This is a genomic window from Desulfovulcanus ferrireducens (assembly GCF_018704065.1).
Taxonomy (GTDB): domain Bacteria; phylum Desulfobacterota; class Desulfovibrionia; order Desulfovibrionales; family Desulfonatronovibrionaceae; genus Desulfovulcanus; species Desulfovulcanus ferrireducens.
Genome location: NZ_JAGUQP010000002.1, coordinates 1 through 57,671, shown reverse-complemented (window position 1 = coordinate 57,671; position 57,671 = coordinate 1). Strand labels below are relative to the sequence as shown.

At 42.2% G+C, this 57,671-nt stretch carries 48 protein-coding genes and 1 tRNA gene (1 of these 49 running past the window's edge); 39 read left to right on the top strand and 10 right to left on the bottom strand.

Annotated features, from left to right (window positions below):
* Together KFV02_RS01405 and KFV02_RS01400 are read right to left on the bottom strand one after the other, a co-directional pair.
* A protein-coding gene (locus tag KFV02_RS01405) for an ATP-dependent helicase (RefSeq protein ID WP_252379746.1) crosses the window boundary here: on the bottom strand, nucleotides 1–640 show its start. 1,481 nt of this gene lie to the left of the window's left edge; 640 of the gene's 2,121 nt are visible here — the first part of the coding sequence; its start codon is at nucleotides 638–640; the stop codon falls past the left edge of the window.
* A gap of 4 nt (nucleotides 641–644) precedes the next feature.
* Nucleotides 645–1,946: an alkaline phosphatase family protein gene (locus KFV02_RS01400; RefSeq protein ID WP_252379745.1), complete on the bottom strand. Its 1,302-nt coding sequence runs from the start codon at nucleotides 1,944–1,946 to the stop codon at nucleotides 645–647.
* Nucleotides 1,947–2,056: 110 nt separating this feature from the next.
* On the opposite strand from KFV02_RS01400, the gene KFV02_RS01395 reads away from it, so the two are divergent.
* A tRNA-Leu gene (locus KFV02_RS01395) sits at nucleotides 2,057–2,146 on the top strand.
* Nucleotides 2,147–2,202: 56 nt separating this feature from the next.
* On the opposite strand, the gene KFV02_RS01390 is transcribed toward KFV02_RS01395, so the two are convergent.
* The 4 genes from KFV02_RS01390 to KFV02_RS01375 all read right to left on the bottom strand — a co-directional run bounded on the left by KFV02_RS01390 (nucleotide 2,203) and on the right by KFV02_RS01375 (nucleotide 5,830).
* Complete coding sequence (locus KFV02_RS01390) at nucleotides 2,203–2,658, bottom strand: Hsp20/alpha crystallin family protein (RefSeq protein WP_252379744.1); 456 nt, start codon at nucleotides 2,656–2,658, stop codon at nucleotides 2,203–2,205.
* A 41-nt stretch (nucleotides 2,659–2,699) separates the two neighbouring features.
* Nucleotides 2,700–3,068: an Hsp20/alpha crystallin family protein gene (locus KFV02_RS01385; protein ID WP_252379743.1), complete on the bottom strand. Its 369-nt coding sequence runs from the start codon at nucleotides 3,066–3,068 to the stop codon at nucleotides 2,700–2,702.
* A gap of 15 nt (nucleotides 3,069–3,083) precedes the next feature.
* Nucleotides 3,084–3,497 (bottom strand): Hsp20/alpha crystallin family protein, encoded by a 414-nt coding sequence (locus tag KFV02_RS01380; RefSeq protein WP_252379742.1) that lies wholly within the window; start codon nucleotides 3,495–3,497, stop codon nucleotides 3,084–3,086.
* Between the two features lie 464 nt (nucleotides 3,498–3,961).
* Nucleotides 3,962–5,830, bottom strand: coding sequence for a phage tail protein (locus tag KFV02_RS01375; protein ID WP_252379741.1), 1,869 nt, complete (start codon nucleotides 5,828–5,830; stop codon nucleotides 3,962–3,964).
* A gap of 1,604 nt (nucleotides 5,831–7,434) precedes the next feature.
* On the opposite strand from KFV02_RS01375, the gene KFV02_RS01370 reads away from it, so the two are divergent.
* The 27 genes from KFV02_RS01370 (at nucleotide 7,435) to KFV02_RS01240 (ending at nucleotide 37,383) form a co-directional block, all read left to right on the top strand.
* Entirely contained in the window at nucleotides 7,435–8,289 is an 855-nt protein-coding gene (locus tag KFV02_RS01370; protein ID WP_252379740.1) for a tetratricopeptide repeat protein, read from the top strand.
* Nucleotides 8,286–9,239: a type II secretion system protein N gene (locus KFV02_RS01365; RefSeq protein WP_252379739.1), complete on the top strand. Its 954-nt coding sequence runs from the start codon at nucleotides 8,286–8,288 to the stop codon at nucleotides 9,237–9,239. Before KFV02_RS01370 ends, KFV02_RS01365 begins: the two co-directional genes overlap by 4 nt.
* 235 nt (nucleotides 9,240–9,474) lie before the next feature.
* Nucleotides 9,475–11,310 carry a type II secretion system secretin GspD gene (gene gspD / locus KFV02_RS01360; RefSeq protein WP_252379738.1) on the top strand — a complete coding sequence of 612 codons (1,836 nt, stop codon included), beginning with the start codon at nucleotides 9,475–9,477 and terminating at the stop codon, nucleotides 11,308–11,310.
* A 31-nt stretch (nucleotides 11,311–11,341) separates the two neighbouring features.
* Complete coding sequence (gene gspE, locus KFV02_RS01355; RefSeq protein ID WP_252379737.1) at nucleotides 11,342–13,033, top strand: type II secretion system ATPase GspE; 1,692 nt, start codon at nucleotides 11,342–11,344, stop codon at nucleotides 13,031–13,033.
* Between the two features lie 397 nt (nucleotides 13,034–13,430).
* Nucleotides 13,431–14,651, top strand: coding sequence for a type II secretion system F family protein (locus KFV02_RS01350; RefSeq protein ID WP_252379736.1), 1,221 nt, complete (start codon nucleotides 13,431–13,433; stop codon nucleotides 14,649–14,651).
* A 149-nt stretch (nucleotides 14,652–14,800) separates the two neighbouring features.
* Nucleotides 14,801–16,204, top strand: coding sequence for an AAA family ATPase (locus tag KFV02_RS01345; RefSeq protein ID WP_252379735.1), 1,404 nt, complete (start codon nucleotides 14,801–14,803; stop codon nucleotides 16,202–16,204).
* A gap of 41 nt (nucleotides 16,205–16,245) precedes the next feature.
* Complete coding sequence (gene gspG, locus KFV02_RS01340) at nucleotides 16,246–16,731, top strand: type II secretion system major pseudopilin GspG (protein ID WP_434800277.1); 486 nt, start codon at nucleotides 16,246–16,248, stop codon at nucleotides 16,729–16,731.
* A 13-nt stretch (nucleotides 16,732–16,744) separates the two neighbouring features.
* A complete protein-coding gene (locus tag KFV02_RS01335) occupies nucleotides 16,745–17,260 on the top strand; it encodes a GspH/FimT family protein (protein WP_252379734.1) in 516 nt (171 codons plus the stop codon).
* Nucleotides 17,257–17,661: a type IV pilus modification PilV family protein gene (locus tag KFV02_RS01330; protein WP_252379733.1), complete on the top strand. Its 405-nt coding sequence runs from the start codon at nucleotides 17,257–17,259 to the stop codon at nucleotides 17,659–17,661. The genes KFV02_RS01335 and KFV02_RS01330 overlap by 4 nt, the downstream gene beginning before the upstream one ends.
* Nucleotides 17,654–18,397 (top strand): PilW family protein, encoded by a 744-nt coding sequence (locus tag KFV02_RS01325; protein WP_252379732.1) that lies wholly within the window; start codon nucleotides 17,654–17,656, stop codon nucleotides 18,395–18,397. The genes KFV02_RS01330 and KFV02_RS01325 overlap by 8 nt, the downstream gene beginning before the upstream one ends.
* Nucleotides 18,398–18,441: 44 nt before the next feature.
* Nucleotides 18,442–19,476 (top strand): type II secretion system minor pseudopilin GspK, encoded by a 1,035-nt coding sequence (gspK, locus tag KFV02_RS01320; RefSeq protein WP_252379731.1) that lies wholly within the window; start codon nucleotides 18,442–18,444, stop codon nucleotides 19,474–19,476.
* Nucleotides 19,476–20,963 (top strand): PilN domain-containing protein, encoded by a 1,488-nt coding sequence (locus KFV02_RS01315; protein ID WP_252379730.1) that lies wholly within the window; start codon nucleotides 19,476–19,478, stop codon nucleotides 20,961–20,963. Before gspK ends, KFV02_RS01315 begins: the two co-directional genes overlap by 1 nt.
* 76 nt (nucleotides 20,964–21,039) lie before the next feature.
* Nucleotides 21,040–21,558 (top strand): hypothetical protein, encoded by a 519-nt coding sequence (locus tag KFV02_RS01310; RefSeq protein WP_252379729.1) that lies wholly within the window; start codon nucleotides 21,040–21,042, stop codon nucleotides 21,556–21,558.
* 60 nt (nucleotides 21,559–21,618) lie between these two features.
* Nucleotides 21,619–22,479, top strand: coding sequence for a type II secretion system protein GspN (gene gspN, locus KFV02_RS01305; protein WP_252379728.1), 861 nt, complete (start codon nucleotides 21,619–21,621; stop codon nucleotides 22,477–22,479).
* A 129-nt stretch (nucleotides 22,480–22,608) separates the two neighbouring features.
* Nucleotides 22,609–23,604, top strand: a complete 996-nt coding sequence (locus KFV02_RS01300) for an NAD(P)H-dependent glycerol-3-phosphate dehydrogenase (RefSeq protein WP_252379727.1) — start codon at nucleotides 22,609–22,611, stop codon at nucleotides 23,602–23,604.
* Between the two features lie 66 nt (nucleotides 23,605–23,670).
* Nucleotides 23,671–24,651 (top strand): ABC transporter permease, encoded by a 981-nt coding sequence (locus KFV02_RS01295; protein ID WP_252379726.1) that lies wholly within the window; start codon nucleotides 23,671–23,673, stop codon nucleotides 24,649–24,651.
* Nucleotides 24,652–24,655: 4 nt separating this feature from the next.
* A complete protein-coding gene (locus tag KFV02_RS01290; RefSeq protein ID WP_434800276.1) occupies nucleotides 24,656–25,471 on the top strand; it encodes an ABC transporter permease in 816 nt (271 codons plus the stop codon).
* 25 nt (nucleotides 25,472–25,496) lie between these two features.
* Nucleotides 25,497–27,194 (top strand): CgeB family protein, encoded by a 1,698-nt coding sequence (locus KFV02_RS01285; RefSeq protein ID WP_252379725.1) that lies wholly within the window; start codon nucleotides 25,497–25,499, stop codon nucleotides 27,192–27,194.
* Between the two features lie 686 nt (nucleotides 27,195–27,880).
* Nucleotides 27,881–29,485, top strand: coding sequence for a DNA repair protein RecN (locus KFV02_RS01280; protein ID WP_252379724.1), 1,605 nt, complete (start codon nucleotides 27,881–27,883; stop codon nucleotides 29,483–29,485).
* A 3-nt stretch (nucleotides 29,486–29,488) separates the two neighbouring features.
* A complete protein-coding gene (locus tag KFV02_RS01275; RefSeq protein ID WP_252379723.1) occupies nucleotides 29,489–30,250 on the top strand; it encodes an iron-sulfur cluster-binding protein in 762 nt (253 codons plus the stop codon).
* Between the two features lie 12 nt (nucleotides 30,251–30,262).
* Nucleotides 30,263–31,198 carry a dihydroorotate dehydrogenase gene (locus KFV02_RS01270; protein ID WP_252379722.1) on the top strand — a complete coding sequence of 312 codons (936 nt, stop codon included), beginning with the start codon at nucleotides 30,263–30,265 and terminating at the stop codon, nucleotides 31,196–31,198.
* Between the two features lie 179 nt (nucleotides 31,199–31,377).
* A complete protein-coding gene (locus tag KFV02_RS01265) occupies nucleotides 31,378–32,703 on the top strand; it encodes an HD domain-containing protein (protein ID WP_252379721.1) in 1,326 nt (441 codons plus the stop codon).
* A 153-nt stretch (nucleotides 32,704–32,856) separates the two neighbouring features.
* A complete protein-coding gene (gene rlmN / locus KFV02_RS01260; protein WP_252379720.1) occupies nucleotides 32,857–33,909 on the top strand; it encodes a dual-specificity RNA methyltransferase RlmN in 1,053 nt (350 codons plus the stop codon).
* 93 nt (nucleotides 33,910–34,002) lie between these two features.
* Nucleotides 34,003–34,374, top strand: a complete 372-nt coding sequence (hisI, locus tag KFV02_RS01255; RefSeq protein WP_252379719.1) for a phosphoribosyl-AMP cyclohydrolase — start codon at nucleotides 34,003–34,005, stop codon at nucleotides 34,372–34,374.
* Nucleotides 34,375–35,259 (top strand): ATP phosphoribosyltransferase, encoded by an 885-nt coding sequence (hisG, locus tag KFV02_RS01250; protein WP_252379718.1) that lies wholly within the window; start codon nucleotides 34,375–34,377, stop codon nucleotides 35,257–35,259. It abuts the gene before it with no gap.
* A gap of 20 nt (nucleotides 35,260–35,279) precedes the next feature.
* Nucleotides 35,280–36,071 carry a tetratricopeptide repeat protein gene (locus tag KFV02_RS01245; RefSeq protein ID WP_252379717.1) on the top strand — a complete coding sequence of 264 codons (792 nt, stop codon included), beginning with the start codon at nucleotides 35,280–35,282 and terminating at the stop codon, nucleotides 36,069–36,071.
* A complete protein-coding gene (locus tag KFV02_RS01240) occupies nucleotides 35,974–37,383 on the top strand; it encodes a B12-binding domain-containing radical SAM protein (protein ID WP_252379716.1) in 1,410 nt (469 codons plus the stop codon). Before KFV02_RS01245 ends, KFV02_RS01240 begins: the two co-directional genes overlap by 98 nt.
* Nucleotides 37,384–37,461: 78 nt before the next feature.
* Here the strand turns inward: KFV02_RS01240 and acs are convergent, their stop codons facing one another.
* Together acs and KFV02_RS01230 are read right to left on the bottom strand one after the other, a co-directional pair.
* Nucleotides 37,462–39,381 carry an acetate--CoA ligase gene (gene acs / locus KFV02_RS01235; RefSeq protein WP_252379715.1) on the bottom strand — a complete coding sequence of 640 codons (1,920 nt, stop codon included), beginning with the start codon at nucleotides 39,379–39,381 and terminating at the stop codon, nucleotides 37,462–37,464.
* 221 nt (nucleotides 39,382–39,602) lie between these two features.
* Nucleotides 39,603–40,451, bottom strand: coding sequence for a LytR/AlgR family response regulator transcription factor (locus tag KFV02_RS01230; protein ID WP_252379805.1), 849 nt, complete (start codon nucleotides 40,449–40,451; stop codon nucleotides 39,603–39,605).
* Nucleotides 40,452–40,921: 470 nt separating this feature from the next.
* On the opposite strand from KFV02_RS01230, the gene KFV02_RS01225 reads away from it, so the two are divergent.
* The 9 genes from KFV02_RS01225 to KFV02_RS01185 all read left to right on the top strand — a co-directional run bounded on the left by KFV02_RS01225 (nucleotide 40,922) and on the right by KFV02_RS01185 (nucleotide 52,341).
* Nucleotides 40,922–42,661 carry an aldehyde ferredoxin oxidoreductase family protein gene (locus KFV02_RS01225; protein ID WP_252379714.1) on the top strand — a complete coding sequence of 580 codons (1,740 nt, stop codon included), beginning with the start codon at nucleotides 40,922–40,924 and terminating at the stop codon, nucleotides 42,659–42,661.
* A 108-nt stretch (nucleotides 42,662–42,769) separates the two neighbouring features.
* On the top strand, nucleotides 42,770–42,991 hold the full coding sequence (locus tag KFV02_RS01220; RefSeq protein WP_289509976.1) for a MoaD/ThiS family protein: 222 nt from the start codon (nucleotides 42,770–42,772) through the stop codon (nucleotides 42,989–42,991).
* 1 nt (nucleotide 42,992) lies between these two features.
* A complete protein-coding gene (locus tag KFV02_RS01215) occupies nucleotides 42,993–43,868 on the top strand; it encodes a HesA/MoeB/ThiF family protein (protein WP_252379713.1) in 876 nt (291 codons plus the stop codon).
* A 21-nt stretch (nucleotides 43,869–43,889) separates the two neighbouring features.
* Nucleotides 43,890–45,404 carry a two-component system sensor histidine kinase NtrB gene (locus KFV02_RS01210; RefSeq protein WP_252379712.1) on the top strand — a complete coding sequence of 505 codons (1,515 nt, stop codon included), beginning with the start codon at nucleotides 43,890–43,892 and terminating at the stop codon, nucleotides 45,402–45,404.
* An 11-nt stretch (nucleotides 45,405–45,415) separates the two neighbouring features.
* Nucleotides 45,416–46,036 (top strand): XTP/dITP diphosphatase, encoded by a 621-nt coding sequence (locus KFV02_RS01205; protein WP_252379711.1) that lies wholly within the window; start codon nucleotides 45,416–45,418, stop codon nucleotides 46,034–46,036.
* 360 nt (nucleotides 46,037–46,396) lie between these two features.
* Nucleotides 46,397–48,220 (top strand): glutamine--fructose-6-phosphate transaminase (isomerizing), encoded by a 1,824-nt coding sequence (glmS, locus tag KFV02_RS01200; RefSeq protein WP_252379710.1) that lies wholly within the window; start codon nucleotides 46,397–46,399, stop codon nucleotides 48,218–48,220.
* 1 nt (nucleotide 48,221) lies between these two features.
* On the top strand, nucleotides 48,222–49,973 hold the full coding sequence (locus KFV02_RS01195; RefSeq protein ID WP_252379709.1) for an N-acetylmuramoyl-L-alanine amidase: 1,752 nt from the start codon (nucleotides 48,222–48,224) through the stop codon (nucleotides 49,971–49,973).
* Between the two features lie 99 nt (nucleotides 49,974–50,072).
* Nucleotides 50,073–50,684 (top strand): phosphatase PAP2 family protein, encoded by a 612-nt coding sequence (locus KFV02_RS01190; RefSeq protein WP_252379708.1) that lies wholly within the window; start codon nucleotides 50,073–50,075, stop codon nucleotides 50,682–50,684.
* Nucleotides 50,671–52,341 carry an ArnT family glycosyltransferase gene (locus KFV02_RS01185; RefSeq protein WP_252379707.1) on the top strand — a complete coding sequence of 557 codons (1,671 nt, stop codon included), beginning with the start codon at nucleotides 50,671–50,673 and terminating at the stop codon, nucleotides 52,339–52,341. The genes KFV02_RS01190 and KFV02_RS01185 overlap by 14 nt, the downstream gene beginning before the upstream one ends.
* Nucleotides 52,342–53,153: 812 nt before the next feature.
* Here KFV02_RS01185 and rfaE2 read toward each other — a convergent pair.
* A complete protein-coding gene (gene rfaE2 / locus KFV02_RS01180; protein ID WP_252379706.1) occupies nucleotides 53,154–53,630 on the bottom strand; it encodes a D-glycero-beta-D-manno-heptose 1-phosphate adenylyltransferase in 477 nt (158 codons plus the stop codon).
* A gap of 235 nt (nucleotides 53,631–53,865) precedes the next feature.
* Between rfaE2 and KFV02_RS01175 the strand changes: the two genes are divergently transcribed.
* Nucleotides 53,866–55,077, top strand: coding sequence for a glycosyltransferase family 9 protein (locus KFV02_RS01175; RefSeq protein WP_252379705.1), 1,212 nt, complete (start codon nucleotides 53,866–53,868; stop codon nucleotides 55,075–55,077).
* 22 nt (nucleotides 55,078–55,099) lie between these two features.
* Nucleotides 55,100–56,095 carry a GTP 3',8-cyclase MoaA gene (moaA, locus tag KFV02_RS01170; protein ID WP_252379704.1) on the top strand — a complete coding sequence of 332 codons (996 nt, stop codon included), beginning with the start codon at nucleotides 55,100–55,102 and terminating at the stop codon, nucleotides 56,093–56,095.
* Between the two features lie 36 nt (nucleotides 56,096–56,131).
* On the opposite strand, the gene cobM is transcribed toward moaA, so the two are convergent.
* Nucleotides 56,132–56,896 (bottom strand): precorrin-4 C(11)-methyltransferase, encoded by a 765-nt coding sequence (gene cobM, locus KFV02_RS01165; RefSeq protein ID WP_252379703.1) that lies wholly within the window; start codon nucleotides 56,894–56,896, stop codon nucleotides 56,132–56,134.
* Nucleotides 56,897–57,671: the final 775 nt, after the last annotated feature.

The following is a 57,671-nucleotide window of genomic DNA, read 5'->3' as shown; positions in this document are numbered from 1 at the left end:
AATCCCGTATATCATCGTGCTCTACCAGAAGCCGTTCCAGCTGAAACAAAAGGTCATCATAATCGAGCAAACCGTGTTTTTGCTTAAAAAGTTGATACTCTCTGTAAATGCGTTCCAGGTCTTCGGCATAGCCTCGCAGATGATATGCTTCCTTGAGCAAAACCTGCTCCAGCTCCATTTCCTTGTTTCTGGCCTTGCTGATCAAAGCGAGGACTGTTTTTTTCTTGGGAAAAGAACGGTCGCCCTGCCCTATTTTAAGTTGTTCTTTGACACTTTTGAGCAGGTCTTCGGCATCACTGGAATCCATGACAGTAATGCCGTTCACGTATCCCAAGGCAGTGGCAAATTTGCGCAGCATCCCGTACGCAAAGCTGTGAAAAGTTCCGCTGTGGACCCCCAGTAGTCCCCGCCCAAGCAGGCTTTCAGCTCTCTTCAACATCTCCCCTGCTGCTTTACGGGTGAAGGTAAGCAAGAGAATATTTTGTGGGCTCACCTCATGTTCTACAAGATAAGCCAGGCGATAGACAATGGTCCTTGTTTTGCCGCTGCCAGCTCCGGCAATAACCAGAACAGGGCCTGAAGTGGTAGTTACAGCTTCATACTGGGCAGGATTCAAGTCTTTTTGGTAATCTATCTTCATAATTTTAACTGATGATATGCTTTTTGCCAAAATGGGCCAGGATTTCCTGGCCGGTCTGTCTTAGTTTTTGTGGGTTAAATCCATGGCTGTCAAAGAAAAAGGTGTTTTGGACCGTATGACAACCAAAGCGGCCAAAATGGCCGAAAATTTCCTGTCGGTCAAATTTTCCCTTGAGGTCGAAGCCGGGGTTGGGCAAACAAACCAGATCAGGCGCTAGATGTTCCGTGTCCGGATAGAGCTCATCTTTTGTAAAAACCCTCTCCATGACCCTTTCTCCTGCATAAGATAAGCTCATAAGCCCTGCCTTGATTTCCTGGATAATTTTGGGTGCATCAATATGTGTTACCTGCCCCCTGGGAAACAAATCTTTTTTATGCAGATAAATTCTACCCGCATCCAAAGCAAAGGCCTGACAGTTGGAACTTATTATTGATGCATCCAACTCATGTCTGGGCTTTTGGTCAAATTTAAAAAAGCCAGCCCTGGCCAGCCATGCATTCAGATCGACTTCTGTCTTCAAATTGGTAAAACCATGGTCTGCGAGCATGATCAGCCTTTTGGGCTCAGGCAGCCTGTCAAATCTGTCCAGTAGCTGGCCAACAGCCTTATCAAAATCACGCATGAATTCCATACATTCGCTGTGCAAGGGATGGTTTTCCTGTATCAAGGCTGGGAAAAGAAAGTGGAAAACCCGATCTGTTTCAGTAAACACTATCACAAACAGGTCCCAGGAAAGATCCGGCCAAAAAAGTTCCAGGGCTGCGAGCCTGGAAGAGAGGGTCTGTCTGAGCTCTCTTAAAAGCAGTGCAGGATCTTTGGCCCCTCTTATGGTGTCTGCCTCCAACTTATATCCCTTGCTCTTAAGAATGGCAAAAAGGGGCGGGGGGAATACTGCTTTTTTTAGATCCTGGGCCACAAAACCAGAAATGAGCATACCTTTTATTGGCCTGGCAGGATAGGTATTGGGCAGGTTAATAGCTTTGGAAAGAAATCCTTTTTGCCCTAACTGGTCAAAGATAGTAGGTATTTTGACCTGAGAAAAATCAGTTATATAAAGCCCGTAATCTTTGGGAACTATATTGGTAAACCCAAAGATACCATGGACTTCCGGACCCTCGCCTGTATAAAAAGAGGTCCAGTTCACCGGAGAAAGTGGTGGAATTTCTGCTTGAATGGATCGGCAATAAGGAGAGTCAATAATTGATTTTAGGTGAGGTAGAATTCTCTTCTGACAAAGTTTTTTGACCAAAGAATAAGGCAAGCCATCCAAACCAATAACTAAAATACGCTCTCGTTCCTTAAACATATATAAATCTTAACAATATTAGCTTGAAAAGACTAGAGCGTAAACCCTCTCTCAAATGCGAGTAAATGGTTGACGGGAATTAAATCAAAGTATAATGAAAGGACTTCTTCGCCCGGGTGGCGGAATTTTGGTAGACGCAAGGGACTTAAAATCCCTCGAAGCTTAGCTTCGTGCCAGTTCGAGTCTGGCCCCGGGCACCAAGAAAAACAAAAAAAGGAGGGGATTCCCTCCTTTTTTTTGCTCTTTTGAAATTTTATTAACTTTCAATGGCAATACGTTTGGCTTTGGCAGACTCAACCTTTGGTAGCGTAATGGTTAAAACACCTTTTTTATATTTGGCTTTAATTTTATCCTTATCCACTTCGGTAGTTAATGGAATAGTACGGTAAAAAGAGCCGTAAGAACACTCCATGTGCACAAAACTCTCTTTTTCCTCTTTCTTTTCCCTCTTTTTTTCTCCCTTGATAATCAGATAGTTATTTTCAATAGTTACATCCAAATCTTTGGTATCCAGACCAGGGATTTCTGCCCGCACGACTATTTCGTCATCTTTTTCACTTACTTCAACTGCAGGGACGAAGCCAGGTGTAAATTGCTCCATGCCCCAAAATGGCTGCCTCCACATTTCTTCAAACAGGTCGAAAATGGTTTGAGGACTCTTTATTTCGGATTCTTTTTTTCTCCGTAAGACTGGGAACATTCTTTCAAACATAATATCACCCCCTTTATACCCATTAGATATTCTTTCTTCTATTATTCAGCTTGTATCTCGATTTTTCTCGGCTTGGCCTTTTCTGCTTTAGGCAAGAATAGTTCCAATACTCCGTTCTTTAAAGTTGCTTTAATATTCTGGCGATCAACGATATCAGAGATGGTAAAATTACGCACATATTCACTATCGCCAAATTCAAGATGGATATTGTTTACATTTTCCCTCTTAGGATAAACGGCCCTGGCACTAACCTGGAGTTCGTTTTCTTTAAGATCAATCGTTAAGTCATCCTTGCTCACTCCAGGAAGGTCCATATATATATGAAATCCATCTTCACGTTCTATAATATCAGTGTTAGGAGCAAAGCGAGGCAGTGTGTTGGTCTCTTTTTTGATTACTTCTTGGGTCATTGTGCTCACCTCCCATTATTCAGCTTCTATACTGATTTTCTTTGGTTTGGCTTCATCAGCCTTTGGCAAAACTATTTCCAACAAGCCGTCTTTCATTTTTGCTTTTACTTTATCAGCATCAATTGGAACATTTAAATTTATAACTCTTTGGAATACACCAGTAGGTCTTTCCTGTCGGTAGTAATTACCATTGTCTGCCTTTCTGTTACCTTTGATAACTACACTGCCATCGGTTAAAGTTATCTCTAAATCGTCAATATCCATCCCGGGAATTTCAGCAGTTACATATATATTAGCCTGATCTTCAGTAATGTTTATTGGAGGATATGATGCCCGTCTCTGGCTGATTACATTTGGTTTCCAGAATTCATCAAAAAATCTATCTATTTGTCTTGGCAAATCATAAAATGCACTAAAATCGATTACCATAATTATCACCTCCATCAATCTTTTTTTGCTTTATATAATAAACACCAAAAGAGAGGCGTCAAGAGGAAGTGCCAAATTTCGACACAGCTTGGCCTTTAGTTGAAAAAATTGTTGAAAAGGGGAGGTGTTGCGAGGTGAGAGAAATAGGCGCCCCTAACTAGCAAAGTATGGCCTACTGAGTTAAGCTTTTACAGTACAGCCTTTTTCGTTTATTCTTGATAAGCACAATCAACCCCTCAAAAATTCCTCCTGGCTTTAAAATTACACCGCCGAGAAAAGCCCCAACTGTTCAACTAACTCCATTGACTCCCCCCCCCTTACCCTGATGTGGCTCAAAGTTAGTGGCCGTTACCTGACCAGTTTATAAACTATTATCACACACCAAAATTTCCATGAAGCACTAACCCCGTAAGTTGAGTTAGTAAAAAACGGGAAACCTGAATAGGTTTCCCCTTATGGAGATATCAAAAATCAGGCATGGTGGCAGTATCTACCAATGCCTGTCTCTGGGCCTCGGAGATCTCAGCCGGGCCAATAGCAGCCTTTCTTTGCGCTAATCTTGAAAGCCTTAAATCTTCTAAACCTTCTATTTCTGACGCAAGAAGGTAAGGAGAAAAAACACTGCAATAGGTAAAATTCGTGGCATTGATACCAGCCAAGTCATCCTCCGATGTACTATCCTCAATAGTTATAATCTCAAGATTATAGGCCCTACCTAAATCCGTTCCATTTACTGATAGTTCATATGCGTCAGTTTGTTCCCCTGGGTCCAGATTATTATATGTAGCATTGGTCATATCACAGGATGACGCCATTTCTCCTGCCCATCTTCTTGTATTTATGATTTCTATATCCTCTCGTAAACTAAATAAGGCAGCAAGGCTGCCTGGCAACCCCATAGCCTGGAAATCATGTCGCTGATGATCTATACCGTTAGTGGAATTATCATCGCTATCAAGCCAATCCATACACTGAGGTGCTTGAATGGTATCGCGGGTGTAGGTAAAAGTGTCGGAATAATTTGCTACCACCCAGGTCACCGGAACAACCATAGTTATAGGCCAGTTTCTGGCGTTCCCGGACATGTCCCAAAATGTAAATGTGCCATCGGTATAATTACCATCGGAGTTAGAGTCCTTCATACTATTTAGTAGAGTTTCGCAATTCTGATCGCCACCACAAAACCCACTCTTCATTTTATCAACCATGGTATCTATCTCGGCATTGGTTGATGCGATATCCTGCATAAAATTGTTAAATGCTTGTTGCATCTTTTGATCGAAATTTTGTTGCTCCTGATCGATGTCTGAGATTGAAGGAAGATTCTCTTCGTTTTCAAATAGCGCTTCAAAACCCTGAAAAGCAGTTAGCATAGCGTTGGAAAGATTAGTGACGGCAGTGTTTACTCTTTCCACCTGACTCTGTGATGCATCAAGAACAGTAAGTGCCGAAGTATATTTTTTTCTGACACATTCTGCTTGTATCTTCATATAAGTAGCGCTCATAATGGCATCTATGGATGATAAGACACTTGGAGACATGGTAGCCCCATCATTTGCAAGATAATCATCTGCTTTGTCTCCCATTGCCCTTATGGCGGCATTAATATAACCTGGGTCAAAACCAGCCTCTGAGGCTGCGCCTATAAGCAATTCTGAGAGCAAAGCAGCAGCTTCTCCTCTATAATTTTTGGCCGTTTGAGAATCAGCAATATGGTCAACCGCTTCTTTTATTTTTGCGGTATACTGAGCAAGGCTAGTCTGAACAGCCGACCGAAAAACAGCCATTTTATCCGCTCCAATTTTGCCTTCGAGGTAGTTATTAAACCCATTTTCCCCTCTGACAGCAACTCTTCCCAGGCTTCCAAGATGAGAAATATCATCATGTATATAACCGCCTGATCTTACCAGAGTAAAACCAAAAAGTACCATAATAGGATCGTCACTTCCGGCAGTCTCCATGGCACCAAGCATGGCCTGACTCTGGGCCTCTGTCATAGGAGAAACACCCAAGTTAACAGTTGAACCCGGAGAAGGGGCGGGGGCGAGAGAACGCCTGACAATAGTGCCGTCGGAATCTTTTATGACAACCAGAAGAAAGTTATATCCATCACTAGTGGTGGGCACACCGTCTAGAAAAAAAGATATCTTTCCATTTAAATCTGCGGTTGACGTTGTAGAAGCAGCCAGCGAACCAACTTTTCCATTTGAGTCAATAGGAGAAACTTCAATAGTATAAATTTGACCGGGCGTTAATGCCCCGTAACATACACTACTTACCCAAAAAAATGCTATAATTATTAATCCTATCTTTGGAAGTGTAAATATTTTCATTTTTTCCTCCATTCTTAAATAAAATTTAACTCCCGCTTCCATCTATAGTTGAAGTACTGTCATTACTACTTCCACCTCCATTGCAACCAGTAGCAATAGCTAAACAAATGAGCATTAACACGGTCACAACTACCAAAACTAACTTTTTCTTCATCTTTCATCCCACCTTATTTTATTTTTCTTACATTTTAAATAATAAAACGATAAATAATATTATGTTTTATTGCCAAAAATATTCTAACAAAAAAATTATTCGAAAACTTAATAAATTCAACACACTACCATCTTTAATCAAACTTCTTGAAAATCTGGTCTGAAATGAAATATTCTTGAGTATCAAAAGCCCAGTTCCATCATATTACGTAAAATTTAAGTAAAAAAACTCTTAAACCTTTCCTTATGTCTAGTTCAAAATGGGTTTATAGAAATAAGATCAGCCAATGACATTTCCAGTCAAAAACCAAATTGAAGACATCATTTTGAGATTATAAGAAAATTTCACTCGAGAGGATAGAACGATAGCGAGGAGTTAAGTAGATAACATTTTAAGACAATCCCAAACAAAGCTTATATGATTATCTTTTAAAAGACAGTCAGTTACAGCGGGAGACTGGGAGCAGAAATGATTTCTATTTTCTGCCTCAACCATCGAACTAGTTTTCTCAAAAATGAATTATTTATTGCAAAAAAATAATATTTGTCTTATAAGCATAAATTACTTTTTTTTGCAATGGTCAATCTATAGATTTACAGATTTTTTAAAATATAGAATTGCCAATAACTCATTACGCCCTCTTTTCTTACGATACGAATCTGCCCTGAGCAATATTTTCTGGCCAGAGTTAAATTTGAAATTTTCTATATATTTACATTTGATAGGGCTAAATAACGGTTGGTTTTTGATTAGATTAGGTTTAAAATATCGGTAGGCAGGTTTCTTGTGATATTTCTTCTTCTTAAAATATCTACCTTGCTTCCTGTCCAGAAGTCCATGAAGTAAGACATAATTTTTATTTATATTATACAAAACAAGTTATACAGATTTTTTAATGTCTGCCAATGCATATATAAGCTTGTACAACATCTTGTTTTCTATTCTCTTAGCCTGTATACATAAATTTTTGCTATGATTTGAGATAAATATAAACAAATTAACTCCCGCTGGATTCTTCATTTATTTTGCAATATTTTTTATTTTTATAGACCAATGGAACAAGTCTTGTCATTTTAACATTAAAAAATCATTAACCATATCATCTACTTATAGGATCTTTTAGCGTTTTTTACATCAAAAATGCGAGCTGCCCGAGAGAATAAGAAATATGGAAGATACAGATGGAATAGTGAGAAAAGTTGTATTGTTCTGAATGGTGCTTCTTACCCCATCATTCTTAATCAAGCCAGATGCGGGAGAGACTGGCTGAAGAATCCTGAACAAATGGAAGGAACTTCTTCTTCGCTTCCCCTCGGAAACGATGTGAAGCGATGTGAAGCTGGCAAGACACTCTTGGTAATAAATTCTATAAAATTGAGGCAATCGACCTTTTCCATCACCATCACCTCCAAATAAATCTTTAACAAACAAAAGAAACGCAAGGTTTTCAATGACTCCAACAAGCGCAACAAAACTTTTAATCTGCTTATTCATAATATTTGCAGGTTGTGCAGCTCAAAAAAGTAAACATGACAGCCAACTGAGGCCAATATCTAATGTTAGAAGTGGCCTGTTTTTTTACACAAAAGGCGAGTATGAAAAAGCCATAAGAGCGTTTGACCTGGCAATAAAAAACAAACCTGCCAATGCAACCTTATACTTTAACAAGGGTCTCTGCCAAGCTAAGTTAAAACTTTACTCTAATGCTATTGAAAACTTTACACGAGCCATTTCATTAAATCCTTACTTTGTTCAAGCTTATGTAAACAAAGGTCTAGCCTATGCAGCAGTTAACAACTTCGATGAGGCTCAAAAAAATTTACATAAGGCCTTAAACCTGGATAAGAATAATCCGGTAATACTCTACAATCTGGGCAATATTTATTTACAAAAAAAACAGTATGAACGAGCGAGTTATTACTACACACAAGCAATTATCTTAAAGCCCAACCTTACAAATGCCTATTTAAATCGCGGCATTGCCTATTTAAAATCCGGAAAAATAAACCAGGCCTTGCACGATGTAACCCAGGCCACGGCTCTCAACCCCACAGACGTCCATGCATATTATAATCGGGCTCTTATTTATGAGGCCTCAGGCGAAATTAACCAAGCCCTTGACGATTATTCCCGTGCTTTATCTCTGGATCCTGAGTTTGCTCCTGCTTATTATAATCGAGGGATTCTGCGTCTGCGTAAAAACAAGCGCAAGTTAGGTTGTGCTGATTTAAGTCAAGCCTGCAAGTTAGGTCTATGCGGCCGGTACAAACAATTGCAAAATAGTGGAGAATGTCCGGTCGAATGAAAGAAGAAAAGATGCGGACTATGAGTCACGAATTGTTAAACGGTGAAAAATTGAGTGAAATTATCAACACCTGCCGAGAATTTTTCCTAACCTTTGCACACTCAAACAATCTAAAATATTTAGTGCTCGGGGTAAGCATAGTTATCTCATCCATTTGTCTGGGCAGGACAATAACTGCCTGGCTATCCTTTAACCTTATCCCAGAGCCCGGACTAACCCTACCTGCTCCCCAAAAGTCAAAGTTTTTAGCAACTCTCAGGCCCCGGACAAATCCCCAGGCCCTGGATTTTAAATCCATTATTGATAGAAATCTATTTGGCGGAAAACTTTATGAACCTGCTATTCAAAAAGAAGAAGAGCAAAAACCAGAAGACCTTCCGTTGGCCACGCTCAGGCTTAAACTGGTAGGGACCATTGTGGACAAGGATGGAGATATCTCAACAGCTATCATTGAAGATTTAGCAAAAAGAGAACAGAGCCTTTATCACGTTGGGGAGAGGATTAAAAATGCCTTGATAAAAAAAATTTTGCGCACTTATGTGATCGTAAATACAGGAAAAAGAGATGAAATTTTAAGCATGCGTCCTGAAGAATTAAAAAATAAACAAAAAGATTCTAGCCGCACAACAAAAGGAAAAATAAAAATTCCCAGAAAAGTGATCGAAACTTCCATGAGTAATTTGGCCAACATCATGCAGGATGCCCTGATAAAACCCTACCTTATACGCGGCCAAATCGCCGGCTTTAAAATCACCAAGATTAAACCAGACAGCATTTACACAAAACTCGGGCTACAAAATGGGGACGTGCTTTTGGATATAAATAAGGAGAAATTGGATAGTCCTAGAAAATTACTCAATCTTTATGAACGATTCAAAGATAAAAGTAAAATTAAACTAAAAATATCGCGAGCAGGAAAGGAAGAGACGGTAGAGTATCAGATATATTAGTGTAACTGCCAGCAACGACACATAATTTCGTGACTTTCCTGACCAAAGGCCGGTAGTTTAACAGACAGTCAGCCTGCTGACTGCCAAGTCAACGGTAAAAAATTTTTCAATTAGCGTCCAAATAACTACAAAGGGAATGAAAATGCTACATATGAGAATATTTATATATTTTTTATTGTTTTTGTTATCAGTGCCAGTACCTACTTTTGCGGATAACGCCGCCAAGCAAATAACCATGGATTTTGATAACGTTGATATCAGGGTTTTTATCAAATTCATCAGCGAACTAACCGGTAAAAATTTTATTATTGATAACAAAGTCAAAGGGAAGGTCACGGTTTTATCGCCTAGAAGCATTACTCTCAATGAAGCTTACAAGGTCTTTCAATCTGTCCTGGAAGTTAATGGTTTTACTACGATCCCTTCTGAAGATGTGATTAAAATTGTCCCCACAATTTCTGCCCGGCAAAAAAGTATTCAAACATTCAAATCAAGCAACCAACTACCAGGCTCAGAGGATAAATTAGTTACCCAGATTATACCGCTGGAATTTGCTTCAGCTAATGAAGTGCGCAAAATACTTATTCCCATGGTCTCCAAACAGGGCTTATTGGTAGCGTATCCCGCCACAGAAACACTTATCTTGGCCGATTATGCCTCTAATATCCGCAGGTTGCTACGGATTATTAAAGAAATTGACGCTCCGGGTGTAAATGTGCGCCTGGAATTAATTCATTTGGAATATGCATCAGCGACCAAAATCTGCAACCATATTAATCAGATCTTGCACTCTAAAAAAAGAACAAAAAAAAAAGGCGCTGCCACCCCTACCTTGGCTCTAGCCGATGAACGGCTTAATGCACTCATTGTTCTGGCTACAAGACATGAATTACAAGAAATCAAAGATCTGATTACCAAACTTGATAAACCTACCCCCAAAGGGAAAAGCAAGGTGCAGGTAGTCCAACTCGAAAATGCCGAAGCGGGAAAATTAGCCAAAGTATTGTCTGGGCTGGCAGGAACAAAAAGTAAGACACAAAACGAACCAATTATTTCTAAAAATGTAAAAATCGTCGCCGACAAACCAACCAACAGTCTGGTCATAACTGCTGAACCTGATGAGTTTGCAGTGCTTGAACCAATTATTTCCCAACTGGATGCTCCGCGCAAACAGGTTTTTATAGAGGCCGCGATCCTGGAAATTTCAGAGTCAAAGATCAAAACTCTGGGAGTAAATTGGAACCTGGCCGGTCAAAAAAATATTTTTCATATGGATAAAGATACTGTTGGGTTTGCAGGATCCAATCCGGGCGGCCCTCCAAACTTATTCAATGCCGAATCCCTGGCACCGCCTCCTGGTCTATCTTTGGGCCTTGTTTCCTTTCCATTTACCTTTAACGGAAAGACTGTCTATAATCTGGCCACGTTACTTAATCTGGCTAAAAACGATTCCAGCTTTAACATTATATCATATCCCCAGATTATGACTATGGAGAACGAAGAGGCTAAAATTATTGTTGCTGACAACATACCTTTTACCACAAGAGTTGACCAGGGTACATCCAGTACTGACCGAGCTATCCAGAACATTGAATACAAGGATGTAGGGGTCACCCTTAAAGTTACGCCGCAGATAAATGATAAGGGCTCAGTCAAACTGAAAATTTTTCAGGAAGTCAGCCGTATCGTGAACCAGGTTGTATCGGACGAAACGCAGGGAGTCGTGGCCATAGCACCTACTACCAAAAAAAGGACCGCCGAAACAACAGTTGAAGTGAGAAACGGCGAAACCATCGTCATTGCAGGGCTTCTGGAGAAAGGAAAAGAAGACACCACTCAAGGAGTGCCAGGTCTTAGTGACATCCCTGTTCTGGGTTGGCTGTTCAAATCAAATACGAAAAAAAATAATAGAACAAATTTAATGGTCTTTATTACCCCTTACGTGCTGGACAACCCAAATGATGCCCGAAAAATATACTTGAGTAAGGCAGAGCTGCTGGACAATCTTCGTTTTGGGCCTAGCGGAAAGGCTGAGCCAATCATAAAACCTTTTATTTGGGCAGAATATTAACTTAAGTCGAGACCAGGCGAGACGCAAGAGCATGCGCACATCACTTACATCACTCCTTATTGACCACGGCCTGATTTCTGAAGAGGAAGTCAAACATCTTGTTCAGGAAATCAGAGATAAAAACAGGAGCATGCTTGGCTACCTTTTACAAAGCAAGAAAATAAGGGAAGAAGACCTCTTACCATTATTGGCCAAAGAATTAGGCCTGGTATTTATAAATAAGATTTCGGAAAAAGAGATTAATGCAGAGCTTGTTCAAAAACTTCCGCTTCACTATTTAAAGAAGCATTGTTTTGTTCCATTGCGTCTTCTGGAAAATCATCTTGTCCTGGCAGTCAATCTTCCCTTTTTTGATGGTTTGCTTGCGGATTTAAAAATTATTTTTCAAACAGATTCCATTGAATTCCAGCTTTGCCCCAAAAACGAAATAATCACGACCATAAATCGCGTCTTTGGGCAAATCGAAACAGAACCAGACGAAATCATTGACGATTTAAACACTGAAAGTGAAGACTTTTTATCCGAGCTGGAACAGGGCAGCATCGACTTATTGGACGAAGCAGACGATTCCCCAGTCATAAAGCTGGTCAACCACATCATCACCCAGGCTGTACGCGGCCAGGCCAGTGATATACATATTGAACCATATGAGCACAACTTAAAAGTCCGTTTCCGTCTGGATGGTATTTTATATGATTTTCTCTCACTGCCCCGGAAAATCCATCCCCATATGGTCTCGCGGGTGAAAATAATGGCCGGGCTAAACATTGCTGAAAAGAGATTGCCTCAAGACGGTAGAATTGAAATTAAAATAGGCAACAGGCAGGTAGACCTACGCGTATCCAGTCTACCTACTTCATACGGGGAAAGAATCGTTCTAAGGCTCCTGGAAAAAGGAGCTCGACTTTTGGCTCTAAACGATATTGGCTTGAACGAGCATAACTTAACCCAGCTTAAGCAATTACTAACTTTATCGCATGGTATTATTCTGGTTACAGGCCCCACAGGCAGCGGCAAAACCACAACCTTATATTCTGCTTTAAACCATATAAACTCCCCGGGGAAAAATATCCTCACAATTGAAGATCCCATAGAGTACCGCTTGGAAGGCATCGGACAAATGCAGGTTAACCCCAAAATCGGCCTTACCTTTTCTTCGGGCCTACGCTCAATGGTGAGACAAGACCCTGACGTAATTCTGGTAGGCGAAATAAGAGATCTGGAAACCGCAGAAATTGCAATCCAGGCTGCTTTGACCGGTCATCTGGTCTTTTCCACTTTGCATACCAATGATGCCCCAAGTGCCATTACCCGGCTTATTGACATGGGCATCGAACCATTTTTGCTTTCCACTGCCGTACGGGCAATTATTGCACAACGGCTAGTACGCATTTTATGTCCTTATTGCAAGCAGCAATATCGTCCATCGGACATTGAGGCGCAACAGTTGGGGGTAAATGACAAGGATAAAGAAATAACAATTGGTCAAGCCAAGGGATGTGAGCATTGTCTTAATACTGGCTATAAAGGGCGTACAGGGATTTTTGAATTTATCTACTTAAATAATGAACTCCAGAGTCTGATTTTAAAATCATCTGATGCCAACGTAATTAGAAATAAAGCAATTCAGGGAGGAATGAAAACCCTGCGCCAGGACGGTATTGAAAAAGTTCTCAAAGGACTAACCACCGTAAGTGAAGTTTTACGCGTAGCGCAACTTTAGGGCATGTGGCCAACCCCCCATTTTAACCGCTGATTGAAAGTCTTGGTTTCTGAAATGCATTACAAACGGCTTGGGTAACCCAATCTTAACGAAGCTTGCGGAAAAACAGAGCATCGGGATGAATAGGCTAAATACTTTGCGATGTTAACCATAACTATCGATATCAAAAAGAGTTTTTGTTTACCCCAAATATCCCATTATGCTCTGTCCGCAAGCAAGTTTTAGATGGGTCCAAGTCTTTGTACCAGCATGAAAGAAACCAAGACTGAAATAAACCTTGGAAATTAAATTGATAAATAAGTTGATAAAAAGGTTTGGCCATAGGCTCTTTAGGGGTGTTATTAATTTAATAGTTTATGCCAGCTGGTTGATGCTAAAAGCTAATTAAGGAGCCCAAATGCCTGTTTATGAATATAAAGGCTATGACCTGCGTGGGAAAAGCATAAAAGGAATCATTGATGCTCCGGGCAAAAACGCAGCTAAAACCAGGTTGCGCAAGCAGGGGATATTCATTTCTTCCATATCTCTTATTAAAACCCCAAAAAAAGAACAAAAAATCTCCGGTCTGAACCTCTTCAAACCCCGCATAAGCCGGACCGAACTAGCAATATTTCAACGCCAATTAGCAACCCTTTTGAACGCTGGCCTCCCTTTGCTCAACGCCCTGACCCTAGTAATTGGTCAAATGAAAGATTCTGCCCTAAAAAAAATGCTCGTCCAGATAAAAGAACGAATCAATGAAGGAGCAAGCCTGTCAGCTGCCATGGAGGAACAAAGTCATGTCTTTGATCAAACTATCACTTCTATGGTCAGGGCCGGAGAAAATTCGGGCACATTAGAACTTGTTTTGGAAAGATTAGCAGACATGGCAGAACAACAGCTTGCCCTGAGCCGTAAAGTACAATCCGCCCTTGCCTATCCCCTTCTCTTGCTCGTGGCCGGCATAAGTGTAATCTTTTTTTTAATGGGTTATGTTGTTCCCAAAATCACAAAAATTTTTTTTGATCTTGAACAGGCATTGCCCCTGCCCACGACCATTTTGATAGCTATAAGTCACTTATTCCAATACTACTGGTGGGTTATACTCATGTTCATCATCTTATCTCTTGGTGCCGTTTATAAATTCAGTCGGACGGACAAAGGCAAATGGATTGTTGACCAGTTAAAATTCAAAACGCCTCTTTTAGGAACTCTATATAACAAAATGGCTATAGCAAGATTTACACGCACTTTAGGTACTCTCCTCAATAACCATGTCCCTTTGACTACAGCTTTACACATTGTCCGCAATGCAATCAACAATGTTGTATTTACCGAAGCAGTGGACTTAATGCAGCAAAAAATCAGCCAGGGTGAAAACATGGCGGACGCCCTTCATGAGAGCCGAATATTTCCTTCTCCTGTTGTTCAGATGGCCTCAGCAGGTGAACAAAGCGGTAAACTTGGAGATATGCTTCTCAAGGTGGCGGAAACTTATGAAAATGAAATCGGTTCCAGGCTTGTGGTCATCACGTCCTTATTAGAGCCTATTATGATTTTACTCCTAGGAGGCTTGGTTGGCTTTGTTGTTCTGGCGGTGTTATTACCCATTTTTGAAATGAGTCACCTGGTAAAATAAAAAATTGTTACGGAATCAAGTACTGTATATTTGAAATGTATTCTCAGCTACCATAATATATTTTTTAGCTCCTCATTCAACATTTAACATTTTCCTTTTCCATAACGACAGAACCTAACAATGTGTACTTTTTGAGGATGCAAGAGACCATGAATCCTTATATTTCAACCATGAACTATCGACATCCATTCCATAATGCTCCTGACCCATACTTATTCTTTCCATCTAAAGAACACCAGGCAGCACTGAACCTATTACTTAAATTTCTTAGAGCAAAAAAAGGTCTTTTTTTATTAATGGGAAAAATAGGCACAGGGAAAACAACTTTGTGCCGATATATTCAAGCAAATTATGCTCAGGAGTTTGTAATCGGTTTAATAGGAAATCCTTTTTTAACCCCAAAACAGTTTGAACAAAAAGTGCTTCAGGAATTTAACCTGACTGCTTCCAGCAATAATGATTTTTTGAGTTTACTACATAATACCCTTCTGAAATTACATAATGACCAAAAAAACCCTGTTCTTTTCTTGGATGAGGGCCATCTTTTAAGCCCTGAACTATTTGAATTTATCCTTATTCTATCTAATCTTCAGGCCGACAATGTCCACCTTTTACAAATCGTGATTGCAGGCCAACCAGAGTTGGAAAACACTCTCAGGCAACCTCGTTTTGCTTCCCTGTATCAACGCATTGGTGGACGGATATTTTTATCCGGTTTAAGTGCCAGGGATACTCGAAACTACATCCAATATCGGCTGACTAAATCCGGGCTAGATGACAAGATTCAAATTTCTTCCCGCACGTCTAGAAAAATCTGGCTCTGGACCAAAGGAATTCCTCGCCTGGTAAACAAAGTTTGCGACCTTTGTCTTGACTATCTTTATAGCCACAAACAACAAAAAATTACCTCGTTCACTTTAAAAAAGGCTGTACTGCAAAATGAAAACTCGACATTTTACCCTCGCCCTCTTACAGGGAGAATTTTCTTAATCACTTTTTTAACTGTTGCTTTTATCTCTTTGACTTTTCCAGAACAAATTTCTAAAAAAACGTTAAATGGACTTAAAGAACAACTTACTCAAAATACTATTGGTTCAAATCTTGATAATTACCGATTCAAAAACAAACTGCAGACAAGCCAACGCCTAAATATTGCAGTTATGGATGACAATAATTCAACACAAATCAAATTGATCACTGCCTTGAATTCATTGAGCCAAGAAATTAAACAGTTAAAAACAGTTTACCATAATCAAACCAAGACAGAGATTAAGCACGAAAAAAATATGCCACCTGGACAGAAAGCACAAAACAATAACATCTCCAGGACACAAAATTTTATCTTTCAAACCAAAGTAGCCACGGATCTTAATTTAAACGCTATAGTCTGGGATAATGAACCTGAACAACGATGTGCTGTAATAAATGAAAAAATACTCCGCCAAGGAGAAGAGGTATCAGGGTATAGGTTAATATCTATTGAAAAGAACTATGTCCGGCTTGTTAAAGATGGTTTAACTTATACACTGAAGATAAAAAGTGAATTAAAATGAGAATAAAAAAAGCTATAGGACTAAAAAGTCAGGAGGCGGACATGAAGACAAAAAATAAATTAATGCGCACACAAGCAAGATATCTACCAGAAACAGCTCAAAAGCAGCGACAAAAAGGTTTCACCTTAATTGAAATTCTAGTGGTCATTATTATCCTCGGTGTCTTGGCCGGTTTAATTGTGCCCAGACTAATGGACGAACCTGACAAGGCCAGGATTGTCAAAGCTAAACTTCAGATGGGCGAGTTAGTGACGGCCCTGAAAAAATTTAAACTGGACAATGGATTTTATCCGTCGACAGAACAGGGTTTACAAGCGTTGGTAGAAAAACCAACTGTTGGTCAAGAACCTAAAAATTATCCCCCCAATGGTTATTTACCAAAAATCCCCAAAGCCCCCTGGGGCAACGACTACATTTATATCTGCCCAGGAGAACATGATGATTTTGATATTATCAGCCTTGGAGCTGATGGTGCTGAAGGCGGAGACGGACATAACAAAGACATAGGCAGTTGGGAACTGGATTAATGTTTAATGTTGAATGAAGATTTCATACACTGACACTAACACACTAAAGGGCTTCACCCTGATCGAACTTGTGGTGGTCATTCTGATTTTGTCCATTGGACTAGGTTTTTTGGCGCCCAAAATTAGCTCTGGATTATTTGTCAATGAAAAGAAAAGTTTCTTACGCAAGTTGCACGGAGCCCTTCAAGAGGCCAGGAACCAGGCCATGCTTTCCAGCCGCCCGGTTTCCCTGACTTTTCAGCTCAAAACAGGCGCAGGCAGGGAATATTTCTGGCTGAACACACACAACCAGGACACCAGCTCCAAAAGAAAGCCTCAAAGAATTAGCGTCCCAGAACACCTTGATATAGTAAGTATTATCACACCAAAAGGGGTGCCTGAAACTTCTGGAGCGGTAAAGTTTATTTTTCTGCCAAATGGACTTAACTTGAACGGCATAATCAATTTTAAGGATGACGAAAATTATTTTCACATAATTATCAAACCATTCGCACGCATGGAAGTTGCATCGGGAAAAGTGACACAATGAAAATGTTCAATGTGAAATACCTTTACCCATTCAACTCTCTACATTCAACATCCACCATTCCATCTGGTTTTACCTTGATGGAGGTACTCATATCTCTGGCCATTTTAAGTATCGCGTTAGTTGCAGTTTTAAAGGCCAATGTTTCAATAGAAGACACAAACCAAGCTGCAGAAGAAGAAATCATGGCAAACCTTCTTGCTCAGAATATAATGGCTCATATTCAGACTTTTGGAATAAAAAAATATGACCAGTTTCCAATGGAAATAGAAAAGAAAGGCTTGGAATATGACATACAAGTTGATGCCACAGACATTGAAAACCTCTGGAGACTAAAAGTAACGATCTACAAACTTGATGCTACTGTAAACCAATTGGAGGCATTTTTCTGGAGCGATGATTGATATATTTCAGAAAAATAACATCGAACGCCGAACTAACAAAAGGCTAAGAGCTAAGGTCTATATCGGATGTAGAACGTCGAACGTCAAACGTCAAAATGGCTTCACCTTACTGGAAATTCTAATTTCCCTTGCCATTGCTGGGATAATTTTTTTTACTGTTTTTGCTGTATATAGCAATACTTTAACTTTAACAGAAAATTTTAATACATATTTTAAAATAAACCAGATGGCTCAAACCATCATGGATATAACCTATCAGGACATCCATTCTGCTTATTATAAAAAAGCAGACAACAGTACACAAGAAAATTTCAAGTTTACTACTACCTCTACCTTAGAAACTATAGGCGATAATAAAGATTGTCGATTGGTATTGTCTATGGCAACAACCAATGATTTGACTTTCGATAATAGCTTTCCATGCATGACAATCAATCAAGTGCAGTACTTTTTAAGAAAAAATAATGAGTTATTTTCTCTGATGAGAAAACAAAAGAGCTCACAGCAAACAAAATGGCATGTTCTGGAAATAGCAGACAATATTCAAGAGTTCTCTCTTCTCTTTTTAAATAAAGAGGGACAGGAATTTGAGGATTGGGACAGTGAAAATAATGAATTCTATGGTTCTGCTCTGCCTTGTTTAGTCAAATTAACCTTGCGAATAAAGGAAGAGAATAACTTTAGCAGAAAATTTGTTTATTTTATCCCTGTGGAAGGATGGTCAGTTCATCAGTGACCGGATAAGGTTTGAAGTTGGTAAATGGAGTTAGGAGTTGGAAATTGGGAATTAGAAAAAAACTCGAGCAAAAAAACGGCAGTGTCCTAATCCTGACCTTATTGATTATTACCATTTTAGTGACCATCGTCCTGGAAACACAGAGCAAAAATCGAGTTTATTTAACATCAACAATCTATATGGCCAGAAAGGAAAGGTGTCGTGCTCTTGCCCGTTCAGGCCTTGCTCTGGCAAAGGCATTACTTACTTATGATCGAGCACAAGATAATGAGTCTGATCACCCGGGTGAAATATGGGCTCATCCTGATGAGCAGGATGGGTTAGACTTGCCAGCGCCGGAAAGAGGACAAATACTTTTACAAATAGCTGATGAACAGGCCAAGTTCTCCATAAATTATCTAATTGATTCACGTGGAAGATGGCGAGAAGAATATCGCCAAGCTTTTTTCAACCTCTTGATCGGCCCGGCCTTTCACCTGGACCCTGAAAAAGCGCAAAATATAATCATCGCCATCAAAGACTGGTTAGACAGCGATGAGTTGCCAGAATCAGAAGCCGGGTTTGAACAGGATTACTATGACCAAAATAAAAAAAAAATCCGGGTCAGAAATGGCCCCATACAAACTTTATCTGAATTAAGACATATAGCGGGCATCAGTGACAGTTTATATTTTGGGGACAGTGGTCGCCCTGGATTAAAAGAGCTTTTAACTATTTTTAGTGACGGGAAGGTAAATATCAACACAGCGCCACAGTATATTTTAGCCTCTTTAATTAAACAAGGGGACACGGGTGTGCCAGCTGAAGATGCCCTGGATTTTGCTCAGGAAATGATTGAATACCGCCAGGACAGAATGCACTTTGATAAATTATCATCATCGGGGTGGTACAATAATTTGCCTGGAGCTTTAGGTATTCATTTTTATAGTTTTATAACCATTAAATCCAGATACTTTTCTGTATTAAGTACAGGCAAGCTTGGTCAAACAGAAGTAAAAGTACGGGCAATTTTAAAGTTAAAAACACAACAAAATAAAAAGAAGATAAAATTTATTCCTCTTTTTGTAGAGTATTCATAATGTTATCAAAAATTTTAACCCTGCACATATCAAGTTCCTATTTAAACTTTCTTTTTGTAGAAAAAAAATGGGGGCAAATAACAGATGTAAATTGCTGGCAAAAAAAATTGTCAGGTATTAAATCAAAATCTGAATTAGCTCAAAGCATCAAATTGGAACTTGAAGAAAAAAAGTTAATTTACGATTGTCTCTTGCTCTCGATTTTACCAGAAAGCTATTTTCTCAGGCAGTTGACCTTTCCATTTTCTGACAAAAACAAAATTTCCGAAATTCTGCCTCAAGAGCTTGAGGATAGCCTTCCTTTTCCACTGGATGAATTCTACTATGATTTTATACCTACCCTAAAAGATGCGGCTCAAAACCAACAAATATTATGCCTGGGCATAAAAAAACAGGAAATAGATGAGCTGGTCCAAGCCCTTGAAGATGTTAATATATATCCTTTTCTCATAGACCTGCCCTACTCTTCTCTCTTATCCCTCTGCAGTAATATAGCAGAACCCAGGCCAAAAAGATACATGCTCCTTCACTTTGAACCAGAATGCGCTTTTTTGCTATGCATAGAAAGTAATAAACTTATAGAAGGACATGAGTTTAAATGGAAGCTACATAAAAACAGCTCGCCAAACGACATATCAAACACAAATTATAGCAGCAATCATGATCATCTTATCGACAAAATAAAAATATCTTTACTTAAAGCAGACAACGACTCAATAGATTTTGTCATAGAACAAATTATAATTTCAGGTCCATACCCGGAAAATCTACCTGACTCTATTGAAAAAAAACTCAGCATCCCTGTACAAGAAATTTATAAATTAAATTTTCATTCTAAGTTATTTCAAATTATTAGCAAAAAAGATATCCCGAAGTTTTATCCAAATCTGGGCCTGTTCCTTGGTTTTGGACAAAAAGCAAAAACTTTAAATTTTATTCAAAATAAATCACAATACAAACATTATTACAAATATAAAGACAACATCAAAACAATAATAATATCACTATTTATATTACTTGCTAGTATTTCCTTCAGTTATATATCTCATATTTATATTAAGGAAAAAAGATTAAACCAAATTTACAATAAAATGAATGAAGTGATTTCAAGAAACTTTAAAGACATTCAAGATCAATTAACTCCAATACAATATATCAGTTTATTTAAGTCAAAAATTCAACAATTAAACATAAACGACAAAGGTTTATCTATCTCGAAAGTAAAAACGATAGAAATTTTAAATTTAATAAGCTCTCAGGTACCAAAAACATTAGCTGTACAATTTAAAAACTTTACAGCAGACCATCAACATATCAGAATCCAGGGAATAACTGACTCTTTTTTTACTGTAGACAAAATTAAAAAATCACTTGAAAGTATAGATTTGTTTCAAAAGGTGGAAATTAAAGGAGCTAAAACAGATACAAATAGACAGGTTGCATTCGCTTTACACATCGATCTTTCATGTGATACAAAATCATTTTAAAATAGAAAAAGAAAAGTCACAAAACCAGCAAGGCTAAATGCTCAGAACCTAAATTATAAAACTAAATTGTCTAATAATGATAAGTAACACACAGAGAAAAATTGTAATTTTACTCTTTGCGGGAATAATACTTGTTTTGGCCATATGGCAATGGGCTGTAATACCCCTCGTCAACTACCAAAAAAGACTGGACCAAACCATTACCATCAATACAACTCGACTTGAGAAACTTTTAAGGTTGGAAAGCCAGTTAAAAAAAATTTTAGAAACAAATTTAAAACCTACACCAAGCCAAGGCAATCTCCCTCGTAACTTCACCCTTTTTTCCTATTTAGACCGCCTGGCCACTCAGAACCAGGTCAAAAAAAATGTTGATTTCCTGCGTCCATCGTCCAAAAACATTAACAACGGTGTATCCATGGAAATTGTTGACCTCCGTTTAAAAAAAGTCAGACTCGGAAAGCTAATACCATTCCTTACCCAAATAGAATCATCGCCTTACGGCATCAGTATAGATCGATTGATAATCCGCACTGAAAAAAAAACCGGGCTCTTGGATGTTGATATAACATGTTCAATCCTGAAGCAGGATTGATGAACTAAAAAATGCAACACTGCAAAAAACTACAGGTCTTTTTGTAGCAGGTTCATATTTATGTCAAAATCAAAGCTTATTCTTCTCTATTCGGTACTTGCTCTAATCACCGTAACCGCCACTATTATTTTTACTTTTCCGTTCAAAACTCTGGAACAGAGACTTTCCCAACATTTAAGCCGTGCACTCAATTTAGAGGTAAGCTTAACATCCCTTGCTCCAAGTGCTTTTTTAGGACTAAAAGCTCAAAGTTTAGTTATCAAAACTCCAAAATTCCCTCCTCTAACTTTATCAAATCCGAACCTTAAATTAAATCCATCGAGTCTCTTTTTAGGCATCCCGGAATTCAATATTTATACCCAGCTATGGGATGGGAAAATATTCATTAACGCTATTTTTGATTCAATAAAAAACTGGAAAATTGGTGAGTTAAAAGTAGAATTAAAAGACATTCGCCTCTCTGATTCCATCGCTTACCTCAAAGATATATATATTAATTCGATTGACGGGAGTTTAGACAGCACTATTAATCTCCAATACCCTAAAAATTTTAGCCTGCCTAGGTTAGGCGGCCAAGGCAACATAAAAATAATTAACTGTAATATAAATTTTGATACCCCCTTATTTAAAAATATTCTTTTGCAGGACATAAAGACAACCATAAAATTTACCATTAAAAACGGGGTGTTAAAGATAAAAGAAGGGCCTGTAAGTTTGGCTGGTATCAACGGAAAAATTAAGGGAAGTATTTTCCTAAACAAGAATATTAATTCGAGCAGGATAAATCTAGCCGTCGAACTAAAAATTGGTTCAAATCTAAAAAATTTCCCACAATCACTTAAACCCTTGATGTCTAAAAGAAAAAAAATTCGCCTGAATATCCAGGGTACCATTGCAAATCCTAAAGTATCATGGCTTTAGGTTTTGCGTTATTTGCATATAATGTCACAACCTCAAAGACTGGCGTCCTCGACATACTGTAAACACTTGACCTCCTCCATCCCTGACACTAACACTAACACCAACACTAACACTATAATTGGAGGCCCAATGCCTAAAGTTGCCGTTCTCGGAGGAGGTAGCTGGGGCACTACCCTAGCCAACATGCTCGCTGGAAAAGGACTGACCACATGGTTGTGGATCAGGGAAGCAGAGCTTGTGGAGGAAATCAAAAACCGTGGCGAAAACACCTGGTATCTGCCAGGAATAAAGCTTAGCCCAGGACTGCGAGTAAGTCCGGACATGGCTCAGGTGGTAGATGGAGCAGACTACTTTCTGGTGGTCATTCCCTGCCAGTTTATCCGTCAGGTCCTTTCCACTTATAAACACCTTTTCCCGCACAATCCTATTATTATCTGTGCCAGTAAAGGCGTAGAATTAAAGACATTAAAACCCATGTCCCAGGTAATTGAAGATGTGCTTGAGGACAAAAAACCATATTACGCTATCCTTTCTGGCCCTTCTTTTGCGAAAGAGGTTAGTCATAAACTGCCCACGGCTGTAAGCCTTGGCTGTGCAGATAATAATCTGGGACGCAAACTGCAGGAGCTTCTTTCAACAGATTACTTTCGTGTCTATTTAAACGAAGACTATCGCGGAGTAGAACTTGGGGGGGCCATCAAGAATATCATGGCCATTGCCGCTGGTATTTCTGATGGTTTGGGTTTTGGCCATGATGCCCGGGCCGCCCTTATTACCCGGGGGTTGGCTGAAATGAGCCGGCTGGGCGTAGCCTTGGGGGCCAAAGAAAGGACCTTCATGGGCCTTTCCGGCATGGGGGATTTGGTCCTCACCTGTACCGGGGACTTAAGCCGCAACCGCCAGGTGGGACTAAAACTAGGCCAGGGCCAAAAGCTCGGCCAGATCCTGGCCGAGACCAGAACCGTTGCTGAAGGTGTTAAAACCACGGAATCAGTCTATTTTTTAAGCAGAAAACTCGGTGTAGAGTTACCCATAACAGAACAAGTTTATGAAGTTTTATTCAAAGACAAAGATCCTAAACAGGCAGTACAGGAACTAATGAGCCGCAAGCTGAAAGCGGAATGATGCCTGATGATTAATGTTAAATGATGAATGTTGAATTAAAGAAACTGGAATGATGTAAAGAGTGGAATGAAACTGATCATAACTAAACTCCTCTGGCTGGTACTAATTTTTTTCGGTATTACGGTCATCAGTTTCTGGGTCATTCACCTGGCCCCTGGTTCACCTACTGACCTGCAGACCACTTTAAATCCCATGGCCGGAGCCGGTGCCAGGGCAAGACTGGAAAAAATTTATGGCCTGGATAAGCCCCTGCATATCCAGTACTTGAACTGGCTAAAACGCATTGTCAGGTTTGATTTTGGCCAGTCTTTAAGCGGAGATCATCGCCCGGTATGGGATAAGATTAAAGAACGCCTACCCCTGACTTTGTCCCTTAACCTCATTTCCATGTTTTTAATACTGGTTATAAGTATCCCCATTGGGATTTTCTCGGCTGTATATCAAAATAGCTGGTTTGATCGCCTAATGACCATCCTGGTCTTTATTGGCTTTGCCATACCAGGATTCTGGCTGGCCCTGCTCCTTATGCTAAGCTTTGGCATTTACTGGCCCATCTTGCCTATTGCCGGCCTGACTTCACTGGATTTTCCATATCTTTCTTTCTGGGGAAAACTCATGGACCTGGCCAAACATTTGGCCCTGCCCGTATTTGTATTCACCATCACCGGGTTAGCTGGCATGTCCAGATTTATGCGTACCTCCATGCTTGAGGTCTTGCGCCAGGATTTTATCCTCACGGCCAGGGCAAAAGGGTTGCCCGGCCATGTAGTCATCTTTAAACACGGTCTAAGAAACGCACTTTTGCCGGTTATTACCATTTTAGGTCTCTCTGTCCCGGGGCTTATTGGCGGTAGCGTGATCATTGAATCCATTTTTGCCCTACCTGGTTTAGGTCAACTCTTTTATCAAGCAGTTATGGCCAGGGATTACCCTTTAATTATGGGCAATCTGGTTCTGGGAGCAATTTTGACCCTGGCGGGGAATCTCCTGGCTGATATTGGTTATGCCTTAGCAGACCCACGCATTAGATTAGGTTCCAGGGATTAGAAAGGTGAAAAATAGAAATTGGCTGTTTATCCTAGGTATTGTCATCGTAGGCAGCATGAGCTTGATTGCTCTTCTAGCTCCGGTTATTGCCCCTTATGATCCTACCAGCTTAAATGTTGATGCCATCTTGGCACCGCCTTCTAGTAAATATCTGCTGGGTACGGACAGCCTGGGTCGCGATGTGTTTTCCCGCTTGGTTTACGGGGCCAGAGTCTCTTTATGGGTTGGTTTTATAGCTGTGGGTATTTCTGTAGGTATAGGCATCTTTTTAGGCCTCCTGGCTGGCTATTTTGGCGGAATTATTGATGAGATAATCATGCGTTTTGTCGATATTATGCTCTGTTTCCCTTCCTTTTTTCTTATTCTGGCGGTAATTGCATTTTTAGAACCTAGCTTAACAAACATAATGATTGTTATCGGCCTGACCTCATGGATGGGAGTAGCCAGGCTGGTCAGGGCAGAAACCCTGTCTTTGCGCCAGAGAGAATTTATCCTCGCGGCAAAATTGTGTGGTGCAAGACTATGGCGGATATTATTCGCCCATATCCTCCCTAATGCCCTGGCCCCGGTCCTGGTCTCGGCCACTCTGGGGGTTGCCTCGGCCATTCTCACGGAATCCGCTTTAAGTTTTTTGGGCCTGGGAGTTCAACCGCCTACGCCTAGCTGGGGCAACATGCTCATGGAAGGAAAAGATGTCCTTGAGATTGCTCCCTGGCTATCTATTTTCCCCGGCCTTTGTATCTTACTTACTGTTTTGGGGTATAATTTACTTGGAGAGTCTTTACGTGATATTTTGGATCCGCGCTTGAAACAAAAATAGATAGAGAGTTGGAGGGTTAAGTTGGGTGCTTAATACTGTGAACAAATACGAATCTCGGACCAGAAATCACGAATTACGAATTTTAGGCATCCACCTAAGCCTCGCAAGAGCCCTAGAAGAACTCGGAGCTAAAGTCTTAAATCTTAACCCGCCACCAGGTGAACTTCTTGATCTAAGCCACCATCCCAATGTCCAAGGCTTTAATCCCGACCTGGTTATTCAACAGGAAAACCTAGGTCCCAGAACCCTGCTTTTAGGCCTTGAACATTTCTCCTGCCCTAAAATTTTCTGGTCCATTGACACCCACCTGAACTCTTTCTGGCATAAATTCTATGGCCGCAATTTTGATCTTGTCCTGACCACTCAAAAAGGATGGGTAGAAAAACTACAAGTTCTGGGACTGGAGAAGGTCAAATGGCTACCTTGGTTTGGAATAAAAAAAGAATGGAAAGATTTTAGCAAAAGAAAATATGATTTAAGTTTTGTCGGCCGGGTAACTGCCCACAGGCCAGCACGCAAGTGGCTGGTTGAATTTTTGCGCCAAGAGTTCAAGGCGCACATAGCCCAAAATATAGAATTTACCCGGATGCTTGATATTTATAGACAAACAAAACTTGCTCCTAACGAGGCCATAGCCGGAGAAGTAAACTTTCGCACCTTTGAGGCTGCCTCCTGCGGCGCTCTGGTCCTAAATCAAGACTTGGGCGACGAAATCACTCCTCTATTTATCCCGGGCAAAGAAACCCTGGTCTTTGAACATGTTTTAGAGCTCAGGGAGCTCATAAAATTTTATTTATGTCATCAAACCCATGCGGAGACAATAGCCCGCGCCGGGTGGGAAAGAATTCAAAACAACCACTTGGCCATACATCGCGCCCAAAAACTTCTGCACTACGCTAAAGGAATAAGTCCCAAAGCACAGTCAGAACAGCAGGCCTTTAAAAATATTGTCCTCTCTCTCTTTTTCCTCTGGCAAAACCAGGCACTGGCTTTAGACAAGAAGGATCTCATTGATTTATTTTTAAAGCTACCCATTGATCCCGAAGTGTTAAGAGGTTTAATAGAGCTCCATGCGCAGGATGAGAAAAAGACAAAGTCCTTTTTAATCCCTATTTTAGAGCAAAAACAATACGATTTTCATTTGGGGCTAAATCTAGCCTGCTCCTTTGCTGCCTTAAAACACAATGACCTTCCTTTGGCCCGCCAATTCTGGCATAGGTACCTCTTAAGCAATGGACGAAAACTTAAACCTGCCTCCACCCCTTTGCAACTTAGCCTGTTCTGGGCTAAAGAACTTACACGCAAAGGTGAAATCTTTCGCATAGGTCTACGCTTTAATCCCAGGAATATGCTTCCACGGTCCGCCTTGGAATGCCTAATTTATGCGGAATACCTGGGTCCACAAAACAAAGAGGTATTAAACGAAATTTTAAATCTTATCCAAAACCAAAAAGGGCAGGAGCCACTTTTGCTTCAGATTCAATCTCATTTAAGCCTCATTGAACCGGAAAACTGGCGCTTGGGGCTTGATTTAGCGTTGACCAATTTAAAAGCCTTCCGCCTGGGCCAAGGTCTGGAAGAATTGTTATTGGCCTTTGAAACAGCGCAAAAAATGAATAAAGCAGATGTTTTCCTTCGACGGTTAAAGAAAAAGGATGCAACCGTAAAAAGTTTCTTTGTCCAGCTTTTGCAACAGATTAAAAAGCAGGGCCTCGCCCCGTGAAATAGCAGGTGTGCCTGCAAAAAATAAATTTTTGCAGGCAATGTTGAATGTTGGGTTTTGAATGATGAATTATTTGAAGATGTTATAAAGTATATACTTTTGTGAAAAAAGTATACTATGAGTCTGTGGCCAAACCACATTTTAACCGCTGATTGAAAGTCCTGGTTTCTGAAATGCATTACAAACGACTTGGATAACCCAATCTTGAGTTTTGCTTGCAGAAAACAGAGCATTGGGATGAATGGACTGAATATTTTGCGATACTGACCATACCTATCTATAGTTTAAATTGAGCGATTTTTTGCAGTTCAAACTTTGAGATTGCTTCGCTACACTTTGTTCCACTCGCAATGACAGGAGCGAGTTCGTCATTGCGAGGGCAGCGAAGCTGTCCGTGGCAATCTCATCACCCATTGAGTGAAAATGGCCAAACTTAGGTATAATTAAAAGAATATTTGTTTACCCAAAGTACCCATTATGCTCTGTCCGCAAGCAAGTTTTAGATGGGTCCAAGTCTTTGTTCCAGCATGAAAGAAACCAAGACTGAAATAAACCTTTGAAATTAAGTTGATAAAAAGGTTCAGCCACAGACTCTTACGCATAGCCTGCAAGCAAGCCTTTGTCAGCACTAAAGAAAATGTGCCCGTAAATTAACTCCGAAAATTGAAACAACTTAACCAAATAACATGCTTGAACTTTTACGCATCAAAAACCTTGCCCTTATTGAAGACCTGGAGCTTGAATTTCATCCTGGTTTAAATGTTCTCACTGGCGAGTCAGGAGCAGGCAAATCATTTATCTTAAAAGCCCTGGACTTTATTCTGGGCGAAAAGATTCCCGTGTCAATGGTTCGTCCGGAAAAAGACAGAGCGGTTGTCGAAGCCTTGTTTATCCTGAATGATGAAGAAATCATGCTGCGCCGAGAACTAATTGCTAGTACAGGTCGAAGTAGGTTTTATCTTAATGATAGTTTAAGTTCACAGGAGAAGGTCCTCTCTCTTCGTCCCAGGCTTTTGATCCATACCAGCCAGCACGGTCAGCAAAAATTGTTAAAACCATCTTTTCACACAAAAATATTAGACTATTTTCTGCCCAAACCGGAACTGTTAAGTCAAAAAGAAATGGCACTGCGCGCCTTACGCCAGGTCCTGGGCGAAAAAAAGGAGTTGGAAGCCAAGATTGCCCACCTAGCTGCACAAAAGGACTTCCTGGAGTATCAAAGGGAAGAGATTGCCCGTGTAAGCCCGAAGCCTAATGAAGAGGAAGAGCTTCTGGAGGAACTCACCAGGCTAAAGTCCAGGACAGACTTTGTCCAAAACATCAACCGCGCTCTCAATATCCTGCACAGCCCGGAAACCAATCTTTTGCACAATCTTTATGAGCTGCAAAAAATTATTTCCAGGCTTGCTGAAGATGAAGAATTTGTCCAGCTAGACACAGAAATGGACGGGGTAATCGCCATTTTGCAGGACATGGACAGAACCTTAAAGTCTGTTCCCGTAGACACAGAGGAAAGCAATATAGAGACCATTGAAGCCAGGCTCTTTGAGCTGGCCCGGCTTAAACGTAAATTAAACAAAAGTCTGGACGAAATCCTGGCTCTTGAACAGGAGATTGAGCAAAACCTGTCCTTTCTTGATGCCAGCACCTTGAGTCTAAAACAGCTGGAGCGCAAAGAAAAGGAATTGGCCCAAAACTTAAGCCGGATTATTGACAGCCTTAATGAGCAAAGAAAACAAGCAGCAAAAGTCCTTAAACAGGCCCTTGAAGAAGAATTAAAAAACCTGGGCTTTTCCGAGCACATCCAGATTCAATTTGACCTCTACTCTGAAGAAGTTTATCCACAAATAAATGAATTGAAGGTCAGGCTTTTGTGGGTGCCCAATCCCGGCCAACCTCCCCAACCTCTGGACAAAATCGCGTCCGGCGGCGAGCTTTCCCGCTTTTTACTTGCACTGGTGGGTCTGCAATCTGAAAAGAATCTGCCCACCTTGCTTTTTGATGAGGTCGACGCAGGCATAGGAGGAATCACCTTGTCCAGAGTGGGAGAGAAAATAAAAAGACTCTCTCAGGACAGACAGGTAATCTTGATCACACATTGGCCGCAACTAGCCTGCTTGGCGGATAAACACTTTCAGGTACAAAAGAAGATTATAAACGACCAAACATACACCCTGTGTACAGAACTTGATAACAAAAAGTCTTTACATGAGCTGGCCCGGATGGCTGGCGGTGGAGACAAGGGCCTGGCCCTGGCCCGTAAACTAACAACTTACCGTAAAGAAGTTTAAATTATGAATCACTGTCTTGACCTAAAAATCAAGCACATAGACTTTTCATGTTCACAAGATTTTTGCCACCTTTATCTTGAGCCACCAGACTGGCAATTTACCCCTGGCCAGTTTGTTATGCTAAGACCAACGGCCTGGGGCAAAGACCCTCTCTGGCCCAGACCGTTTTCCATTTGCGAGCTAACCAGCGACTATCTACATATATTTTTCCAGGTAGTTGGCCGAGGCACAGAGCTTTTATCGTACCTAACCAAAGGGGACCGGATCACGGTCTGGGGCCCGCTGGGCAAAGGGTTTAGTATAGACCAGAATAAACCTCTGCTTATCATAGCCGGAGGCATGGGCCTTGCCCCTTTTATTGGCCTGACCAGGACCCACAAGCGGCCAGAGCTGATTAATTTTTTGTTTGGCCATCGTTTGAATATTTCCTGCTATCCCTTTGACCTCATACCAGAACAGGTAAAAAAAGAACATAAGCAGCAGGAATCTGAACAAGATTTAAAATACTTTGAACAATACCTGCGTCTCCGCATCCAGGACTTTGCTTCCAAAGGTACTATTTTGGCCTGCGGCCCCTATCCGTTTTTAAAGGTTGTTCACAGGTTCGCTCTGGAATTTAACGCCAGGGTACAAGTTTCTTTAGAAAACAAAATGGCCTGCGGCATTGGAGCCTGTCTCGGCTGTGTAACCAAAAATAAAAATGATGATTACATTCAAACCTGCACCCTTGGCCCGGTATTCTGGGCTGATGAAATAAAGATATGAGATGCTGTTGAAATGAGCCAGACAAGTTCAACAAACCCAATAACTACCGTAAGCCTGGGGAACTTGTGTTTAAAAAACCCCATCCTAACTGCCTCAGGAACCTTTGGTTACGGTCTGGAGTTTGCCCCTTACGGAAATTTGTCCTCCCTGGGGGGGATAGTGGTCAAAGGCTTATCCTTAAAGCCCAGAAAAGGTAATCCCGTCCCTCGAATAGTGGAAACCCCATGCGGGATGCTCAATGCCATTGGCTTGCAAAACATTGGCGTAGAAAAATTTTTGGCTCATAAGTTACCCAAGCTGCCCTGGAAGGAAACAGCCATCATTGCCAATCTTTACGCCCAGACCAAGGAAGAATTTGCCAGGTTGGCTGAAATTTTGGCCCGGGAGAAAGGCATTGCTGCCCTGGAAGTCAATATCTCCTGCCCCAACGTGAAAGAGGGAGGAGTGCTATTTGGTCAGGACCCCGATATGGCTGCCCAGGTCACGGAAGCAGTCAAAAAAAATGCCGGCAACAAACCTGTCATTGTCAAATTAAGCCCCAACGTTACTGACATCAAAGTCATAGCCAGGGCCGTTGAAAAGGCCGGTGCGGATATTTTGTCTCTAATTAATACCTTAAGCGGAATGGCTGTTAATATTTATACCCAAAAGCCCATGCTGGCTAATATTATTGGTGGCCTTTCCGGGCCAGCCATTAAGCCCGTTGCCCTGAAAATGGTTTATGAAGTGGTAAATTGTACCAACCTGCCAGTTATAGGCATTGGCGGCATTAGCACTGTGGAGGATGTCCTGGAGTTTATCCTGGTCGGGGCCACTGCCATTCAGATAGGCACGGCCAACTTCATGCGACCTGACAAAGCCTTTCAAATCGTCGAAGAATTACCCCGAAAACTCGCTCAGTTAAATATTGGTTCCTGGTCTGAGTGGCGGGGAAAGTTGAAAGTATAGCCGACTATCAACTTGTTGAGTTTCGCTCTCATTGAGATTATAAAGTTTACAATGTGAAACATTGAAGACAGTGACAAATCCATTTATAGTTTTCTTGGAGAGTATTCGGTAAACTTCATTCTCATCTTCATAAATATTCCACTGGATGAAATGAATTTGTGGAATTAAAGGAGAAACTTATGCCCCAACCCATAAAAGACGCTGTTTCAATCTGTAAAACAATTATGCGTAATGGCTATGATGCCTATATTATCAATGCCCCCCTGCAGGAAAAAGCTCTGCAGAATAGCAATCTTATTGTGGATATCTGTACTGACCTGGATTTTGAAGGTTTGAAAAAACTTTTTCCCCACATACACAATATACAAGACGAGTCATTAATCGCCAGTCTTAAGCAAGGGGAAATCATCTTTCACTTCTACCCTGCAGATGTTCTGGAAAGTTCTTACACAGAAAGCACCGTGGCCAGGCTCACTCCCAGACTTTTAAAGCAGTTAGCACAAAAAGACGAACTGCCCATGAGCCTGGCCTGCCCCTATGTTCCTACTCCCAAAGACGTATATGACGGTTTTGAAGATTTAAATTCCGGACAGATATGTCTGCAAGGAATTCCCGATGAGGCATTGAAAAGAGATTATCTGCGAGCTGTGCGTGCTTTGCGCTTTTCTGCCAATTATCATCTACCTATTGAAGGAAACACTTGGCTAGCCATTGTCAGGGCGGCCAGGAGAGTACTGGATTATGTTTCGGTTTCAGACATAATGGATGAATGGCGCAAGGTGGAAGCAGAGAATATGTGGGCCTTTGTCCAGCTTTTATTTGACAGTATGATCCTGCACGGCCTCATCCCGGAACTGGCAGCCCTGAGTCGTGTCAAACAGATCAAAAACCCCGAAGAAGGCGAGGAAACAGTCTGGGAACACACTGTCCAAGTCATGCGTCACTATCCAGAAGAACTTCCCTATGACTGGTATGGAACATTGGCCTGCCTGTTCCACGACGTTGGCAAACTCTACACCGGGGAAATCTACGACCAGCAAATGACTTTCTACCAACACCACCAGGTCGGAGCTAAAGTGACCAGGAAAATACTAAAAAGACTCCGTTTTGACCCTGAAGAAATCGACCTTATCTGCCATCTTGTCCGGCATCATATGCGCTTTCATTTTATGCTCACTGATAAAGGTATCCGCAGATTTAAAAGCCTGGATGAGTACCCACGACTCATCGAAATGGTGCGCGCCGATATCAAGGCCAGAAACGGCAGCTACAAAGAATTCAATCACAACATAAAAATGCTTGACCGTGCCGATATCAGTGAGGAAATGCTTGAACCGTTGCTTAACGGCCATCAGATCATGGAGTATACAGGCATCAAGCCCGGACCACTGGTAGGACTAATTCGCGATGCATTGCTCCAGGCCCAGATAGCCGGCGATGTGACCAATGTGGAAGAGGCTATTACCTTTGTTCGCAAGTATAAAGACAAGGAAAAGTTGTCTTAAGTGGGTCATATTTGCTAGTATGCGAAACGTAAGAAGGATGAGACAGGAAGGTTGGGAAGTCCCGCCTTTGGCGGGACTTCCCAAGTTGGATAAATTTCCACAACAATTAAAGTAAGCAGAAGGCAGGAAAGATCAAGCCTCGATTTTCGAACCTTGAAAAATAAAACCAAAAACATCCTGAGTTTAAATTTTGACCAAATCTCTCACTGGCTTATAAACAGGGGGGAAAAGGAATTCAGGGCCAAACAGCTCTGGCCCTGGCTTTGGGCCAAAAGGGTAAAAGACTTCTCCCTGATGACCAATTTATCAAAGCCACTGCGAAAAATTCTTGCTCAGAACTTTTGCATTAAATGGCCAGAAGTCAGGGATATTAAAGAAAGTAAAGACGGAACAGTCAAATTTCTACTGGCCCTTGAGGACGAAAAGCTAATCGAAACTGTCCTTATCCCGGAAAAGGATCACTACACGCAGTGCCTGTCCTCACAAGTAGGTTGTTCCCTGGCCTGTACCTTTTGCAGCACTGGCCAGATGGGCTTTAAACGCAATATGTACAGCCATGAAATTGCTGCCCAAATCCTGGTGGCCCAAGACTATCTCCAGAAAAAAAACTCCCCCAAGCACTTGACCAATCTGGTCTTTATGGGCATGGGAGAACCCCTTCTCAACTGGAAAGAAGTTAGAGAGGCCCTGCAAATCATAAATCACCCATTGGGTCTCAACTTCTCCAGACGCAAAATAACCTTGTCCACTGTCGGGATTAAGGGAGTTTTGCAAGACTTTGGACAATCAAAACTGGCGCTTTTGGCAGTTTCTCTCCACGCCCCGACACAGGAACTAAGGGAAAAAATTATGCCCAAAGCAGCCAGATGGGATCTGAACGAGTTGGTGTCCGTGCTGGCCGAGTATCCCCTAGCCAGGCGAGAGAGGATCACTATTGAATATGTCTTGCTGGGCGGAGTAAATGACACGCCAGAGCATGCAAGGCAACTGGTTCGCTTGCTTTCAAGAGTTAAATGCAAAATCAATCTCATAGCTTACAATCCCGGCCCGGATTCAAAGTACAGGGCTCCTGAAAAAAAGGATATTTTAAAGTTTGAGCAAATTCTCTGGTCCAAGGGCATGACAGCTATCTTACGCAAAAGCAAAGGACAAGATATAAGCGCTGCGTGTGGACAATTGATTGTAATGTCAAAGTTAAATAGTTGAGTGGGCAAGTAGAAAACTAGTTTCAATTAAATCCAATACCAGTCAACTAATAAATCACTCCACCACTCAACCAAAATAAATGGAGGAAAAACATTGAAACCAGACTTTGCTAAAGGAAACGGCCTAGTCCCGGCTATCGTTCAGGAAGCCGCCACAGGTGAAGTTTTAATGCTGGCTTATATTAATGAAGAAGCCTGGAATAAAACACTTGAAACAGGTGAGGCACATTATTATAGCCGTAGTCGGAAAACCCTCTGGCATAAAGGTGGAACTTCCGGTCATGTGCAAAAAATAAAAGAAATTCGCCTTGACTGTGATCTGGATACGGTGCTTTTTATTGTGGACCAGGTGGGAGGTGCTGCCTGTCATGAGGGGTATAAAAGCTGCTTTTATCGCAAACTGGAAAACGGTAAAGAAAAAATTTGCTCGCCCAAAGTCTTTGACCCCAAGGAGGTATATAAGTAAATGAACGCTAACGATAAAATTTTAAAACTAGGCATCCCCAAAGGTTCACTTCAGGAAGCAACCATGCGCCTCTTTGCTCGGGCAGGATGGAAGATCAAGCCCCATCACAGAAATTACTTCCCGGAAGTCAATGACCCGGAACTGCAATGCTCCTTATGCCGGGCCCAGGAGATGTCCAGATATGTTGAATCCGGCACCCTTGATGCCGGTCTTACCGGTAAAGACTGGATTTTAGAAAATGAGTCCGACGTAGTAGTGGTTTCCGATCTGGTTTATTCCAAAGTAAGTAACCGTCCAGCCCGCTGGGTACTGGCCGTGGCTGGTGATTCACCATACAAACGACCAGAAGACCTGGCCGGGAAAAAAATTGCTACGGAATTAAAGAATTTCACTGTCAAATATTTTAAAAACGCTAATATTCCAGTGGAAGTGGAATTTTCCTGGGGAGCTACAGAAGCCAAGGTTGTGGAAGGTCTGGTCGATGCCATAGTTGAAGTCACAGAAACAGGAACAACCATCAAGGCCCACGGCCTACGCATCATCGCAGAACTTTTACAGACCAATACTCAGCTAATTGCCAACAAAAAGGCTTGGGAAGACCCTTGGAAACGGCACAAAATAGAAACTATCAACACCTTGCTCCAAGGTGCCTTGCGTGCGGATAAATTGGTTGGTCTGAAAATGAATGTGCCTAAAGAAAAGATGGAGCAGGTCATGGATGTGCTGCCCAGCATGACCGCGCCTACCGTGGCCAACCTGTACCACAAAGAATGGCTTTCCGTAGAGATAGTCGTCGAGGAAAACAAGGTCCGTGAGCTGATCCCCGAACTCATGTCTCGTGGGGCCGAGGCTATTATTGAATACTCATTAAATAAAGTTATTTAATCTGCTTAATTGGTTTTATAGTGACAAAAACAAACGCATCACAAATTACATACTACCATTTACGTCCAAAGCTTCTATTGCTTGCGGTGCTATTTCTCGTGGCATGCGCTCCAAAGATAGGCCCTGAAGAAATAGTTACCCCTGAACAAGTCCAGGCTCGTCTGGAACTGGCTGAAAGATATCTGGTAGAGGGCGAGCCCAGGCTGGCCCTGCAACAGCTTTTACTCATTGAGCCTAAAGCGAAGGACAATCCTCGCCTCTATTTCGACCTGGGCCTGACCTATATGGCCATGGGGGAAGACCCAAAAGCTGAACAAGCTTTTCTAAAAGCTATACAACTGGATCAAAATTATGCAGAGGCGTGGAACAACCTGGGCCAAATTTACTTGGTCCAGGGGAGATATTCTCAAGCTGAACAAGCCTTTAAAAAGGCTTTATCTATTCTTACTTATCTCACTCCTGAATTTGCCGCTTATAATCTGGCTCAACTATACTTAAAACAGGGCCAGCCAGACCTGGCCCTCAAATACGCAAAATTAAGTATTGATAAAAACTGGCGCTATATCCCTGGCTATATCCTCACTGCAAAACTGTATCTACAAAAAGGGCAGCTAATACAAGCCGTTAATTTGTTACAGCAGGGAGTGGAAGCCAACCCAGAAAATCCTCAAATTATCTTAAACCTGGCAGAATACCTAGTCCGGGCTGGTGAAAATGAACAGGCCAAAAAGTGGTTCAGACAAATCCTCGAGCTTGACCCCTCTTGCAAAGAGGCCCAAGTGGCCCGAGATTATCTGGGCTTCCTCCCCTGAACCTTACGCCCCGCGAATTTTAGGCCTTAACCCCTGGATATATGATTTTGCCGCTTATAATCTCTGGTCCAGGCCTGTAGGACTCCTGGCTTGTCTGGACATGCTCAGGAAGGCAGGTGCCAGAGTGGCTCTTTTAGACTGTCTGGATAAAACCTGGGCCGACATAAACTGGCCCCGGCCAAAAAGCTATGGTCAGGGCCATTATCCCAAAGTCAATTTACCCAGACCTTCTCTCTTGGTCCATGTTCCGCGCAACTACAGCCGCTACGGGCTGCCCTTGCAGGCTGTAGCCCAGGCCCTGGCCAGGCTTTCTCCTCCCCCGGATCTCGTTCTGGTCACCTCCATCATGACTTACTGGTACCCAGGGGTGGTCACAGCTATCAGAATGATACGCAAGACCTGGCCCCATGTTCCCATTGTTCTGGGAGGAATCTATGCCTCGCTTTGTTTTGAACATGCCCAGTGCTTGGATGTTGATCTGGTCATTAAAGGGCCATTAGAAAACCAAAACAACTGGCAGTCCCTTTGGCACCTTCTAGATATTAGCCCGCCTCCACTCCCAAAACATGCAGGCTTAAGCCTGGCCATGGACCTCTATCCTGAGACAAATTTTGCGCCAATCTTAGGGTCCCGCGGTTGTCCTTTTCACTGTGCTTATTGTGCCAGCAATAAGCTCTTCTCAGGATTTAGACAAAAAGAGGCTGACCTGGTTTTTGAAGAAACATACGCCCAATTTCAACGCGGAACTCGTGATTTTGCCTTTTATGATGATGCATTGTTGGTTAACCCTGATAAGTGGCTCTGGCCTTTTCTTGAACTCATCCACAAAAAAGGGCTTCGTTTAAGGCTCCACACTCCCAATGCAATGCACATTCGCTATTTAAGCCAGGATGTCTGTCACAAATTAAAAAAAGCCGGCCTGACTACTATTCGTTTAGGCTTGGAAAGTGCTGACTTTCAAAACAGATTGGACGCGAAACTGACTGAAGAGGAGTGGCAGAGGGGAATAAAAAATATATTACGGGCAGGGTTTAACAGTAAAGATATTGCTGCTTATATCCTCTTTGGCCTCCCAGGACAAAAAGATGAGGAAATCGAACTGGCCATTAAAAAGGTCAAAGAATGGGGCATAAGGCCTGAGCTGGCCTATTACACTCCTATACCTGGCAGCAAACTTTTTTCTAAGGCACAGGAACATTCTCCCTATCCTTTAGATGAGCCTTTGTTTCAGAACAATTCTATCTGGCCCTGTGTACCCGGAGGATTTTCCTGGGAAAAGCAAAAAAAATGGAAAGAAATAATAAAGGATTAAGGAGAAAGGGGTAAGCCAGTATCAAGGGATAAAGGGCAGGACTAAATACACCCTTTATCCCTTGATTATACATTCTTTCTAATCTTCCAAAGTTGAAGTATCGCCAACCTCTTCGCCTAATTCCTGGGCTCTCAGGATGCGGCGCATAATCTTCCCGCTCCTGGTCTTGGGCAGTTTATCCCTGAACTCAATGCTCTTGACTACTGCAACCGGCCCAAGCTCATTGCGGACATGCATTTTAAGTTCTTTTATCAGTTCGTCCGGATCTTCAACTTCGACATCTTCACTTAAAATCACAAAGGCCTTGGCAACTTCGCCTTTAATCTTATCTGGCACACCAATGACTGCTGCCTCTGCAACTGCCCGGTGGGAGACAAAGGCACTTTCAAGCTCAGCAGAACCAACTCGGTGTCCGGCAATATTCAGGACATCGTCAGAACGTCCCTGAATCCAGAAATAGCCGTCTTCGTCCTTGCGAGCTACGTCTCCGGCCAAATACATGCCCGGGAACTTTTCCCAATAGGTCTTTTTATACCTCTCGGGATTTTTGTACAATGTGCGCAGCATAGACGGCCAAGGTTTCTTGATAACCAGAAGCCCTCCCTTACCCGGCGGTACAGGATTTCCTTCTTCATCCACCACATCGGCTTCAATGCCAGGTAAAGGCTTGGTAGCGGAACCAGGCTTGAGCAACGTAATGGGCAAGGGACTGATCATAAACGAACCAGTCTCGGTCTGCCACCAAGTATCCATAATAGGACATTCCGAACGGCCCACGTTTGTATAAAACCAGACCCAGGCTTCGGGGTTTATGGGCTCACCAACTGACCCCAGAAGCCTTAGTGTAGATAGATCATGTTTTTTGGGATATTGTGAGCCAAAACGCATAAGCATCCTGATCAAAGTCGGAGCAGTATAAAAAATAGTAACACCATAACGCTCTACTATGTCCCAGAGTCTATCTGCCTGCGGATAGAGAGGATGGCCTTCATACATTATAGTCGTTGTCCCAACCATAAGAGGCCCATAGACAACATAGCTATGCCCGGTAATCCAACCAACGTCAGCCGTGCACCAGAAAATATCCGTGGGCTTAATATCAAAAACCCAGTTCAAGCTTCTATGCACACCCACCATATAACCACCATGAGTATGCACTATTCCTTTTGGCTTACCTGTCGTACCTGAACTGTAGAGCAGGAAAAGCATGTCTTCGGAGTCCATTACTTCGGTAGGACAAACAGGACTCTCCTGGCGGACGAGGTCTTCATACCAAATGTCTCTGGTATCCACCATTTCCATTTCCACACTGGCCCTGTGTACTACGACTACTGTCTCCACACAGTCACATCCATCCACAAGGGCCTGGTCAACTACCTTTTTCAAGTTAACCACTCGTCCGTTGCGATAAAATCCGTCAGCTGTAATGACTAACTTTGCCTCAGCGTCAATGATGCGATCTCTCAAGGCTTTAGCTGAAAATCCGGCAAAAACCATGCTGTGCACGGCCCCGATCTTGGCAACGGCCAGCATGGCAATCATGGTCTCCGGCAGAGGAGGCAAGTATAAAACTACCCGGTCACCTTTAGAAATACCTAAAGTTTTAAGGGCGTTGGCGAACCTGTTTACAGCCCGATACAACTCATAATAGGTTAACTTTTTGGTATCGCCCGGTTCTCCCTCCCAGATCAAAGCCAGCTTGTTTTTGTTGGCTGTCTCTATATGTCGGTCAAGGGCATTATAGACAATATTACACTTTGCATCCACAAACCATTTGTAAAAAGGAGCATTAGAATCATCCAATACCTGATTCCACTTTTTAAACCAGTCCAACTCTTTGGCTGCTTCCTCCCAATACTTCAGATAATCTTCAGACGCCAACTTCATGGCTTCAGCATATTCTTGCGGATTAACGTTGGCCTCAATGACCAACTGGGGTAGAGGCCTAAAAACTCTCTCCTCATGTAAAAGAGCGTCCAGCGCGCCTTTTGTTTCCATCTTTTCCTCCTTTAGCTCTGGCCACAAATAGAAAATCATGCCTCCTTATGGCCAAATCGTAACCTTAATTTACTTAACTATATATCAAAACAAGGAATTTTCTCAACTTAAATTTAACCTTAGGCAGGCTAAAAAAAGAAAGATAATCGACTAAAGGTTTAAAGATATAGTTGAACGGTTTTATAATTTCTTAAAGGCAACGAATTTGTTAACAAAGAGTTTTACAGCCCGAGTATCTGCTTTAATTCCCCGATTCTCCGTCGGCTGATAGGCAATTCTATCCTTTTTTTACCTGCAGTTCTAAGCATGAAATTGCTTCCGGGTAAAGAAGCTATCTCTGTAACCATATCCAGGTTGACCAGGTATTTCCGATGCACCCGAAAAAACCGATACTGCCTCAGTCTTTCCTCCAGGTTCTTGAGACGATAGGACGTTAAATATTTATCATTGGCCGTGTGCACGTAGCTATAATCCTCAAAGGCCTCCACAAAAACTATTTGATTATAGGGTATGAGCAAAAGTTTACCATCCTGATTAATTGGCAATTTCTCAATTTCCACCTGCTTGTACTGTTTATAATCCCAAGCCTGGCGCAAGGCTTTAATAATTAAATCTTCCTCCTCCTCTCCCAGGGCAATATGGACGGTCTCATCATCTTCTGATTTTTTGAGTTTGCTTCTCTCAATAATACGCAATTGCGGAGAAACTCTAAGCAATCGTTCAATTGTTTTTTGTAGCCTGGCCTTCGGGAAAGGCCACAGCAAATAATCTGTCGCACCAACCTCAAAGGCCTTGAAGGCCATGTGCTCATCTGAAGCAATAAAGACCAAGGCTGGTCTTTGTTTGCGTTGATTGAGAATCTGGGCCAACTCTATCCCGTCAACCCCGTTGGGAAGATCTATACCCAGAAAAAAAACATCATAGGCGATGTTTTCTAAAAGCTCCAAAGCCTCAAAAGAAGTCATGGCCTCGCCAAGGATTTTTATCTGCTCCTCCTTGGCTAAATACTCGCGTAAAGTAGCGGAGACTTCACGGTCAGGATGGATAATCAGAGCCTTCAAAAAAGACATATCTACCTCAAGGGCTTGTTCATTTTTTAAATTTTTAGCAAATTTTATACCCAGATGGCAAGTGTTAGTTTTCTTATCTTCAATTGACCTGTCGCTCATAAATTAAGACAGATCAAATTTGTTGATGCAACTGCAAAAATTAAAAATTTACAATTTTGGCAAAAAATTATCCTATAACCCTTTTAAATAATTCAACATTCATAATTCAAAATTCAACATTGCCTGCAAAAAGGGACTTTTTGCAGGCGCATCTTTATTATGTCTGCAATCATATAACAAAAATATGTCAAACAACACAACGTTTTTAATTAAGTTTTATGTTGCTTTAACCTAAAAAACTGCTTAATATAAAAATAGTTATTATGGCTTTACAGGTGAACATTTCACTATTATATATTGTTATCTAAACACCTTTAAGTCATAGTTGACATAAATACTGCAAAAGCAGTTTTAAAAATCAGGAGGTATCAATGACACGTTTATTACGCATTAACATTCAAAAAAAAGAGTTCGCTTTTGAAGAACTAAGTGGCGATTACGCAGGTCTTGGTGGAAGAGCATTAACTTCCAGGATAGTGCGCAAAGAGGTTCCTCCCACCTGTCATCCCTTAGGCAAAGACAATAAGCTGGTCATTGCAACTGGGCTTTTAACCGGAACAATCGCTGCTAATACGGGAAGGATTTCAGTTGGGGGCAAATCTCCTTTAACCGGTGGCATCAAAGAATCCAATTCCGGCGGAGTATTTTCTCAAAAACTGGCTAAACTAGGTATTATGGGTATAGTTGTGGAGGATAAGCCAGAGCCAGACAGCCCTCTGATGACCATTTTCATAAATAAAGATGAAGTGCAGTTAATTGAAACTCCCGAACTGGCCGGCCTCGGCACTTATGAAACTTCAGCCAAGCTCTTCGAAAGGTTCGGCCAAAAGGCCGGAATCATGGTCATCGGCCCTGCCGGTGAAAATCTGCGTTTGGGGGCCTCTATCCAGTTCACAGATCCCAAAGGCAGACCTGCTCGGGCTGCAGGACGTGGTGGTCTCGGTGCGTTAATGGGTTCAAAAAAGATCAAAGCCATTGTCGTTGATGACTCCGGAGCAAAAGCAGCACAACCTGCGGACCCAGAAACATTTAAGACAGCAGCCAAGAGATGGGTGGAAATTCTGCGTAGCCACCCTGTCACAGGCCAGGGTCTCCCATCCTATGGCACGGCAATTCTTGTAAATATCATTAATGAAGCCGGCGCTTTTCCGACCAAAAACTTCCGTGATGGTCGTTTTGAATCTGCTGCTGATATCAGTGGCGAAAAAATGGTCGAGATCATTGAAAAAAGAGGAGGCGTAGTCAAAGAAGGCTGTCACGCAGGCTGTATTATTCAGTGCTCCCAGGCCTACTGCGACGAAAAGGGAGAATATCTCACCTCTGGCTTTGAATATGAGACTGTCTGGGCCTTTGGCGCCAACACAACCATCAAGGATTTAGACAAGATTGCCCAACTGGATCGCCTCTGTGATGATCTTGGTCTGGACACCATTGAAATGGGCAACACTATAGCCGTAGCCATGGAAGGAGGGGTTATTCCCTGGGGCGATGGCCAGGCAGCCATTGACCTGATGAAACGTATTTATGATCCTAATGACTACCTGGGCCGGATTATCGCCAATGGCTCAGCCTTTACCGGCGAGGCCCTGGGAGTAGATAGGGTTCCCGTAGTTAAACGCCAGGCCCTGCCAGCCTATGATCCGCGCGCGGTCAAGGGTGTTGGGGTCACCTACGCTACCAGTCCTATGGGCGCTGACCACACTGCTGGTTATGGAGTATGTCAAAATATCCTTAAAGTTGGTGGAGACGTCAATCCTTTAGGTAAAGAGGGCAACGTTGAAATATCCAAAAATCTTCAAATTGCCACAGCAGCTATAGATGCTACCGGTATGTGCCTGTTTGTAGCCTTTGCTGTTCTGGATACTGAAGATGCCCTGGATGTAATTGCCAAGATGATCAGCGCCAAGTATGGTATCGACTTTACTACAGATGATATTGTCAAAGCAGGCATTGAAGTCCTCAAGGATGAGTATTCCTTCAACAAGGATGCTGGTTTCACAAAAGTCCACGATCAACTCCCGGACTTCTTCGCCAAAGAAAAACTGCCTCCTCACAACACTGTCTGGGATTTTACCGTGGAGGAACTGCAGAAAGCCAGAGCCGACGTTTAACTGATCCTTGTTAATCCATCGTTTTTGCGCTATGGGCAGGCTATACATAGTCTGCCCTTTTTTTATACTCATTGCTCTCAACCCAAATCAGCCTTTACGAGGAGAATTATGATCGAAGTTAAATGTTTTGCTACTTTAGCAGAATATGCTCCACCAGGTGGTCAAATCGATTTGCCCGCAGGACAGGATGTGGCCCAGTTAATCAAAAAGCTTGGCATCCCGGAAGACGAAGTAAAAATTGTCTTTGTTAATGGCAAAAAGGCCACCCTGGATACAAAACTTAAGGATAATGATCGTGTAGGTATTTTCCCGGCCGTTGGTGGGGGATAATATGAATGATACTGCATTTAAACAAAAACTCATTCAGGCGAGTACAAAGAACACTTCTCTATCAATAAACAGAATCTCCTCGCAAGAGCTTGCCCAGTTGGCGGATGAGTTTAATCTGGACCTCCACTCTGCCCACAATCTGGCCTTACAATACAATATTGTCCCCGATCGATACTTAAGAAACTTTAAAGCATTGTCCACCAAAGACCAACAGGCCCTGGCCAAAAGCAAAGTACTTATTGTCGGTGCTGGTGGACTGGGCGGATACATTTCAGAAAGCCTGGCACGGACAGGAGTGGGCCAGATTATCATAGCTGACGGCGATGTATTTGAAGAAAGCAATTTAAACCGCCAGGTTCTTTCCACCCAGGAGACCCTGGGGACTCCAAAAGTTCATGCGGCCAAACGCCGTATTCAGTCCATTAACCCATTTGTTAAATGCCAGGTCATTCCCAAATTTCTGGATGAATCTTCCTTGCCTCCACTTTTAAGCAAGGTTGATCTGGTCATTGATGCTCTGGGTGGAATTGGCTTCAGACAAGTTCTACTCGAACACACCGTAAACTCAGGCCTTACACTGATATCCGGAGCAGTTGCCGGCTGGACAGGATTTGCCGCCACAATAACACCTGGACACAAGGGGCCTGTTGACTTCTGGCTCGGCCAGGAAAGTCAATCCGCTGAGATTGAACTGGGTTGTCTGGCTCCTATCGTTAGCCTCATAGCCTCTATTCAATGCGCTGAAGCCATAAATATTCTGACCCAAAGAAAAGCTAATTTAGTGGGCAAAATTTTCTTTATCGACCTGAAGACAATGACTTCGGAAATTTTCGATCTCAATGACCGCACCTCAGCCAGCGCAAGCCCCTGCCTTTAGGCATGGGGAGACTCAGCAGCAATGAAGCGGCCCTTGCCCGGAGACAAAACAATGCACCACAACACGCCCCAATATCGCCTTGCTCTGGTCAAAGCGGATGACTTTATCCAGGACATGGTCCACCTCGCCCAAAAATATGACTTGCCCACCTTGTTTCCGGAGGTAAAAATCCTGGGTATAGCCGACACACGACTAGAGCCTGATCTGGCCCAAGTTATCACCTCGGCCGGGATTCGAATCTTTGATCACTATCAGGATATGTTGGTCCAAATCCCAGATATCAACACCATTATTTTTCTGAGAAACGGTCCGGAATTTGCTCACGACTTACGCCGGAACCTTTCGCCGTCCATATCTATTATTGATTCACAAACAGCCTCTTACTTATGGCAAACCCTCGTCCAAGAAAAATTATGCTTGAGTTGTCAGACTAATCTCTCCCACACTCAAAACATGCTCCAGACCATTATTAACGAGGTGCATGAAGACATTCTCATCCTTGATAGGAATAAAATTATCCTTGACGCAAATAAAAACGTCAGCCAGCGCCTTGGATTGTCTAAAACAGATATCCTGGGCAGGCCATGCTGGTCTACCTGGGACAATTCAAGTCAGTCTTGCAAAGAAGCCAATCTACATTGCCCTTTTGAGACTGTTCTAAGAACCGGCCGTAAGGCGGAGGCTCTCCACTCCAGAACTGATAGCCAGGGGCACTTACAATATTTTCGCATATACATTTATCCGGTCAAAGATAATGAGGGGCGCATCACGCACCTGCTGGAAATGCGCCGGGACATAACTAAACGTACTTTTCTTGAAAAAAAACTACAGCAGTCAGAGAAAATGGCTGCCATCGGTGAACTATCTACTTACATTGCTCACGAAATCAGAAACCCTCTCTTTGCTATTGGCGGATTTGCCAATAGCTTACTCAAAATGCCAGAACTGAGTAAAAAGGCTCAAAAAAAAGCCGGGATCATTCTTGACGAATCCAAACGGCTGGACAAAATTTTAAAAAGTATCCTTAATTTTGCCCGTCCGACAAAAACAGATATCTCAGAAGTTGAAGTTCATCAGTTGATCAAAGAAACCATGGATCTCTTGGGAATAGGCTGTAAAAAACAAAATATCCAGGTTGATCTGGAGCTTAAGTCTGGTTTGCCCATGGCCAAGGCTGATCCGGGGTTGATTAAACAAGGCCTGATAAATATTATCAAGAATGCCATTGAATGCATGCCTGATGGCGGACAACTCCGGATCAAGACCTTCATGGAGGAAAAAATGCTCTGTCTCCAGATTAAAGATACAGGGCCAGGCATCCCTCCCGAACTCCTGAGCAAAATCTTTAATCCCTTTTTTAGCACCAAAAATAAAGGCTCTGGTCTGGGGCTTGCAATGACCAAAAAAATAATTGAGGATATAGGAGGCAAGTTGGAGATCAAAAGTAAGGTGGGACAAGGGACAACTGTTTCCATCTATCTCCCCCCGGTCCTGGCTTTAAAAGATAAACACACTAAAAATATCTCTATAAGATGAAGAGGGCAGGTATGTCTAAAATTGTTTTAGCAACGCGCAACAAAGGAAAGATTAAGGAAATCAAAGAACTTCTAAGCACACTGTGTCCAGAACTGGAAGTTCTTGGTCTGGATAGTTTCCCAAATATAGGAGAAATTCCTGAAACCGGGAATACTTTTGAAGAAAATGCACTTCAAAAGGCCAGGACAGTATGCGAGTTGACAGGATTGATAAGTCTTGCAGATGATTCCGGCCTGGTGGTCCCGGCGATAGGTGGAGAGCCAGGTGTTTACTCTGCCCGCTACAGCGGACCTGATGCCACAGATGAAAAAAATAATGCCAAGCTTCTGGCCAAAATGCAGAATTTAGCAGAACCAGAGCGATATGCCTACTTCGCCTGTGTCATGGCTGTTTGCGCCCCTGATGGCCAGACATTGGTGGCCCATGGCAAATGGGAAGGGAAAATTGCTTTTCAGCCCAAGGGAGAACATGGTTTTGGCTATGATCCGATTTTTATAGACAAAGAAAGCGGTCGACATGCAGCTGAAATGACCCGGGAAGAAAAAAATAAAATCAGCCATAGGGCCAAAGCATTAAAAGAACTTTTAAAAAAATGGACAAATTTTTACAAAAAGATAAAAAATAAGAGCTAAAAAGGTAATTAACTCAACTTTCTGACACGATTAACATCCTCAAATTACTACACAATTGAAGAGTGCATTTTCAGAAACGCATTACAAACGGGTTGGGTAACACATCTTGGCGAAGATTGTGGAAGTACTGTGCATAGGGAGGTTATTCCATCGAATTTTCGAAACCCATCATAACAACAGAAAAGGGATTAAGTAACATTCTATTGACTAACCCCATTATGCACAGCCCGCAAGCAAGCCTTAGATGTGTCCAAGTCTTTGTTAGCATTGAAGAAAATGCACTCGCAAATTAACTCAGAAAGTTGAGGTAATTAAGTTCAATGAACCTCTTAATCTAATAACCTTAAAAGAGGAATCCCCATGTGTGGAATTATTGCATATACCGGCCACCGTCCGGCCATTCCTGTCATAGTAGAAGGTCTGAAAAAACTGGAATATCGAGGATATGACTCTGCTGGTCTTGCCTTTGCTTTGTCGGAGCAGATCCACCTTTACCGGGCATCTGGCAAGCTAGAAGCTCTGGAGGACAGATTAACCTCGCCTATTATCATGCAGCCCACATCCGGTATTGGTCATACCAGATGGGCCACCCATGGCCTGCCAAATGAACAAAATGCCCACCCTCACCTGGACTCTTCCGGTAGCCTGGCTCTGGTCCACAACGGGATAATTGAAAATTTCCAGGAGCTACGAGAAGAATTAATAAAAGAGGGACACCAATTTAATTCTGAGACAGATACCGAGGTATTAGTCCATCTTATTGCCAAGGGCCTGCAAAAAATGTCATCCTTTCCCGAAGCCATCTCATGGGCATTGTCCCAAATTGAAGGTTCCTATGCCTTTGCCCTGATCAGCAAAGACTACCCAGGCAAAATCTGGGCTGCCAGACAAGCTAGCCCGCTTTTACTCGGCGTTGGCACAGGTGAGAATTTTGTTGCTTCAGACATCCCTGCCTTTTTGCAGTATACAAAGGATGTTGTCTTTCTTGAAGACGGAGAATTGGTGGAAATGGATGCCAACTCCTGGCAGGTTTACTCTGTAGATTCTTTAAAACCAGTAGATAAGCAGGTGCAGCATATTGCGTGGGATGTCCAGGCAGCCCAAAAAGGTGGATTTAAGCACTTTATGCTCAAGGAAATATTTGAACAGCCAAGAGTAATTCGTGATTGCCTGGCTGGACGGATAGACCGTAAAAAAGAACAGGTGATTTTAACAGAGCTTGACGATCTGCCTGTTCCCAGAAGATTGCATATAGTGGCCTGCGGCACATCTTATCATGCTGGTCTTTGGGCTAAATATCTTTTGGAAAAATGGGCGCACATCCCTGTGGAAGTGGAAATAGCTTCTGAATTTCGTTATCGTCACCTGGTCTTAAATCCTGATGAGCTCGTCCTGGCCATCAGCCAATCGGGAGAAACCGCCGACACCCTGGCCGGGATAAGACTGGCCAAAGAAAAGGGGATAAAGGTTATAGGGTTATGCAATGTTGTTGGCTCAACAGTGGCCAGGGAGTCTGATCGGGTCATCTATACCCAGGCCGGCCCAGAGATTAGCGTGGCCTCGACAAAGGCCATGTGCAGCCAGTTAGTCCTGCTATACCTCTTAACCTTGTACTGGGGGCAGCGGCAAAAAGTCCTGCCTCTTGATGTGCTGTCCAAATCAATACACACCTTTAGCAGCCTGCCTGATATTCTGGAAACAGAGTTGCCACGGCTCAGGGAAAAGGCCGCTGCTTTAAGTCAGGAATACGCAGCAGCCCGCAGCTTCTTTTTTCTCGGCCGAGGAATCAATTACCCACTGGCCCTGGAAGGAGCGCTCAAACTCAAAGAAATTTCCTATATCCACGCTGAAGGCTATGCTGCAGGAGAAATGAAGCATGGTCCTATTGCCCTTATTGACCCAAACTTTCCCACATTTGCTCTGGCCTTAAACGATGAACTTCTACCCAAGGTCAAGTCCAACCTGAAAGAGGTTGAGGCCAGAGGAGGCAAAATCATAGCCCTGACCCATCCCCAGACGGATCTTAAAGTTGACCATCCATGGGAGCTACCTCTTTTGTGGGGTCCGTTAAACAGCTTCATGGTATTGCCTGCCCTACAGTTATTTGCCTATGAAATGGCTGTTTATTTAGGCAAAGACGTGGACCAACCAAGGAACTTGGCCAAGAGTGTTACTGTGGAGTAGAATGGCCCTTAAAAAATCTCTCTTTTTTTTCACCCTGCTTTTAGCACTTTGCTTCAGTACGGTAGCCCTGGCCAGCCCTGCCCGTGATTTCAGGCAGGGCTGGCAGGAATTTCACCGCCTTGTAAAAAACAAAAAAAAGGCCCAGTACCGCTCATATTGGCTTGAAGTCAAAAAAAAATTCTGGCGAGCCTATGAACACAACCCAAAAGGAGCTTACGCTCCCAAGGCCCTCTATTATCTAGGACGTGTTTACGAAGAGCTGGGTAAAAAATCTTGTCTTAAATCTGATTTTTATAAGGCTGTTGACTATTACCAACGGCTCATAAACCGCTTTCCCGGACATTCCTGGGCAGATGACGCACAGTTCAAAAAGGCTACCATCTATCTCTATCACCTGAGGGATTCAGCCCAGGCCTACCTGGAGCTACTAAAAGTAGTTCATAATTATCCGAAAGGAGACATGTGCGGCAAGGCCCGAAAAATTCTCCACAAGCTGGACCAAGCCAATTTAAAAAAAATAAATGGACTGAAAAAAAGTACAAATAAGAAAACACATGCATCTTCCTCTCATTCTGTAGGAAAATCTGATAAACATAGTGCCCAATCCCGCCTTTCGCAAGGCATTCGGCCTGTTGTCGGATTAAACAATATCCGTCATTGGAGCAGTGACGATTATACACGAGTCGTCCTGGACCTGGATGAAGAGGTCAAATATTATTACAAACTGCTAAAACCAGACCCCAACCTGGGCACACCATACAGACTGTTTATTGATTTGAACAAAACCGTCCTGGAAGCACACACTCCTCGCGAGGAAAAAGTAACCGACGGCATTTTGCGCTCAATTCGTGCTGCCCAACATAGTCAAAATCAGGCCCGGGTGGTCTTAGACATCCAGAGTCTAGACAATTTTCGAGTCTTTTCCCTGAACAATCCTTTTCGTGTTGTTGTCGATGTCTATGCTCCGGACAAAAAAAATACTCAAAAGACCGACAAAAATATCACAAAGCTACACCTTGATCCAAAAAGCAAGGCCTTGACTTCGCAAAACCTGCTGGAGCAATTGGGGTTAAAAATCAAAACCATCATGCTTGATGCCGGACATGGTGGAAAAGATCCAGGGGCCGTATGCAAAAGGGTGCGAGAAAAAGATATCAACCTGAAAATGGTCAAAATTCTGGGAAGACAACTCAAAAAGCAAGGCTTTACTGTTCTCTACACTAGAACAAAAGATGTTTTTATTCCCTTAGAAGAAAGAACTGCCATGGCCAATTCCAAAAAAGTAGACTTGTTTATCTCCATCCACTGTAATGCCCATAGAAACAGAAAAATTCGAGGTTTTGAGGTTTACTACCTGAACCTGGCCAAATCCAAGGACGCCATCAGAGTAGCAGCCAGGGAAAATGCCGTTTCCACTAAAAAAATCAGTGACTTGCAATTTATTCTTACTGACCTGATGCTCAACTCCAAAATCAACGAGTCGCGGGACCTAGCCCACAATGCTCATACAAATACCCTTAGATACGCCAGAAAATTATACTCTAACTTTAAGGATCAAGGAGTGCGGGAAGCTCCTTTTTACGTCCTTATGGGAGCGAAAATGCCAGCTATCCTGGTAGAACTTGGCTACATTACCAATTACTATGATCGACGCAAACTCACATCAGACTCTTTTCTCAACCAAATGGCCAAAGGTCTGGTCAAAGGTATTCTGGCTTATAAAGGAAAAATCGAACGTTACGCGAAAAAATAAGAACTTAAGAAGCTGGGAAGCCAAGAAGTTAGGAGAAAATGAGAAAAATATTACCTCCCAACTTCCCATCTTCCTGACTTTCCATCATTTAACCAACAAATGAATGATATACGACCTTTTATCATAACAAGCTTACCCTTTTGGGCAATTGTTTTCTGCCTTTATTTTTTTCTGGGCTCTGAGGAAAAAATCTATCTCTTCTTCACTGCTTTTCGACCGGAACATCCCGGGTTGACTACTTTTTTTACGCTTCTCACAGATTGGGGCAATGCTTTTTTTTACGTAGTCTATTCTACTCTTCTTATCCGGGGCCTAGTTAAAAAAGAAAAAAGCTTAATTTTACTCTGTGGTTATTATATCTTGTTTCAACTGGTAATCTCTTTTTTCGTGGTCCGTGTGCTAAAAATCAGTATTGGCAGGCCAAGACCAGGCATGGGAGACCAGTTTCATCCCTTCTCAATACAAAACAAGTTCAATTCCCTGCCTTCGGGGCATACAGCGGAAATTTTCGGCGCCATCCTTCCTCTTGCATTATGGCGCCGAAAAAATATCATCTGCCTTGTTTTGGGCTGTTTTGGGACGCTGCTGGCCTTTTCTCGAGTCTATTTGGGTGAGCATCACCCTTCTGATCTGATCTTAGGTTATTTTCTAGGTTCGTTAAGCGGTTTTTTAATCTTTACCTTTTGGAAGAAAAAAAATGCAGACAGATAAGTTTTGTACCAAAATATGGACGTGGATTCAAAAACATCCTTATTTCTCTCTGGCCGTTATTCTAGGTCTACAGACTGCTTTTACGCTCAATACCAGAAACCTATGGTTTTCTGACGAAATCCGCTATGCCAATGTATTTGAACACTTGATCCAGGCAAAAAAATGGCTTGTCCTATACTTAAACGGTCAGCCTTACCCTGATAAACCGCCGGTGTACTTCTGGTTCATCTACCTGGTAAAATCATGCACGCCATTTACTCCTCCTGCGCTTTTCTTTTTTTGCACAAGTCTTTCAGCATATTTATACCTGATAGCCACTTATCACCTGGCACTAGTTACCATAAAAGATAAAAACATATCCTTGCTAGCCTGTCTTGTTCTCTTAACCAATTTGTACTTTATGGGAGTTACACATTATTTACGCATGGACCTCTTCTTTGCTTCTCTAATAATTTTAAGTCATATATTTTTTTACAAATATTATCTTATCCAAAAAAATAAATATCTCTATACTGCATTTATATTATCAGCCTTGGCTGTATTGACTAAAGGACCACTTGGTCTGGCCTTTCCCTTAATATCTTTTCTTATTTTTCTAGCCCTACAAAAAAAGATGAATTTAATCTGGCAAAAAAATTTTTTAAAAGGAATTGGCCTCTGTCTCAGCATTCTTTTATTGTGGGTTATTGGAGCATATATTGTCGAAGGAGAAAAATTTTTACATAGTATTTTTTATGACCAGATTTATCGCCGAGCAGTAAATACCTGGCATCACCCGCAACCCTTTTATCACTACCTTTTAACCCTGCCTCTGGTTTGGTTGCCCTGGACGATCTTGTTTTTGCTAAAAGCATGGAACATGGTAAAAGGCAAAAAGAGCCGGGAGTCAAGTGTCGGGAGTCAAGAGTCGAGAGGCGAAGCCACGGATGGGCTGAAATCAGGCTTGCGTTTTTTATCCGTATATTTTCTTTCTGGTTTTATTCTGCTGTCTTGTATCAGTATAAAAATCGTCATCTATCTTTTGCCTATCTTTGCCCCACTGGCTATTTTAACGGCCAAATTCCTCTGGGAAAGCCAACAAAAGTCTAAGTTCTGGCTGGGCTTAGCCCTATTCTTTGCCCTACTGGCTCTTGTTTTGCCTCTGGCCAACTTTTTCCATCCCTGGCCCATTAAAATAAAAGGCCATTTTCTGGCTGCATTTGTCTGCCTTGGCCTGGCCGTTCTCATCTTCAAGCTTAGGAAAAAAGACTTTTGCCTACCCCTCATGACCTTGGTTATGGGCATGACGCTGCTTATCAATGTCCTGGGAATCTTTACCGCCCCATCCCTGGATGCGGTCATGAGCCCTAGAGAGCAGGCCGAAAAAATGGGGTTTTACATCAGAAAAGGCTATACCCCCATTGCCTATAAGATTTATTCTGGTACTTACACCTATTATGCCGGACAAAACATCCTTGAAACGAGAGACCTCGCCATGATCGGCCAAAGAGTCAGAAACGGGGAGAAAATTGTCCTGGCCATGCGCAAAAAATATTGGGACAGTTGGCGTGAGCGGCCTGAAAATTTAAAAATTGTACATAAACAATGGATTGTGGACAGAGCTTATTACCTTGCAGTCACAAAAGAGGCGCAAGCACAAAAATCAAATAACAACTAATCAGCGTGCATAATCCCGCCGCAAGGGGAAAAGTTGCCCGGACTAAAACTAATTATGAAAGCTTATATTTTATTGAGGGGTAGGATTTGAGGGATACGGGGTACGTGGTAGGGGGTAAGGATTAAGGGATAAGTGGGATGTATTGGAAAAATTTGAGGGTATGGCAGAAAACGCACGAGCTGGTTTTACAGATTTGTAAGATGCAACTGCAATAGTTAAAATTTTACAGTTCTGACAAACAACTTTATCTTATAACCTATTCAAATAATTCAACATTCAAAATTCAACATTGCCGCATCATAACTATCTATGGTTTAAATTGAGCGATTTTTTTGCAGTTCAAACTTTGAGATTGCTTCGCTACACTTTGTTCCCCTCGCAATGACAGGAGCGAGTTCGTCATTGCGAGGGCAGCGAAGCTGTCCGTGACAATCTCATCACCCATTGAGTGAAAATCGCTAAACTTAGGTATAATTAAAAGAATATTTGTTTACCCAAAGTATCCCATTATGCTCTATCCGCAAGCAAGCTTTTTGCCCCGTTGAATCCAGCGAAGCGTGGCTGGGCCAGTATTCAGCAGGGGTAGATGGGTCCAGGCATTTGCACCAGCATGAAAAAAATCAGGATTGGAATAAACACTGAAATAAACTATGGAAATTGAGTTGATATAAAAATTCGGCCACAGGCCCTGGAATAGGCGTGCAAGAAGAAATTGGGAAGAGTAGGATATTGAGAAGTTGAGAAGAGGAGGGATACTAAAAAACGAGTTGTGATTCCGACTCTCGGCCCTAGATTCAACCCGGCGAATAAGTTTAAGTATTTTTTATTTTGTCAATCAAGCTGGTAGTGGAGTAACCAGGTAAAAAATCAAGACTTTTTACTTCTCCCCCTTTGGCCAGAACAATATCCTTGCCCACGATTTTATCGATCGGCCAGTCTCCACCTTTTACCAGGACATCTGGCTGGACAGCCTTGATTAGGTTATAAGGAGTGTCTTCACTAAAGATGATAACAAAATTTACGCAACCCAGGCCTGCCAAAACCAAGGCCCTGTCCATTTCCGGATTAATGGGTCGCTTTGGCCCTTTAAGCCTGCGCACGGATTCATCACTATTCAGGCCAACCACCAACACATCTCCCAGGGCCTTTGCTCTCTCTAAATAATCCACATGGCCGGGATGCAGAAGATCAAAGCAACCATTGGTAAAAACAATTTTTTTGTCAGTTAGCCTGTCTCTTTGCTTTAAAAAATCATCCAGGGATATAATTTTTTCGCTGCTCGGATTCATTCTCATTTCATTCTACCTCAAACCTTTACCTTTTACCTTAAAGCTTATATCAACAACCTGCAAGGATTAAGAAAGGTGACTTTTGATGTCATTCCTTAACTTGTAGAGTCTGTGGCCAAACCCCATTTTGACCACCAGATTAGAAATCAGGATTGAAAAAAAATTATGAAAAATTGTATCTTAAGTATGGTTTTGGCACAGACTCTGTATCTCGTACCCCAAACCGTTTACCTCCATGGATAAAAAATACTTAGTCATCCAGTTAGCCAGGTTTGGCGATCTTATCCAGAGTAAGCGTCTAATCTTGTCTCTACAACAAAAAGGGCAGGTTCACCTGGTACTGGACAAGTCTTTGAGCAGCCTGGCTGAATTGGTTTACCCGGAAGTCATTTTGCATCCTATCCTGGCTCATGGTCAGAAGACCAGTCCCGCCAGAATATTAATGGAAAACAGGAAGGTGCTGTCCCGACTGAAAGAGATAGACTTTGATCTCGTAGTTAACCTTAATTTTTCTGGTTTGAATTTTGCCCTGATTCGTCTGTTTGATCCGTACAGAGTCCGTGGGTATCAGAATTTTCATGGACAGGAAGTTAGAGATAAATTGGTAAGGTTGACTTTTCGGTTGGCCAAAGACAGAGTAACCGCACCTATAAATCTTGTTGATTACTGGGCTTTTTTTGATGACCATCCTGTTTCACCGGTCAATGTCAACCCAGTCCCGGGACGGTCGGGCAAGGGACTTGGCGTAGTCATAGCTGGTCGTGATCCCAGGCGTTCCATCCCTTTAACGACTTTGGCCCCTATTATTTTGGCTATGCGCAAGAGGCTTGGTCAGGGCCCAATTTATTTTTTGGGGAGCCAAGCACAGCAGCCCTTAGCCCAGAAGTTGAAGGGTCTGCTCGACCCGAAAATTATTTCTGAAGTAAAAGACCTAACAGGAAAAACCAGCTGGACAGACCTTGTCCAACTGGTGCAAAGTTTAGAGGCTGTAGTTACGCCGGACACCGGAACAATGCATTTAGCCGCTCATCTAGGTGTGCCTGTGTGGGCCTTTTTCTTTTCTTCTGCCTGGTGCTTTGAAACCGGACCTTATGGCCAAGGTCATGTAGTTTTTCAGGCTATGCCCCATTGTGCCCCTTGTGTAGAATCGCGGCCCTGTCACTTTGACCTTATTTGCCATGAAAATTTGACTCATAAATCAATAATTCAATTCATTCTGGATAATAAGAAAGATGAGCAGGATGAACTCTGTGTCCTTACATCAGATTTTGATGAGGTGGGCGTGGTTTATAGGCCGGTATTCGGACATGACCTTTATGTCAGCTCACGGCTGAGATTGAGGCATGCTTTACGTTTATTTTTAAACCCAGGTATGGGAAGTCAACATTTTGTTTCCTCAGATTTGATTCAAGGGATGTTTCCGGAACGTGAATGGATGCTGCCCTGAAAATTGAAGTTTGGAGGATATAATGATTGTAGATCAATATGGCCGCGGTGTAAGTTATTTGCGCTTAAGCGTGACAGACCGTTGTAATTTACGTTGTTTTTATTGTCGTAATTGTAAGTATTTAAAATTCATTTCTCATCAAAATATCCTGACCTATGAGGAAATGTTTGAACTTATCAGGGCTTGTGTAGACCTGGGGGTACAGAAGATACGCCTGACCGGGGGCGAGCCTTTTGTACGCAGGGATTTTCTCTATTTTTTAGCAAGGTTGCGTGATAAATTTCCGTTTCTTGACTTGCGCATTACAACCAACGGCACTTTAATTGCCAATAAAGTTCAGGCATTAAAAGATATGGGTATAAACTGTATAAATATTTCTTTAGACACCCTGGATGCGGACAAATTTATCGAAATTACCGGGCGTGATTTTTATCATAAAGTGCGCACTAGTATTGATCGTTGTTTGGAGAAAGGAATACGGGTCAAGATAAATGTTGTGGCTTTAAAAGGGGTCAATGACAATGAACTGGAGGATTTTGTCCGTTTTGCTCTAACCCACCCGGTTGATATACGTTTTATTGAGTTTATGCCCATTGGGGGCAGAACCATGTGGAACAAGGATTTTTACTGGTCAGCAAAAGAGATTTTAACAGCAGCACAAAAAATTACGCCTTTGATTCTTCAACAGAAGGCCGGTCAGACCAGTGGCCCGGCGAAAATTTTTGGATTGAAGGAGGGCCAGGGCAGATTGGGCATCATTTCTCCGCTAAGCGATCATTTTTGCGATAAGTGTAACCGCTTAAGGATTACCCCTGATGGGAAGCTTCGAACCTGCCTGTTTTCAGATAAAGAATACCGTTTGCTCCCCTTGCTACGTTCCCCGAAACTGGGTCTGGAACAGTTAAAAAAGGTGTTGGAACAGACAAGCCGAAAAAAACCCTTGGGTTATAATTTGTTGTCCAGGGATGAAAACAAGCAAAGTGTATGTCAGAGGGTTATGTCTTCTATTGGCGGATGAAAATTTTTGAGCCTGTGGCCGACACGCCTGTTCAAACTAGCTGCGAAAGCCGTGGCTGAAACCCGGATCATAGAGCTTGGAGCGTTTGTTTTCGCCTTTAAAGGGCAAAACAAGAAAAATCACCTGCCGGGTAAATCCTTTCTTTTCCATTTGCCTGGTCAAATCTATTAAAGTGGTGTGGACAATCTGTTCATCAGGCCAGCCTACCCGATACCCGATAATCACCTGGCTATCTTCTTTAAAACCAGCCTGCAATAGTTCTTCCTGGATGCTCCGGGCTTGGCTGGCAGAAAGATAAATGGCCAGTGCACTTTTGGTTGAGGCCAGTTTTTTTAAACGCTGGCTCTCAGGAACAGGAGTGCGACCCTCAACCCTGGTTAAAATCAAGGTTTGATTTAATTCAGGCACTGTGAAGGAAACCCTGGCCTTAGCTGCAGCAGCAAAAGCAGCGCTAACCCCCGGTATGATTTCATAGGCAATTCCTCTGGCCTCCATCCACCGAATCTGCTCTAGTATGGTCCCGTAAAGGCTTGGGTCTCCTGTGTGCACACGGGCAAGTAAAAGATTTTTGAGGTGAGCATTAAGGATTATCTCCTCTATTTCCTCCAGAGTAAGCGACGAGGAGTCAATTACCTGGCGAGCACGTGCATGGGTAAATAGCTCCTTGGGCACCAGAGAACCCGCATAGAGGATAATGTCGGCCTGGTTAATGATCTTTTGCCCCTTGACAGTGATCAGTTCGGGGTCACCCGGACCAGCCCCGACAAAGTAAATATTGATCCGCTCTTTTTTACTTCTCATTTTCGATAATAGTTAAATGGTTGAATAGCTTAATGGCCTATTGGTTTAAGACTCTGTGGCCAAACCTTACTCTGAAGGACAATTTTTCATAATTTTTTTCAATCCTGATTTCTTTCAAGCTGGTGCAAATGCCTGGGCCCATCTACCCCAGTTGAGTACTGGCAAAAGCCAGCCACGCATCGCTGGATTCAACGGGGCAAAAAGCTTGCTTGCTGGCAGGGCATAATGGGGCATTTTGGATAAACGAATTTTTTTTAATTATACCTAAATTTAGCGATTTTCACTCAATGGGTGATGAGATTGCCACGGACAGCTTCGCTGCCCTCGCAATGACGAACTCGCTCCTGTCATTGCGAGTGGAACAAAGTGTAGCGAAGCAATCTCAAAGTTTGAACTGCAAAAAATCGCTCAATTTAAACCACTCAACTTTCTGACACGATTAACATCCTCAAATTACAAATGAAGAGTGCGCTTTCTGAAATGCATTACAAACGGGTTGGGTAACACATCTTGGCGAAGATTGCGGAAGTGCTGTGCATAGGGAGGTTATTCCATCGAACTTTCGAAACCCATCATAACAACAGAAAAGGCATTAAATAATATTCTATTGACTAACCCCATTATGCACAGCCCGCAAGCAAGCCTTAGATGTGTCCAAGTTTTTGTTAGCATTGAAGAAAATGCGCTCGCAAATTAACTCAGCAACTGTGTTTTTTGTCAATAGTTAATGGTTAAAATTTATTGGTTAGTTTATTTTGTTTTCAAGAACAATTTT

Bases quoted from the DNA above. Each gene is read 5' to 3' on its own strand.
- KFV02_RS01400 (WP_252379745.1), bottom strand. From the start codon at position 1,946: ATGTTTAAGGAACGAGAGCGTATTTTAGTTATTGGTTTGGATGGCTTG.
- KFV02_RS01390 (WP_252379744.1), bottom strand. From the start codon at position 2,658: ATGTTTGAAAGAATGTTCCCAGTCTTACGGAGAAAAAAAGAATCCGAA.
- KFV02_RS01385 (WP_252379743.1), bottom strand. From the start codon at position 3,068: ATGACCCAAGAAGTAATCAAAAAAGAGACCAACACACTGCCTCGCTTT.
- KFV02_RS01380 (WP_252379742.1), bottom strand. From the start codon at position 3,497: ATGGTAATCGATTTTAGTGCATTTTATGATTTGCCAAGACAAATAGAT.
- KFV02_RS01375 (WP_252379741.1), bottom strand. From the start codon at position 5,830: ATGAAAATATTTACACTTCCAAAGATAGGATTAATAATTATAGCATTT.
- KFV02_RS01370 (WP_252379740.1), top strand. From the start codon at position 7,435: ATGACTCCAACAAGCGCAACAAAACTTTTAATCTGCTTATTCATAATA.
- KFV02_RS01365 (WP_252379739.1), top strand. From the start codon at position 8,286: ATGAAAGAAGAAAAGATGCGGACTATGAGTCACGAATTGTTAAACGGT.
- gspD (WP_252379738.1), top strand. From the start codon at position 9,475: ATGGATTTTGATAACGTTGATATCAGGGTTTTTATCAAATTCATCAGC.
- gspE (WP_252379737.1), top strand. From the start codon at position 11,342: ATGCGCACATCACTTACATCACTCCTTATTGACCACGGCCTGATTTCT.
- KFV02_RS01350 (WP_252379736.1), top strand. From the start codon at position 13,431: ATGCCTGTTTATGAATATAAAGGCTATGACCTGCGTGGGAAAAGCATA.
- KFV02_RS01345 (WP_252379735.1), top strand. From the start codon at position 14,801: ATGAATCCTTATATTTCAACCATGAACTATCGACATCCATTCCATAAT.
- gspG (WP_434800277.1), top strand. From the start codon at position 16,246: ATGAAGACAAAAAATAAATTAATGCGCACACAAGCAAGATATCTACCA.
- KFV02_RS01335 (WP_252379734.1), top strand. From the start codon at position 16,745: ATGAAGATTTCATACACTGACACTAACACACTAAAGGGCTTCACCCTG.
- KFV02_RS01330 (WP_252379733.1), top strand. From the start codon at position 17,257: ATGAAAATGTTCAATGTGAAATACCTTTACCCATTCAACTCTCTACAT.
- KFV02_RS01325 (WP_252379732.1), top strand. From the start codon at position 17,654: ATGATTGATATATTTCAGAAAAATAACATCGAACGCCGAACTAACAAA.
- KFV02_RS01315 (WP_252379730.1), top strand. From the start codon at position 19,476: ATGTTATCAAAAATTTTAACCCTGCACATATCAAGTTCCTATTTAAAC.
- KFV02_RS01310 (WP_252379729.1), top strand. From the start codon at position 21,040: ATGATAAGTAACACACAGAGAAAAATTGTAATTTTACTCTTTGCGGGA.
- gspN (WP_252379728.1), top strand. From the start codon at position 21,619: ATGTCAAAATCAAAGCTTATTCTTCTCTATTCGGTACTTGCTCTAATC.
- KFV02_RS01300 (WP_252379727.1), top strand. From the start codon at position 22,609: ATGCCTAAAGTTGCCGTTCTCGGAGGAGGTAGCTGGGGCACTACCCTA.
- KFV02_RS01295 (WP_252379726.1), top strand. From the start codon at position 23,671: ATGAAACTGATCATAACTAAACTCCTCTGGCTGGTACTAATTTTTTTC.
- KFV02_RS01280 (WP_252379724.1), top strand. From the start codon at position 27,881: ATGCTTGAACTTTTACGCATCAAAAACCTTGCCCTTATTGAAGACCTG.
- KFV02_RS01275 (WP_252379723.1), top strand. From the start codon at position 29,489: ATGAATCACTGTCTTGACCTAAAAATCAAGCACATAGACTTTTCATGT.
- KFV02_RS01270 (WP_252379722.1), top strand. From the start codon at position 30,263: ATGAGCCAGACAAGTTCAACAAACCCAATAACTACCGTAAGCCTGGGG.
- KFV02_RS01265 (WP_252379721.1), top strand. From the start codon at position 31,378: ATGCCCCAACCCATAAAAGACGCTGTTTCAATCTGTAAAACAATTATG.
- hisG (WP_252379718.1), top strand. From the start codon at position 34,375: ATGAACGCTAACGATAAAATTTTAAAACTAGGCATCCCCAAAGGTTCA.
- KFV02_RS01240 (WP_252379716.1), top strand. From the start codon at position 35,974: ATGAACAGGCCAAAAAGTGGTTCAGACAAATCCTCGAGCTTGACCCCT.
- acs (WP_252379715.1), bottom strand. From the start codon at position 39,381: ATGGAAACAAAAGGCGCGCTGGACGCTCTTTTACATGAGGAGAGAGTT.
- KFV02_RS01230 (WP_252379805.1), bottom strand. From the start codon at position 40,451: ATGTCTTTTTTGAAGGCTCTGATTATCCATCCTGACCGTGAAGTCTCC.
- KFV02_RS01225 (WP_252379714.1), top strand. From the start codon at position 40,922: ATGACACGTTTATTACGCATTAACATTCAAAAAAAAGAGTTCGCTTTT.
- KFV02_RS01220 (WP_289509976.1), top strand. From the start codon at position 42,770: ATGATCGAAGTTAAATGTTTTGCTACTTTAGCAGAATATGCTCCACCA.
- KFV02_RS01215 (WP_252379713.1), top strand. From the start codon at position 42,993: ATGAATGATACTGCATTTAAACAAAAACTCATTCAGGCGAGTACAAAG.
- KFV02_RS01210 (WP_252379712.1), top strand. From the start codon at position 43,890: ATGAAGCGGCCCTTGCCCGGAGACAAAACAATGCACCACAACACGCCC.
- KFV02_RS01205 (WP_252379711.1), top strand. From the start codon at position 45,416: ATGTCTAAAATTGTTTTAGCAACGCGCAACAAAGGAAAGATTAAGGAA.
- glmS (WP_252379710.1), top strand. From the start codon at position 46,397: ATGTGTGGAATTATTGCATATACCGGCCACCGTCCGGCCATTCCTGTC.
- KFV02_RS01195 (WP_252379709.1), top strand. From the start codon at position 48,222: ATGGCCCTTAAAAAATCTCTCTTTTTTTTCACCCTGCTTTTAGCACTT.
- KFV02_RS01190 (WP_252379708.1), top strand. From the start codon at position 50,073: ATGAATGATATACGACCTTTTATCATAACAAGCTTACCCTTTTGGGCA.
- KFV02_RS01185 (WP_252379707.1), top strand. From the start codon at position 50,671: ATGCAGACAGATAAGTTTTGTACCAAAATATGGACGTGGATTCAAAAA.
- rfaE2 (WP_252379706.1), bottom strand. From the start codon at position 53,630: ATGAATCCGAGCAGCGAAAAAATTATATCCCTGGATGATTTTTTAAAG.
- KFV02_RS01175 (WP_252379705.1), top strand. From the start codon at position 53,866: ATGGATAAAAAATACTTAGTCATCCAGTTAGCCAGGTTTGGCGATCTT.
- moaA (WP_252379704.1), top strand. From the start codon at position 55,100: ATGATTGTAGATCAATATGGCCGCGGTGTAAGTTATTTGCGCTTAAGC.
- cobM (WP_252379703.1), bottom strand. From the start codon at position 56,896: ATGAGAAGTAAAAAAGAGCGGATCAATATTTACTTTGTCGGGGCTGGT.